Origin of the sequence: Pseudomonas cerasi (assembly GCF_900074915.1) — a bacterium.
In the GTDB taxonomy this organism is placed as follows: Bacteria; Pseudomonadota; Gammaproteobacteria; order Pseudomonadales; family Pseudomonadaceae; genus Aquipseudomonas; species Aquipseudomonas cerasi.
The window spans coordinates 4,162,697-4,218,783 of record NZ_LT222319.1; the positions used below are offsets into that span (position 1 = coordinate 4,162,697).

54 protein-coding genes (1 of these 54 cut by a window edge) are annotated in these 56,087 nt (G+C 59.0%); 22 read left to right on the forward strand and 32 right to left on the reverse strand.

Annotated elements, in window-relative coordinates; all coding sequences use genetic code 11:
* Positions 1 to 130, forward strand: the 3' portion of a protein-coding gene (locus PCPL58_RS20860; RefSeq protein WP_065350353.1) for a topoisomerase DNA-binding C4 zinc finger domain-containing protein. The gene continues 218 nt to the left of window position 1, outside the view; only the last 130 of its 348 coding nucleotides appear in the window; its start codon lies beyond the left edge, outside the window; it ends in the stop codon at positions 128 to 130.
* A gap of 32 nt (positions 131 to 162) precedes the next feature.
* On the opposite strand, the gene PCPL58_RS20865 is transcribed toward PCPL58_RS20860, so the two are convergent.
* The 3 genes from PCPL58_RS20865 to recQ form a co-directional block, all read right to left on the reverse strand.
* Positions 163 to 2,379 (reverse strand): FimV/HubP family polar landmark protein, encoded by a 2,217-nt coding sequence (locus PCPL58_RS20865; protein ID WP_065350354.1) that lies wholly within the window; start codon positions 2,377 to 2,379, stop codon positions 163 to 165.
* A gap of 95 nt (positions 2,380 to 2,474) precedes the next feature.
* The gene (locus PCPL58_RS20870; RefSeq protein WP_058397161.1) at positions 2,475 to 2,909 is read right to left on the reverse strand and encodes a MarR family transcriptional regulator; all 435 of its coding nucleotides are present in this window, start codon (positions 2,907 to 2,909) and stop codon (positions 2,475 to 2,477) included.
* Positions 2,910 to 3,002: 93 nt separating this feature from the next.
* A complete protein-coding gene (recQ, locus tag PCPL58_RS20875; protein ID WP_065350355.1) occupies positions 3,003 to 5,132 on the reverse strand; it encodes a DNA helicase RecQ in 2,130 nt (709 codons plus the stop codon).
* A 178-nt stretch (positions 5,133 to 5,310) separates the two neighbouring features.
* On the opposite strand from recQ, the gene PCPL58_RS20880 reads away from it, so the two are divergent.
* Together PCPL58_RS20880 and PCPL58_RS20885 are read left to right on the forward strand one after the other, a co-directional pair.
* On the forward strand, positions 5,311 to 5,898 hold the full coding sequence (locus PCPL58_RS20880; protein WP_003314545.1) for a UPF0149 family protein: 588 nt from the start codon (positions 5,311 to 5,313) through the stop codon (positions 5,896 to 5,898).
* A 10-nt stretch (positions 5,899 to 5,908) separates the two neighbouring features.
* Entirely contained in the window at positions 5,909 to 6,322 is a 414-nt protein-coding gene (locus PCPL58_RS20885) for a YbaN family protein (RefSeq protein WP_065350356.1), read from the forward strand.
* Positions 6,323 to 6,360: 38 nt separating this feature from the next.
* Here PCPL58_RS20885 and pap read toward each other — a convergent pair whose 3' ends face one another.
* Positions 6,361 to 7,857: a polyphosphate:AMP phosphotransferase gene (gene pap / locus PCPL58_RS20890; RefSeq protein WP_065350357.1), complete on the reverse strand. Its 1,497-nt coding sequence runs from the start codon at positions 7,855 to 7,857 to the stop codon at positions 6,361 to 6,363.
* Positions 7,858 to 8,005: 148 nt separating this feature from the next.
* Here pap and mnmC point away from each other — a divergent pair, with 148 nt between their 5' ends.
* The 4 genes from mnmC to PCPL58_RS20910 all read left to right on the forward strand — a co-directional run bounded on the left by mnmC (position 8,006) and on the right by PCPL58_RS20910 (position 14,380).
* Positions 8,006 to 9,988 (forward strand): bifunctional tRNA (5-methylaminomethyl-2-thiouridine)(34)-methyltransferase MnmC2/FAD-dependent 5-carboxymethylaminomethyl-2-thiouridine(34) oxidoreductase MnmC1, encoded by a 1,983-nt coding sequence (mnmC, locus tag PCPL58_RS20895; RefSeq protein ID WP_065350358.1) that lies wholly within the window; start codon positions 8,006 to 8,008, stop codon positions 9,986 to 9,988.
* Positions 9,989 to 10,162: 174 nt separating this feature from the next.
* Positions 10,163 to 10,831 (forward strand): ABC transporter ATP-binding protein, encoded by a 669-nt coding sequence (locus PCPL58_RS20900; RefSeq protein WP_065350359.1) that lies wholly within the window; start codon positions 10,163 to 10,165, stop codon positions 10,829 to 10,831.
* Positions 10,831 to 13,311, forward strand: a complete 2,481-nt coding sequence (locus PCPL58_RS20905; protein WP_065350360.1) for an ABC transporter permease — start codon at positions 10,831 to 10,833, stop codon at positions 13,309 to 13,311. The genes PCPL58_RS20900 and PCPL58_RS20905 overlap by 1 nt, the downstream gene beginning before the upstream one ends.
* The gene (locus PCPL58_RS20910; protein ID WP_065350361.1) at positions 13,301 to 14,380 is read left to right on the forward strand and encodes a lipocalin-like domain-containing protein; all 1,080 of its coding nucleotides are present in this window, start codon (positions 13,301 to 13,303) and stop codon (positions 14,378 to 14,380) included. Before PCPL58_RS20905 ends, PCPL58_RS20910 begins: the two co-directional genes overlap by 11 nt.
* 16 nt (positions 14,381 to 14,396) lie before the next feature.
* Here the strand turns inward: PCPL58_RS20910 and PCPL58_RS20915 are convergent, their stop codons facing one another.
* Both PCPL58_RS20915 and PCPL58_RS20920 read right to left on the reverse strand, forming a co-directional pair.
* The gene (locus tag PCPL58_RS20915; RefSeq protein WP_024661723.1) at positions 14,397 to 14,801 is read right to left on the reverse strand and encodes a type II toxin-antitoxin system HicB family antitoxin; all 405 of its coding nucleotides are present in this window, start codon (positions 14,799 to 14,801) and stop codon (positions 14,397 to 14,399) included.
* 35 nt (positions 14,802 to 14,836) lie between these two features.
* Positions 14,837 to 15,019 (reverse strand): type II toxin-antitoxin system HicA family toxin, encoded by a 183-nt coding sequence (locus PCPL58_RS20920; RefSeq protein ID WP_003434313.1) that lies wholly within the window; start codon positions 15,017 to 15,019, stop codon positions 14,837 to 14,839.
* 283 nt (positions 15,020 to 15,302) lie between these two features.
* Here PCPL58_RS20920 and PCPL58_RS20925 point away from each other — a divergent pair, with 283 nt between their 5' ends.
* The 4 genes from PCPL58_RS20925 to PCPL58_RS20940 all read left to right on the forward strand — a co-directional run bounded on the left by PCPL58_RS20925 (position 15,303) and on the right by PCPL58_RS20940 (position 20,398).
* Entirely contained in the window at positions 15,303 to 17,075 is a 1,773-nt protein-coding gene (locus tag PCPL58_RS20925) for an N-acetylglutaminylglutamine amidotransferase (protein WP_024661722.1), read from the forward strand.
* Positions 17,076 to 17,078: 3 nt separating this feature from the next.
* A complete protein-coding gene (ngg, locus tag PCPL58_RS20930) occupies positions 17,079 to 18,827 on the forward strand; it encodes an N-acetylglutaminylglutamine synthetase (protein WP_024661721.1) in 1,749 nt (582 codons plus the stop codon).
* Positions 18,828 to 18,906: 79 nt separating this feature from the next.
* Positions 18,907 to 20,103: an osmoprotectant NAGGN system M42 family peptidase gene (locus PCPL58_RS20935; protein WP_065350362.1), complete on the forward strand. Its 1,197-nt coding sequence runs from the start codon at positions 18,907 to 18,909 to the stop codon at positions 20,101 to 20,103.
* A 67-nt stretch (positions 20,104 to 20,170) separates the two neighbouring features.
* The gene (locus tag PCPL58_RS20940; protein WP_003314533.1) at positions 20,171 to 20,398 is read left to right on the forward strand and encodes a YheU family protein; all 228 of its coding nucleotides are present in this window, start codon (positions 20,171 to 20,173) and stop codon (positions 20,396 to 20,398) included.
* Positions 20,399 to 20,477: 79 nt separating this feature from the next.
* Here PCPL58_RS20940 and csrA read toward each other — a convergent pair whose 3' ends face one another.
* From csrA to PCPL58_RS20960, 4 genes are all read right to left on the reverse strand, one after another.
* The gene (gene csrA, locus PCPL58_RS20945; RefSeq protein WP_003363316.1) at positions 20,478 to 20,672 is read right to left on the reverse strand and encodes a carbon storage regulator CsrA; all 195 of its coding nucleotides are present in this window, start codon (positions 20,670 to 20,672) and stop codon (positions 20,478 to 20,480) included.
* 170 nt (positions 20,673 to 20,842) lie between these two features.
* A complete protein-coding gene (locus PCPL58_RS20950) occupies positions 20,843 to 21,175 on the reverse strand; it encodes a YnfA family protein (RefSeq protein WP_003363318.1) in 333 nt (110 codons plus the stop codon).
* Positions 21,176 to 21,480: 305 nt separating this feature from the next.
* A complete protein-coding gene (locus tag PCPL58_RS20955; RefSeq protein ID WP_065350363.1) occupies positions 21,481 to 22,296 on the reverse strand; it encodes an SDR family oxidoreductase in 816 nt (271 codons plus the stop codon).
* Between the two features lie 103 nt (positions 22,297 to 22,399).
* Positions 22,400 to 22,777 carry a DUF2784 domain-containing protein gene (locus PCPL58_RS20960; RefSeq protein WP_003363321.1) on the reverse strand — a complete coding sequence of 126 codons (378 nt, stop codon included), beginning with the start codon at positions 22,775 to 22,777 and terminating at the stop codon, positions 22,400 to 22,402.
* 315 nt (positions 22,778 to 23,092) lie between these two features.
* Between PCPL58_RS20960 and PCPL58_RS20965 the strand changes: the two genes are divergently transcribed.
* Positions 23,093 to 23,251: a DUF3309 family protein gene (locus tag PCPL58_RS20965; protein WP_002552554.1), complete on the forward strand. Its 159-nt coding sequence runs from the start codon at positions 23,093 to 23,095 to the stop codon at positions 23,249 to 23,251.
* A 117-nt stretch (positions 23,252 to 23,368) separates the two neighbouring features.
* Here the strand turns inward: PCPL58_RS20965 and PCPL58_RS20970 are convergent, their stop codons facing one another.
* The 3 genes from PCPL58_RS20970 to PCPL58_RS20980 form a co-directional block, all read right to left on the reverse strand.
* On the reverse strand, positions 23,369 to 25,027 hold the full coding sequence (locus PCPL58_RS20970; protein WP_003363323.1) for a cation acetate symporter: 1,659 nt from the start codon (positions 25,025 to 25,027) through the stop codon (positions 23,369 to 23,371).
* Positions 25,024 to 25,335: a DUF485 domain-containing protein gene (locus PCPL58_RS20975; protein WP_003314526.1), complete on the reverse strand. Its 312-nt coding sequence runs from the start codon at positions 25,333 to 25,335 to the stop codon at positions 25,024 to 25,026. The genes PCPL58_RS20970 and PCPL58_RS20975 overlap by 4 nt, the downstream gene beginning before the upstream one ends.
* A gap of 234 nt (positions 25,336 to 25,569) precedes the next feature.
* Complete coding sequence (locus tag PCPL58_RS20980) at positions 25,570 to 26,424, reverse strand: glycine betaine ABC transporter substrate-binding protein (protein ID WP_003434310.1); 855 nt, start codon at positions 26,422 to 26,424, stop codon at positions 25,570 to 25,572.
* Positions 26,425 to 27,604: 1,180 nt separating this feature from the next.
* On the opposite strand from PCPL58_RS20980, the gene PCPL58_RS20985 reads away from it, so the two are divergent.
* From PCPL58_RS20985 to PCPL58_RS20995, 3 genes are all read left to right on the forward strand, one after another.
* Complete coding sequence (locus PCPL58_RS20985; protein ID WP_003363327.1) at positions 27,605 to 28,903, forward strand: hypothetical protein; 1,299 nt, start codon at positions 27,605 to 27,607, stop codon at positions 28,901 to 28,903.
* Positions 28,896 to 29,708, forward strand: a complete 813-nt coding sequence (locus PCPL58_RS20990) for an MlaA family lipoprotein (protein ID WP_003363329.1) — start codon at positions 28,896 to 28,898, stop codon at positions 29,706 to 29,708. The genes PCPL58_RS20985 and PCPL58_RS20990 overlap by 8 nt, the downstream gene beginning before the upstream one ends.
* Positions 29,709 to 29,843: 135 nt before the next feature.
* The gene (locus tag PCPL58_RS20995; RefSeq protein WP_003434309.1) at positions 29,844 to 30,434 is read left to right on the forward strand and encodes a DcrB/PsbP domain-containing protein; all 591 of its coding nucleotides are present in this window, start codon (positions 29,844 to 29,846) and stop codon (positions 30,432 to 30,434) included.
* 33 nt (positions 30,435 to 30,467) lie between these two features.
* On the opposite strand, the gene PCPL58_RS21000 is transcribed toward PCPL58_RS20995, so the two are convergent.
* Positions 30,468 to 31,376, reverse strand: coding sequence for a LysR family transcriptional regulator (locus PCPL58_RS21000; RefSeq protein ID WP_003434308.1), 909 nt, complete (start codon positions 31,374 to 31,376; stop codon positions 30,468 to 30,470).
* A 110-nt stretch (positions 31,377 to 31,486) separates the two neighbouring features.
* Between PCPL58_RS21000 and PCPL58_RS21005 the strand changes: the two genes are divergently transcribed.
* Positions 31,487 to 32,689: an MFS transporter gene (locus tag PCPL58_RS21005; RefSeq protein ID WP_003363337.1), complete on the forward strand. Its 1,203-nt coding sequence runs from the start codon at positions 31,487 to 31,489 to the stop codon at positions 32,687 to 32,689.
* 297 nt (positions 32,690 to 32,986) lie between these two features.
* Positions 32,987 to 34,063: a diguanylate cyclase gene (locus PCPL58_RS21010; RefSeq protein ID WP_065350364.1), complete on the forward strand. Its 1,077-nt coding sequence runs from the start codon at positions 32,987 to 32,989 to the stop codon at positions 34,061 to 34,063.
* Positions 34,064 to 34,067: 4 nt separating this feature from the next.
* Here the strand turns inward: PCPL58_RS21010 and PCPL58_RS21015 are convergent, their stop codons facing one another.
* The 5 genes from PCPL58_RS21015 to PCPL58_RS21030 all read right to left on the reverse strand — a co-directional run bounded on the left by PCPL58_RS21015 (position 34,068) and on the right by PCPL58_RS21030 (position 41,968).
* Positions 34,068 to 34,937 (reverse strand): hypothetical protein, encoded by an 870-nt coding sequence (locus PCPL58_RS21015; protein ID WP_044309778.1) that lies wholly within the window; start codon positions 34,935 to 34,937, stop codon positions 34,068 to 34,070.
* A 693-nt stretch (positions 34,938 to 35,630) separates the two neighbouring features.
* Entirely contained in the window at positions 35,631 to 36,362 is a 732-nt protein-coding gene (locus tag PCPL58_RS21020; protein ID WP_065350365.1) for a hypothetical protein, read from the reverse strand.
* A gap of 182 nt (positions 36,363 to 36,544) precedes the next feature.
* The gene (locus PCPL58_RS29940; RefSeq protein ID WP_083188455.1) at positions 36,545 to 36,814 is read right to left on the reverse strand and encodes a helix-turn-helix domain-containing protein; all 270 of its coding nucleotides are present in this window, start codon (positions 36,812 to 36,814) and stop codon (positions 36,545 to 36,547) included.
* Positions 36,815 to 37,301: 487 nt separating this feature from the next.
* Entirely contained in the window at positions 37,302 to 38,618 is a 1,317-nt protein-coding gene (locus PCPL58_RS21025; RefSeq protein ID WP_065350366.1) for an MFS transporter, read from the reverse strand.
* 1,175 nt (positions 38,619 to 39,793) lie between these two features.
* The gene (locus PCPL58_RS21030; protein WP_065350367.1) at positions 39,794 to 41,968 is read right to left on the reverse strand and encodes a TonB-dependent siderophore receptor; all 2,175 of its coding nucleotides are present in this window, start codon (positions 41,966 to 41,968) and stop codon (positions 39,794 to 39,796) included.
* A 303-nt stretch (positions 41,969 to 42,271) separates the two neighbouring features.
* On the opposite strand from PCPL58_RS21030, the gene PCPL58_RS21035 reads away from it, so the two are divergent.
* Positions 42,272 to 42,580, forward strand: a complete 309-nt coding sequence (locus PCPL58_RS21035; protein WP_003363351.1) for a PepSY domain-containing protein — start codon at positions 42,272 to 42,274, stop codon at positions 42,578 to 42,580.
* 94 nt (positions 42,581 to 42,674) lie between these two features.
* Here PCPL58_RS21035 and PCPL58_RS21040 read toward each other — a convergent pair whose 3' ends face one another.
* The 8 genes from PCPL58_RS21040 to PCPL58_RS21075 all read right to left on the reverse strand — a co-directional run bounded on the left by PCPL58_RS21040 (position 42,675) and on the right by PCPL58_RS21075 (position 50,254).
* Positions 42,675 to 43,838, reverse strand: coding sequence for a PQQ-dependent sugar dehydrogenase (locus tag PCPL58_RS21040; RefSeq protein WP_003431049.1), 1,164 nt, complete (start codon positions 43,836 to 43,838; stop codon positions 42,675 to 42,677).
* A gap of 55 nt (positions 43,839 to 43,893) precedes the next feature.
* Entirely contained in the window at positions 43,894 to 44,214 is a 321-nt protein-coding gene (locus tag PCPL58_RS21045) for a hypothetical protein (RefSeq protein WP_003431051.1), read from the reverse strand.
* 230 nt (positions 44,215 to 44,444) lie between these two features.
* Positions 44,445 to 45,629 (reverse strand): GAF domain-containing sensor histidine kinase, encoded by a 1,185-nt coding sequence (locus PCPL58_RS21050; RefSeq protein WP_065350368.1) that lies wholly within the window; start codon positions 45,627 to 45,629, stop codon positions 44,445 to 44,447.
* A gap of 113 nt (positions 45,630 to 45,742) precedes the next feature.
* Positions 45,743 to 47,038, reverse strand: coding sequence for a PAS domain-containing sensor histidine kinase (locus PCPL58_RS21055; protein ID WP_083188456.1), 1,296 nt, complete (start codon positions 47,036 to 47,038; stop codon positions 45,743 to 45,745).
* Entirely contained in the window at positions 47,028 to 47,849 is an 822-nt protein-coding gene (locus tag PCPL58_RS21060; protein ID WP_065350369.1) for an alpha/beta fold hydrolase, read from the reverse strand. Before PCPL58_RS21060 ends, PCPL58_RS21055 begins: the two co-directional genes overlap by 11 nt.
* Positions 47,850 to 48,138: 289 nt before the next feature.
* Positions 48,139 to 48,576 (reverse strand): nucleoside deaminase, encoded by a 438-nt coding sequence (locus PCPL58_RS21065; protein ID WP_044309772.1) that lies wholly within the window; start codon positions 48,574 to 48,576, stop codon positions 48,139 to 48,141.
* Between the two features lie 30 nt (positions 48,577 to 48,606).
* Positions 48,607 to 49,107, reverse strand: a complete 501-nt coding sequence (locus PCPL58_RS21070) for a hypothetical protein (protein ID WP_003349900.1) — start codon at positions 49,105 to 49,107, stop codon at positions 48,607 to 48,609.
* Positions 49,108 to 49,240: 133 nt separating this feature from the next.
* Complete coding sequence (locus PCPL58_RS21075) at positions 49,241 to 50,254, reverse strand: ABC transporter substrate-binding protein (RefSeq protein ID WP_044309771.1); 1,014 nt, start codon at positions 50,252 to 50,254, stop codon at positions 49,241 to 49,243.
* Positions 50,255 to 50,374: 120 nt separating this feature from the next.
* On the opposite strand from PCPL58_RS21075, the gene PCPL58_RS21080 reads away from it, so the two are divergent.
* A complete protein-coding gene (locus PCPL58_RS21080) occupies positions 50,375 to 50,785 on the forward strand; it encodes a GNAT family N-acetyltransferase (RefSeq protein ID WP_003431060.1) in 411 nt (136 codons plus the stop codon).
* Between the two features lie 24 nt (positions 50,786 to 50,809).
* Here PCPL58_RS21080 and def read toward each other — a convergent pair whose 3' ends face one another.
* The 3 genes from def to PCPL58_RS21095 all read right to left on the reverse strand — a co-directional run bounded on the left by def (position 50,810) and on the right by PCPL58_RS21095 (position 52,786).
* On the reverse strand, positions 50,810 to 51,349 hold the full coding sequence (gene def / locus PCPL58_RS21085) for a peptide deformylase (protein WP_065350370.1): 540 nt from the start codon (positions 51,347 to 51,349) through the stop codon (positions 50,810 to 50,812).
* Between the two features lie 50 nt (positions 51,350 to 51,399).
* Positions 51,400 to 52,368, reverse strand: coding sequence for a YihY/virulence factor BrkB family protein (locus PCPL58_RS21090; RefSeq protein WP_065350371.1), 969 nt, complete (start codon positions 52,366 to 52,368; stop codon positions 51,400 to 51,402).
* Positions 52,369 to 52,594: 226 nt separating this feature from the next.
* Positions 52,595 to 52,786, reverse strand: coding sequence for a CsbD family protein (locus tag PCPL58_RS21095; RefSeq protein WP_003363370.1), 192 nt, complete (start codon positions 52,784 to 52,786; stop codon positions 52,595 to 52,597).
* A gap of 220 nt (positions 52,787 to 53,006) precedes the next feature.
* On the opposite strand from PCPL58_RS21095, the gene PCPL58_RS21100 reads away from it, so the two are divergent.
* Positions 53,007 to 53,387 carry a hypothetical protein gene (locus PCPL58_RS21100; RefSeq protein ID WP_003363371.1) on the forward strand — a complete coding sequence of 127 codons (381 nt, stop codon included), beginning with the start codon at positions 53,007 to 53,009 and terminating at the stop codon, positions 53,385 to 53,387.
* Positions 53,388 to 53,457: 70 nt separating this feature from the next.
* On the opposite strand, the gene PCPL58_RS21105 is transcribed toward PCPL58_RS21100, so the two are convergent.
* Positions 53,458 to 53,859 (reverse strand): DUF2177 family protein, encoded by a 402-nt coding sequence (locus PCPL58_RS21105; RefSeq protein WP_003363373.1) that lies wholly within the window; start codon positions 53,857 to 53,859, stop codon positions 53,458 to 53,460.
* 144 nt (positions 53,860 to 54,003) lie between these two features.
* Here PCPL58_RS21105 and PCPL58_RS21110 point away from each other — a divergent pair, with 144 nt between their 5' ends.
* Positions 54,004 to 54,636: a DsbA family oxidoreductase gene (locus tag PCPL58_RS21110; RefSeq protein WP_065350372.1), complete on the forward strand. Its 633-nt coding sequence runs from the start codon at positions 54,004 to 54,006 to the stop codon at positions 54,634 to 54,636.
* Positions 54,637 to 54,705: 69 nt separating this feature from the next.
* On the opposite strand, the gene PCPL58_RS21115 is transcribed toward PCPL58_RS21110, so the two are convergent.
* Positions 54,706 to 55,542: a CvfB family protein gene (locus PCPL58_RS21115; RefSeq protein WP_003314497.1), complete on the reverse strand. Its 837-nt coding sequence runs from the start codon at positions 55,540 to 55,542 to the stop codon at positions 54,706 to 54,708.
* A gap of 306 nt (positions 55,543 to 55,848) precedes the next feature.
* On the opposite strand from PCPL58_RS21115, the gene PCPL58_RS21120 reads away from it, so the two are divergent.
* Positions 55,849 to 56,037, forward strand: a complete 189-nt coding sequence (locus PCPL58_RS21120) for a hypothetical protein (RefSeq protein WP_002554403.1) — start codon at positions 55,849 to 55,851, stop codon at positions 56,035 to 56,037.
* The last annotated feature ends 50 nt before the right edge of the window (positions 56,038 to 56,087 follow it).

The following is a 56,087-nucleotide window of genomic DNA, read 5'->3' on the forward strand; positions in this document are numbered from 1 at the left end:
GGCGCCTGCGTGTCCGCATTGCCGGAAAACCATGGTGATCAAGGTGGCCCGCACCGGTAAGAACGCCGGAGAATTCTGGGGTTGTGTGGCCTATCCGAAATGTCGCGGGATCCGACCGATCTTTCGCTAAACGCCAGACCGGTCGCGCCTCGACAGCGTCGCTCAGGTAATGCTGGCCAGCAGCTCGCGCGCCATGCGCTGATGCTCTTCGTCGGACTCGTCAATGACTTGCTGGAGGATTTCACGGGCCGATTCGAGATCGCCGTCCTCAATCAGCACCTGCGCCTGATTGATCTGGCTGAGGGGCGGTTCTTCCAGATCCAGCAGGTCGAAATCGGCGTCATCGTTCATGAAGCTGTCGAGGAAATCATCACTCAGACCGTCGGCGGCAGAAGGCGCAATGACCTCGACAGGCTCCACGATTTCGGGCTCGGAAAAATCACTGAGGAACTGTTCGTCCGAGAGCTCGAAGACTTCCGGCAGCTGGGTCAGGTCCGATGAAAAACCGGGGTCGACTTCAGCGGGCGCTGGCGCAGCGGCAGGCTTGGCACGCGGCGGCGGGCTGTCGAACGGGTCGACCAGATCCCAGTCGGCGTCCATCGACAGGTCATCCAGGTTCAACTGGAACTCGTCGGTATGCTGTGGATTCAGCGCCGCAGCGGCGCTTTCATCCAGCTGCGCGGCGGGTTTTGGCTCAGGCTCGGGCTGCAGATAGAGCGCAGGCTCGGGTTCGGATTTGTCGAACGACAATGTGCTGGCCGCCACTGTGACAGCCGGGACGACCGCCGCCACGGGAGCGACCTCGGCAGCCTTGAGCTGTGGGAAGCGATCACGAATATCCTGAATGGTCTGCGGGTCGACACCATGCTCCAGCGCGGCCTGTTCTTCACGAACGAAACCGCTGCCATCGCCCTGCTCCGCCAGCAACTCCAGCAGGCGGATGCGAATGTCATCACGCTCGGGCTGGGTTTCCAGGGCGCTGCGCAGAATGCCCATCGCCTCGGTGAAGCGTCCGTAGGCGATGTAAATGCTCACGCCATCCAGCGCATCCGGAGCAGAGCCTGGCGAGCGTTGCGCTGGCGACGGTTTGGCCGGTGCCGGTGACGGGGTCTGCACCACGGGTTGCGGCGCCACCGCAGGAACTTCGAACACAGGAAGCATGGCGGCCTGCGCGGGCTTGATCAATGGGTCGTCCGGGGTAACGGCGGGCGCTGCTGAGTCCTTGCGCTGCTGACGTCGTTTCGAATAAGCAAACGCCACCAGCAGAAGCACGATCAATACGGCAGCGAGCAGTATCGGCAGGCTCAGGAATGAGTCGTCACCCGATGCAGCAACAGGCTGAGCAGGAGTGGCCGGTGCAGCCGCAGGTGTTGCAGGTGCAGGCGTGGCTGTTGCAGGTGCAGATGCAGATGGGGTGGCAGCGGATTGCGCGGCGGCCAGATCGCTGCGCAAGGCGATGATCTGTTTGTCCTTGCCGCTCATCTGCTCTTGCAGTTCCTGAGTCTGAGCCTTGAGCGCCTCCAGCGACTGAGCCAATTGCTGGTTTTCGATGGCCGCAGCCGACAACTGCTCGGCGGTACGCTGCAATTCAGCAGGTTTTGGCGACGGCGCCGCAGCGCTTGCGGCAGGCGCTGCGGCGGTTGGCAATACGGCTGCGTCCGGCAGCAACAGGTCCTGGCCGACTTTAAGCGCAGAACCGGCGCCTGCGGCAAATACCTGTGGGTTGAGCGAACGAATACCGTCGGCCAGCTGGCTTGCCGACACCTTATTGCCCGGCCCCTGCAAGCGGCTGGCGATACCATTGAGCGTGTCGCCACTGGCGACCGTATAGTGTTTGCCCTGCACGGCCGCCGGTGGCGCGACCGGCATGCGGCTTTCCGAAGCGGAGGTGGCCGAGCGCTGCTGGTTGCGACTGCGCGTGGCGGCCAGACCTTGTGCCGAAGTGGCAGGATCAAGCAACACCGTATATTCGTGCAGCAAATCGCCATTCGGCCGCGCCAACTGGACGAGAAAACTCAAGTAGGGTTCGGTAACCGGCTTGCTGGAAACCACCCGGATCACGCCGCGGTCACCGCGCAGTACCGGCGTGAAGCGCAGGTCATTGAGAAAGAACACACGTTCTATACCCGCCTTGGCGAACGCTTCAGGCGATGCGAGCCGGGCGATCACGTCTTCATTGCTCAGACCGCCGGTTTCCAGCAACTGGATCTCGGCATTCAATGGCTGGTTGAGCGCCGAGTGCAGGGTGATTTCACCCAGGCCCAACGCAGACGCCAGCGTAGAGCAGGTCAGCAACGAGACCGCCAGCACGCCCTTGCCCAACGCCATGCGCGCCCTGCGACCTGCACCTTCGACAGCAGCCAGTGAACTCTTCAGCATGCGAACCCTTATGGAAACCACGGCAGGCTTCTCACGTAATCAGATGGACGTCAGTATCCGTTGAACGATTATGGTTGAGAATGCGCAGCTTCGTCTCAGGATCTTTCCAGATTGGCGAGAATCTGCGAATGCACGCGCATGCTGACGCGCAAATCCTCTTCGCTCACGCCCTCGAACAGCTCGATGCGCAAGACATTGGCGATGTTTTCAATTTTTTCGATCAGGGGCAATGCCGTGTCACTGAGCAGGATCTTCTTCGCACGTCGATCCTCGAGCACCGCCTGACGCTGAACCAGGCCCTGTTTTTCAAGACTGTCGAGCAAACGCGCCAGGGTGGGGCCTTCTACGCCTACGCTTTGCGCCAGCTCGCGCTGGGTGGGCGGTTCGGCGAAGCGCGCGAGGTGCAGCAGGACCAGCCAGCGAGCCTGAGACAGGCCAAGATCGGCCAGCCTGCGATCCAGCTCGGCACGCCAGCCTCGCGTGAGGTGTCCGAGTTGCATCCCGAAACGATGTTCATCAGTCATTGGCATAAGGAAACTCGTGATTCAAACTAATTATTAGCGAGCTAAGCATGGTCCTTATGTTCAAGCAAGCACGGGACGGTGACGCTCCGCCGCACGCTGTTATACCTCAAACTCCGATTGCAGCGCTGCACGCACGCAATACAGCACGCCCTCAGGCACCCGCCCGGCGAACTGCTCGGCAATCGCCGACACCGGCGGCAGTTCTCCTTCGCCATCGAGAAAAGCGTCCTGCACCTCACCCAGCAGGTCCTCCGGCAAGTCCAGCGCCTGCTCGATGGATAACTGCTGCTTGCCGATGGCCTCGGCCAGCAGGGTGTAGACATTCTTTTCCGAGCACTGCAACTGCCCGGCGATCTGCGTCGGCGTCATGCCCGCGCGCGCCAGGCTGATCAGTTCGTGACGCACATCGGCGACCACGCGTGGAGCCTCGGCCTTGCCACTGAGCACTTCAAGAAAGACTTCGCCATAACGCTCCAGCTTGCGCGCACCGACGCCGCTGACCTTGGCCATCTCGGCCATTGATCCGGGCTTGCTGCGCAGCATTTCCAGCAGGGTCGAGTCCGGGAAAATAACGTAAGGCGGGACGCCGTGCTCTTCGGCCAGCTTGCGGCGCAAGGCACGCAGGGCTTCCCACTGCTCGCGCTCTTCGCCACGCACCAGTTGACTGGCCGGGCTGCCGGAGCTGCTTCGCGACGTGGTTTGTGGTTTGAGGTCCTTGCGCAGTTCCAAAGAAACTTCGCCACGTAGCAGAGGGCGGCACGTCTCGCTGAGGCGCAGGCCGCCATAGCCTTCAAGGTCGATGTCCGCCAGACCACGCGCAACCAGCTGGCGGAACAGCGAGCGCCACTCGGCCTCGGTGCGCGCCTTGCCCACCCCGAATACCGACAGGTGCTGATGGCCGAAGCTCTCTACCTTGTCGTTGGACTTGCCGAGCAGCACGTCGACCAGATGACCGACGCCATAGCGCTGGCCGGTTCGGTAGATGGCCGACAGCGCCTGACGCGCAGGTTCGGTGGCATCCCAGGTCTGCACGCCATCGACGCAGTTGTCGCAATGGCCGCACGGGTTGGGCATGTCTTCGTCGAAATAGGCCAGCAGGGTCTGCCGACGGCAACGGGTTTCTTCGCACAGGGCCAGCATGGCATCGAGCTTGTGCTGCTCCAATCGCTTGTGGCGCTCGTCGCCTTCGGAGTTCTGCAGCATCTGCTTGAGCATCAGCACGTCTTGCAGACCGTAGGCCATCCAGGCATCGGCGGGCAGACCGTCACGCCCTGCCCGGCCGGTTTCCTGGTAATAAGCCTCAAGCGATTTGGGCAGGTCCATGTGCGCCACGAAGCGCACGTTGGGCTTGTCGATGCCCATGCCGAACGCGATGGTGGCGACCATGATCAGCCCTTCCTCGTTAAGGAAGCGCTTCTGGTTGGCCGCCCGGGTTTCGGACGGCAGACCGGCATGATAAGGCAACGCAGGGTAGCCGTTTTCACTGAGGAAGACGGCGACCTCATCGACTTTCTTGCGCGACAGGCAATAGACGATACCGGCATCGCTGCGGCGCTCGGAAAGGAAAGCCAGCAGCTGTTTGCGCGGCTGTTCCTTGGGCACGATGCGATAGAAGATGTTGGGCCGGTCGAAGCTGGACAGAAAGCGCTCGGCGTTCTGCAGGTGCAGACGCGTGACGATTTCCTCCCGGGTGCGCTTGTCGGCGGTGGCGGTCAGCGCGATGCGCGGTACATCCGGAAACAGCTCGGCCAGTTGCCCCAGTTGCAGGTACTCAGGGCGGAAGTCATGGCCCCATTGCGACACGCAGTGCGCTTCGTCGATGGCAAACAGGGCGATCTTGAGGTTTTGCAGGAATGACAGCATGCGTGGCTGGACCAGACGCTCCGGGGCGAGGTACAGCATTTTGACTTCGCCCAGACGAATGCGATTGGCCAGGTCACGCTGCTGCTCGGCGCTGAGGGTCGAGTTGAGTGCAGCGGCCGACACGCCCAGTTCATCCAGCGTCGCAACCTGGTCGTCCATCAGCGCGATGAGTGGCGACACAACCACGCACAGCCCGTCACGCAACAGCCCCGGCACCTGAAAACACAGGGACTTGCCGCCACCGGTGGGCATCAGCACCAGCGCATCACCACCGCTGGCTACACGCTCAATAATGGCATCCTGGCGACCACGAAAGCTGTCGTAACCGAAGATGTCTTTAAGTACGCGTTGTGCCTGCTCAAGCATAAAAAAACCCCGGAATATCCTGCTGCACTGCAAAACGGAGGAGTATACCCGAGCGCTCGGGAGCAATGGATGACTGGGACATGAGCAGTCGAAATTAACTGCAATTGGCCTGCGCGCTGGCGCCACGGACGCTCAGGGCCTAGAATCCAGCATCGTTTATTTTCAAGGTAGCGCTTCCATGTCCTTCGCTGAGCAATTAACCCGCCTGCAAGTCTTCCTCGATGCAGATGAACTGCACGAAGAAGCACTGGACTACGTGGCCGCGCATGGCTACCTGACCGCCTTGTCCATCTGCGCCGAAGAGGTGCCGGAGCGCGAGTGGATCGACGCACTGTTCTCCGAGCCGCCGCAATACTCCAGCGAAGCGCAACAGACAGAAGTCGAAGCGACGCTGATTGCCCTCAAGGCTCACATTGCCCGCCAATTGGCCTCGGACGAAGAGTTCGAGCTGCCGTGCGATCTGGACCTGGGCGACGACCCGGATGATTCCGATCTGCGCGGCTGGTGCATCGGCTTCATGGAAGGCGTTTTCCTGCGTGAAAACGCATGGTTCGAAAGTGCTGAAGAAGAAGTCAGTGAAATGCTCCTGCCGATCATGGTCGGTTCGGGTCTGTTCGACGAGCAGCCGGAGTTCGCCGACATCGCCCAGGACGCCAACCTGATGGACGACATGATCGTGCAGATCCCCGAAGCGCTGACCGCCCTGTACCTGCTCTGCCAGGCACCCGACGAAAAGCCGGCGATCCTCAAGCCCCGCCATCACTGAGTCGGCGCCTATGGCGCAAGGCTCACCGCGCACCAGCCGGCACAGAGCGGTGCGCTATCTGCTTGTAGCGGTAGGCTGGCTGAGCGTGGTACTGGGCGTCGTCGGTATTTTCCTGCCGGTGCTGCCCACCACGCCCTTTCTGCTGCTGGCCGCTGCCTGCTTCGCGCGCAGCTCTCCGCGCTTCTACGACTGGCTGGTCAACCACCCGAAGCTCGGCCCGTGGATTCGTGATTACCTCGAAGGCAACGGCATCCCGCTCAAGGGCAAGGTGTACGCCATCGGCCTGATGTGGCTCAGCATCAGCCTGTCCTGCTACCTGGTTCCTTCACTCTGGGCACGAGTCTTCATGCTGACCAGTGCAGTGCTGGTGACGATCTATACCCTCAGGCAGAAGACGCGAGCACCGGGCAGTTGCAAGAGGTAGCGCCGAGCAAAGCCGACGCCACCGCAACACTCAGACCATCATTTCTTCTTGTCCTTGTCGAAGGCCGCTTCCAGCGCTTCGTTGAGGGTGCGCAACACCTTGACCCTGGCCCAGCGCTTGTCGTTGGCCTCAATCAATGTCCACGGCGCGATTTCGGTGCTGGTGCGATCCACCATGTCGCCGACTGCCTGGCGGTAGTCAGGCCATTTCTTGCGGTTGCGCCAGTCGTCCTCGGTGATCTTGTAGCGCTTGAAAGGGATCTTTTCGCGCTCCTTGAAGCGTTCCAGCTGGGTCTGCTGATCGATGGCCAACCAGAACTTGACTACCACAACGCCTGCGTCGGTGAGCTGCTCTTCGAAGTCATTGATTTCCGAGTAGGCGCGCTTCCAGTCCGACTCGCTGCAAAAGCCCTCGACGCGCTCGACCAGCACACGGCCGTACCATGAACGGTCGAAAATAGTGAATTTGCCGCGCGCCGGTATCTGCCGCCAGAAACGCCACAGATACGGTTGCGCGCGCTCGTCCTGGGTCGGCGCGGCGATCGGTACGATGGCGTATTGGCGCGGGTCCAGTGCCGCCGCAACGCGACGGATCGCACCGCCCTTGCCTGCCGCATCGTTGCCTTCGAACACTACCAGCAGCGCGTGGCTTTTCATGCGCTTGTCGCGCATATTGCCGGACAGCCGCGCCTGCTCGGCAATCAACTGCTGCTGATAGTCGTCCTTGCTCAGGTTCAGGCTCAGGTCGAGGCTGTCGAGCAGCGTCAGCTCGTTACTGTGAATCGCCAACGGCCCGACCGTCAGCGCAGCGGTCTCGGGCTCGGCCTTGTTCAGCGCGGCCTGCATGCCTTCCAGCAACAGGCGGCCGACGGTCAGGCTACGGTAGTTGGCGTCCACACCCTCGATCACATGCCAAGGGGCGTATTCGCGGCTGGTGCGACGCAGGACCCGCTCGCCGAAGCGCACGAACTTGTCGTAGGTTTTGGACTGCTGCCAGTCCAGCGGGCTGATGCGCCAGCTGTGCAGCGGGTCATCCTTGAGGGTCTTGAGGCGCAGCTTCATCTGTTTTTTGGACAGGTGAAACCAGAACTTGAAGATCAGCGCGCCTTCATCGCAGAGCATCTTTTCCAATCGCTCGGCACCGCTGATGGCCTGATCGAGTACCGCGTCCTTGAAGCGACCATGAACCCGGTCCTGGAGCATCTGGCTGTACCAGTTGCCGAAGAAAATACCCATGCGGCCCTTGGCCGGCAATTGCCGCCAGTAACGCCAGACGGGCGGGTGAGCGAGTTCTTCGTCGGTCTGCTGATCGAAGGTGCGCACCTCGATCAGGCGCGGGTCCATCCATTCGCTGAGCAGTTTGACGGTCTCGCCCTTGCCTGCGCCCTCTATGCCGTTGATCAATACGATGATCTGTCGACCGGCCTGCTCGTGCAGGTCTATCTGCGCTTCCAGCAACGCTTCACGCAGTTGCGGCAACGCTGCCTCGTACGTCTCATCGTAAATGGCATGACCGATTTCAGCGGATTCAAACATGCACAGCTCCTGATTGATGTTGGCTCAGAGAACGCCTGATGGAGATTGTGACCATTGATTGCAGGCATCGGTCAATCCGCACGTCCTTGATAGCACTTTTCTCTGCGCAGACGGCTAAAATGCCGCCACTGCCTCTGCCGAGCCCGACATGACCATTACCCGCCACGCCCAGATCGACTGGGACGAACACGGCAACCCGCGTTCCCGCGATTTTTCCGACGTGTACTTTTCCACCGAGTCCGGTCTGGACGAAACGCGCCATGTGTTTCTGGTGCAGAACGACCTGCGCCGACGCTTCACCGAATTGCCGGACGACGGCCGGTTGATCATTGGTGAAACCGGCTTCGGCACCGGGCTGAATTTCCTCTGTGCCTGGCAGTTGTTCGACGAGTGCGCGCCCGCCAATGCGCGCCTGCAGTTCGTCAGCGTCGAGAAATACCCGCTGAGCCGCGGCGACCTGCAGCGTGCCCTGGCGTTGTGGCCAGAGCTGTCGCCGTTCGCGGGTCAATTGCTCGATCAATATGTGGCTGTGCATGAAGGCTTTCAGCGTCTGGTGTTCGCTGGCGGCCGTGTAACCCTGACGCTGCTGATTGGCGATGCGCTGCAGATGCTGCCGCAACTGGACGGGCAGATGGACGCCTGGTTTCTCGACGGTTTTGCGCCAGCGAAAAACCCGGAAATGTGGACCCCCGAGCTGTTTGCCGAACTGGCGCGCCTGTCCACATTGAGCACCACGATTGGCACCTTCACCAGCACCGGCTGGGTGCGCCGCTCGCTGAATGCGGCAGGTTTCAAGATGAAGCGCGTGCCGGGTATCGGCCATAAATGGGAAGTGCTGCGCGGCACTTTTATCGCCTGGCCAGAGGACGTGGCGCACCCGCCTGCCGCCAAGCCCTGGTTCGCCCGCCCCGCGCCGATTGGCGGCGAGCGCAAAGCGCTGGTGATTGGCGCGGGGCTGGCCGGCTGCGCCACCGCGCAGAGTCTGGCGCAACGCGGTTGGCAGGTCAGCCTGCTGGAGCGCCACGCCGCACCGGCACAGGAAGCATCCGGCAACCCGCAGGGCGTGCTGTACCTGAAACTGTCGGCTCACGGTACAGCGCTGTCACAGTTGATCCTCAGTGGTTTCGGTCATACGCGAAGGCTGCTTGAACGCTTGCAGCGCGGAGTCGACTGGGACGCTTGCGGGGTGCTGCAACTGACCTTCGATGACAAGGAAGCGCTGCGTCAGAAACAGCTGGCCGATGCCTTCCCCGAATCACTCCTGCACCTGCTGGACCAGCCTGCGGCCGAAGCGCAGAGCGGCGTTGCGCTGAACAGTGGCGGGCTGTTTTACCCCGAAGGCGGCTGGGTTCATCCGCCTGCGCTGTGTCACGCACAGGCCGCGCACGCCAATATCCGTCTGATCGCTCATCAGCAGGCATTGGAGCTGAGACGCGTCGATGATCAGTGGCAGGTCTGGAGTGACGAACAGTTGATCGACAGTGCTCCGGTCGTGGTGCTGGCCGGGGCAGCTGATATCCAGCAGTTTTCGCAGAGCGCCGACTTACCGCTCAAACGCATCCGCGGACAGATCACCCGTTTGCCGCAGACTCAGGCCAGCACGGCATTGCGCAGCGTGGTGTGCGCCGAGGGTTATGTGGCTCCGGCGCGTCTGGGCGAACATACGCTGGGTGCCAGTTTCGATTTCAACAGCACCGATCTGACGCCGAACCTGGCCGATCATCTGGACAATCTGGGGCTGTTGCGGGAGATCTCGGAAGACCTCACTTCGCGCCTTGGGGCCGCCGATTTGGCGCACGAGCAATTGCAGGGGCGCGCGGCGTTTCGCTGCACCAGCCCGGATTACCTGCCCATCGTCGGCCCACTGGCCGACCGCAAGGCGTTCATGCAGGCCTATGCCGCGCTGGGCAAGGACGCACGTCAGGTGCCGGACATCGCCTGCCCGTGGCTGGACGGCCTGTACGTCAACAGCGGCCACGGTTCGCGCGGGCTGATCACCGCGCCGCTGTGTGGCGAACTGATCGCCGCCTGGCTCGATAACGAACCCCTGCCCCTGCCACGCAGCGTGGCCGAGGCCTGTCACCCCAACCGCTTTGCCTTGCGCGGGCTGATTCGCGGCGGCGGGAAGTAGCTTTATGATTGTCGTTCGGGAATGCTGGTCGCGACGCTCTGCGTAGCAAAGAGGACGCAGAGCGTCCTGAACGGCATGACGACGCGGAGCGTCGCACGATAGCTGATATCTGGTCGCGACGCGCTTGCGCTCAGGCGCTACTCTTTGAACTCAGTCAAGCATATAGAGCCGCTCATGCTGCAAGTGCGAAACGTATTCAAGCGCTACACCACGGCACAGGGACCGCTGGATGTCTTGCGTGGTGTCGATCTGCATCTGGCACAAGGCGAAAGCCTGGCGTTGATGGGTGAGTCCGGCAGTGGCAAGAGCACCTTGCTGCATTTGGGGGCGGGCCTGGATCAGGTCGACGATGGCAGCATCGAGGTTGCAGGCCAGCGTCTGGACCTGATGAAAGAAAGCCAGCTGGCCAACTGGCGGCGTACCGAGATCGGTCTGGTGTTTCAGCAGTTCAACCTGATCGGCAGCCTGAAGATAGCCGACAACCTAGCGTTTCAGGCACGACTGGCCGGGCGCGTAGATGCAGCTTGGCAGACGCATTTGATCGAGCGCCTGGGTCTGGCCGCACTGCTGGATCGCTATCCCGAACAGCTCTCCGGCGGACAGCAGCAACGAGTGGCAATAGGCCGCGCGCTCGCCTCTCGACCCGGCCTGCTGCTGGCTGACGAACCCACCGGCAATCTCGACGAAGCCACCAGCGACGAGGTGCTGCAACTGCTGCTGGATATTCTCGCCGACAGCCCCACCAGCCTGCTGATGGTCACCCACAGCCCGCGCGTCGCGCAGCGCCTGTCGCGTAAAGTGGTACTGCATATGGGGCGTCTGGCTGACGAAGGCGAACGCTGATGCGGGTTTTCTATTGGACGCTGCGCGCCCTACTGAGCCATTGGCGCCGTCATCCGGTGCAGTTTTTCAGTGTGCTGACCGGCTTGTGGCTGGCCACCGCGCTGCTTACCGGTGTGCAGGCGCTCAATAGCCAGGCGCGGGAAAGCTACCAGCGCGCCAGCCAGCTGATTGGCGGCGAGCCGCAGACCCGTATCGCCGCCAGCAGCGGCGGGCTGTTCCTGCAGGCATTGTTTATCGAGTTGCGCCGCGAAGGCTGGCCCGTATCGCCCATGCTGCAAGACCGTATCGTGCTTCAAGGGCGCGAAGACCGTCGCCTGCAACTGATGGGTATCGAGCCGGTGACCTTGCCGACCGGCTCGGCACTGGCCGGGCAGACGCTGAACGCCGAACAGGTCGTGGACTTCCTCACGCCGCCGGGCATGACCTGGATTGCACCGCAGACCCTGCAAGCGCTGGGGCTCGAAGAAGGCCAGCAGCCGTTGACCGAAACCGGTGTTCCGCTGCCCCCCTTGCACGCCAAACCCGACATGGCGCCCGGCGTTTTGCTGACTGACATAGGCTTTGCGCAACCGTTGCTGGGCCAGCCGGGGCAATTGTCCGGAATGCTGCTGGCCAAGGATTTTGCCCGGCAGAACCCTGCGCTGCCGGCAGCCCTGAATGACCTGCTGGTGATCAAGAAAAGCGGCGAAGAAAACAATCTGGAGCGCCTCACCGAAAGCTTCCATCTGAATCTGAACGCACTCGGAGTGCTGTCCTTCATCGTCGGCCTGTTCATTGTCCACGCGGCCATTGGCCTGGCCCTTGAACAGCGCCGTGGCCTGCTGCGCAACCTGCGTGCCTGTGGCGTCAGTGCACGTCTGTTGATCGCTGCGCTGGGCGTAGAACTTGGGGCACTGGCGCTGTTAGGCGGTATTTTTGGCGTGGTCAGCGGCTATCTGCTGGCCAGCCTGTTATTGCCGGATGTCGCGGCCAGCCTGCGCGGCTTGTACGGCGCGGAGGTCGCCGGCCAGTTGAACCTCAGTCTGTGGTGGTGGCTGAGCGGTATCGGCCTGAGTCTGCTTGGCGCGTTGCTGGCCGGTGCCAACAGCCTGTTGCGGGCTGCGCGCCTGCCGTTGCTGGCGCTGGCCGATGCACAGGCATGGCAGCAAGCCCATGCACGCTGGTTGCGGCGTCAGGCGTGGGTGGCGGTGCTGGGCGTTGTGGTTGGCGTGAGCGCGCTGTCGTTCGGCACCAGTCTGATGCTGGGGTTTGTGATGATGTCCGCCCTGCTGCTCAGTGCCGCACTGGCCCTGCCGGTTTTACTGGACGCCATGCTTGGCGGTCTGTTGAAGCGCAGTCGCTCAGTGCTCGGGCAATGGTTTCTGGCGGATTGCCGTCAACAGTTGCCCGCCCTGAGTCTGGCGCTGATGGCCCTGTTGCTGGCGATGGCCGCGAACATCGGCGCAGGCAGCATGACGTCGGGTTTTCGTCAGACGTTCAACAGTTGGCTGGAGCAACGCCTGACCGCCGAACTGTATGTCAGCCCGCAGAATCCGGAGCAGGCCGAGCCGCTGAACACTTGGCTGAGCCAGCAACAGGATATCCGCGCCGTGCTGCCCAACTGGCAAGTGCCGGTGCAAGTCAAGGGCTGGCCAGCGGACCTGTTTGGCGTGATCGATCACGACACCTATCGCCAGCACTGGGCGTTGCTGGAATCCGTCGCCGGTGATCCGTGGAATCTGTTGCGCGATGAAGACACAGTCATGCTCAGCGAACAATTGGCCCGCCGCCTTCAACTGGGGCTGGAAGATACGCTGAATGTCCCGGTGCCCACTGGCAAGTGGACCCCACGCATCGTCGGGATCTATGCCGACTATGGCAACCCCAAAGGCCATCTGCTAGTCAATGCCCGGCACCTGCTCGCCCACTGGCCGCAATCGATGCCGGTGCGTTTCAACCTGAGGGTCGATCAGGCGACAATCCCGTCGCTGGTCACCCGGCTGCAAGCGCGTTTCAAGCTGGACGACAATCACATCATCGATCAAAGCCAGCTCAAGGGCTGGTCGAGCCAGGTCTTTGAACGTACGTTTGCCGCCACTGCCGCACTCAACAGCCTGACACTGGGCGTGGCTGGCGTGGCGCTGTTCATCAGCCTGCTGACCCAGAGCCAGAGCCGCCTCGGGCAGCTTGCCCCGTTGTGGGCGCTGGGCGTCACGCGACGGCAATTGATGCTGCTCAACCTGGGGCAGACCTGGCTGCTGGCGGTCCTGACACTGGTGCTCGCGCTGCCACTGGGGCTGCTGCTGGCCTGGTGCCTGGATGCGGTGGTCAACGTTCGCGCCTTTGGCTGGCGCCTGCCGCTGCAGGTGTTCCCGCTGCAACTGCTGCAATTGATGGCGCTGGCGATGCTGGCGACTTTGCTGGCCTCGGCCTGGCCGTTGCTGAGGCTGTACCGTAGTCGTCCAGCGGATCTAATCAGGACATTCGCCAATGAACAGTAAATGGCTGGTGCCGCTGGTCATCGCAGCGCTACTCACCGCCTGCGACGACAAACCGCAGCCTGAAAGCGGTTTCGCCGGTCTGGGCAATACCGCCGACAGCTATGCGCAGGTGACACCCGGCAAGGTCTTTTCATTCCCGCAGGACCACGGCCAGCACCCCGGCTTTCGTATCGAGTGGTGGTACATCACCGCCACCCTCAAGGATGACGCGGGCCAGCAGTTCGGCGTGCAGTGGACGTTGTTTCGTAATGCCCTGCGCCCCGGCCAACAGACCGGCAGCGGCTGGAATGACGGCACGATCTGGCTGGGCCATGCGGCGGCGACTTCAAGCAGCGGCCATTATGTGGCGGAGCGTTATGCGCGCGGCGGTATCGGTCAGGCCGACGTGACACTGGCCCCGTTCTCGGCGTGGATTGATGACTGGGCTTTTACCAGCAATGTCCGCAGCGGTGATCCGCTGACTGCCATGCAACTGAAGGCCAGCGGCAAAGACTTTCGCTACGACCTGAACCTGACATCCAGCAAACCGCTGGTGCTGCAGGGTGAACAGGGCTACAGCCAGAAATCGGAGGCGGGCCAGGCGTCCTACTACTACAGCCAACCGTTCTTCGACGCCAAAGGCAGCGTGGAAATACAAGGCAAGTCCTATCAGGTCACCGGCCACGCCTGGCTGGACCGGGAATGGAGCAGCCAGCCACTGACCACCAACCAGAGCGGCTGGGACTGGTTTTCGCTGCAACTTGCAGATGGCGATCGCCTGATGCTCTATCGCATCCGCCACAAGAACGGTGCCCCCTACCTGACCGGTAACTGGATAAGCGCCGACGGCACTACCCGGATGCTGCACGCCAACGAGATCAGCCTGGAGCCATTAAAGGAAACCGTGATCGGCGAGCATAAAGTGACCACCCGCTGGAGAGTCACGGTCCCCGATCGAAACCTGGACATCACCACCGATGCGCTGAATCCGGCCGCCTGGATGGGCGTGAGTATTCCCTATTGGGAGGGGCCGGTGAGGTTCAGCGGGAGTCAGGAAGGCGTGGGGTATCTGGAGATGACCGGGTATTGAGCACTCCGATTAGCCGTCATGCCCGGCCCAGTTTTTCCAGCGCCGCGTCGGCCAGGAAGGTGGAACGACTCTTGATGCTGTGATCCCGTACATAGCGATCGATCTGCTTGATCACGAAACCAGGCAGTGTGACGTTGACCTTCTCCGTCTTACCAAGATAAGGCGTTACGTCAATCTCGATCATGCCCCAGCCCATTCCGGCGAAATCGGCATTCCTGGCGTGCTCGGCAACAGTGCCGGCCTTGGGTATGGTTCCACCACCAGCTGCTATTTCCTGAAGCATGATATGAGCAATCTCCACCGCCGCGGCGTGGGCTTCCTCGAACGTATCGCCTGCGGTTACGGCACCTGGGATATCGGGAATCTGGATACCAAACGCCGTGGTTTCGCTTCCCCATTCTATGCACATTGGATATTTCATTTTTTTCTCCAAAAGGGTATCAGGGCAAAACTGGACTAAACCAGCCCGGCAAGCTTTTTGATGGCCCGCACCGTTCCGAATGGCAAGTCTTTCTTGGGATGCGGTACGGGGACTGTCTGAAGTTTTTCAGGATGCTTGAACATATGGTGACTGCCTGAAACACGATCCAGAATCCATCCATCTGCTTCAAGCTCCTTTATCAATTGCCTGCTCTGCACCCCCACCTCCAGTCATTCGACTTAAAAAATATAACCCTGGGCGCATGTTAAGACAATACAAAAAAGGCACCCAGAGTTATCTTTTTTATTCCTGCACAACTTATTTCGCGAAGACTAGCCTGTGGTTGCCTGGCTCGACGAGGGAGCCAGCCAATGCAGCCAAACCAGCTGAAAACAAACGCTTATAACTTTTTGATCTAAAACTACCATGCCCTCACTGGGTCAGTTTCTGGGTGACTGCACTTTCTCAGTCACCTCCCCAACGGAAACCCGGTAAGGACTTATGTGCGGATTAGCAGGTGAATTACGTTTCGACCATCAACCAGCGGACCTAGCCGCTGTTGAACGCATTACCCATGAGCTGGCGCCTCGCGGCCCGGATGCGTGGGGGTTTCATAGTCAGGGGCCAGTTGCCCTTGGTCATCGTCGCCTGAAAATCATGGACCTGTCGGATGGCTCGGCGCAGCCGATGATCGACAGCAATCTGGGCCTGTCCATGGCCTTCAACGGCGCGATCTACAACTTCCCTGAATTGCGTGCCGAGTTGGAAAGCCTTGGCTATCAGTTCCATTCCGGCGGTGACACCGAAGTGTTGCTCAAGGGCTATCACGCCTGGGGCGCAGACATGCTGCCCAAGCTCAATGGCATGTTCGCCTTTGCCATCTGGGAACGTGACAGCAAGAATCTGTTCATCGCCCGTGACCGCCTCGGCGTCAAGCCTTTGTATCTGTCGAAAACCGACAAGCGCCTGCGCTTCGCGTCCTCGCTGCCTGCCCTGCTCAAGGGTGGTGACATCAGCGGGATGCTTGATCCGGTGGCGCTCAACCATTACCTCAACTTCCACGCGGTGGTGCCTGCACCGCGCACCTTGCTGGCCGGCGTCGAAAAACTTCCGCCAGCCAGCTGGATGCGTATCGACGCCAGCGGCAAGGTCGAACAGAAAGTCTGGTGGACCCTGCCCTACGGCCCGCACGAAGACGAGAAAAATCTCACCCTCGAAGACTGGCGCGACCGCGTACTGGACAGTACGCGTGAAGCGGTAGCGATCCGTCAGCGTGCTGCCGTGGACGTCGGTGTGCTGCTGTCCGGCGGCGTCGACTCGAGCATGCTGGTAGGTCTGCTGCGCGAAGTGGGTGTCGAGGACCTGTCGACCTTCTCTATCGGTTTCCAGGATGCCGGCGGCGAGCGTGGCGACGAATTTCAGTATTCCGACCTAATCGCCAAGCACTACGGCACGCGCCATCACCAGTTGCGTATCCAGGAACGTGAAATCATCGAGCAGTTGCCTGCGGCGTTCCGCGCCATGAGCGAACCGATGGTCAGCCACGACTGCATCGCCTTCTATCTGCTGTCGCGTGAAGTGTCGAAACACTGCAAGGTGGTACAGAGCGGTCAGGGCGCTGATGAATTGTTCGCCGGTTACCACTGGTACCCGCAAGTCGACGGCGCGAGCGATCCGGTGGCGGCCTACCGCGATGCATTCGTCGACCGCAGCTACGCGGAATACGCCGAGACTGTGCAGCCGAAGTGGCGCACTGCGAATGACGCCGCCGGTGATTTCGTTCGCGATCACTTTGCCCAGCCAGGCGCCAGCGCCGCCGTCGACAAGGCCTTGCGCCTGGACAGCACGGTGATGCTGGTCGATGACCCGGTCAAACGTGTCGACAACATGACCATGGCCTGGGGCCTGGAAGCGCGCACGCCGTTCCTTGACTATCGTCTGGTCGAACTGTCGGCTCGCATCCCCGGCAAATTCAAGTTGCCCGACGGTGGCAAACAGGTACTGAAAGAAGCTGCGCGCATGGTCATTCCTTCGGAAGTGATCGACCGCAAAAAAGGCTACTTCCCGGTGCCTGGCCTCAAACACTTGCAGGGCGACACGCTTAGCTGGGTGCGCGAGTTGCTGACCGACTCCAGTCAGGACCGCGGCCTGTTCAACCCTGCCATGGTCGACAAGCTGCTGACCAACCCCGAGGGCCAGCTCACGCCATTGCGCGGCTCCAAGCTGTGGCAACTGGCAGCGCTGAACCTGTGGCTCAGCGAACAGGGACTGTGATCGATGAAACAGAACGCGACGACTTATAGCCAGCGCCTGTTGCGCGGCCAGTCGCCCTCGTACGAACGTCTGCAGGCACGACTCGCTGAAGACGGCAGCCAGATAGATGCAGACCCTCTGGCGCTGCATTGTGGCTGGGGACGCTTGCTGATCGGTCATACCTACCCTGATCCGGCCGCGCTGGCTCAGGACCTGCTCAACGAAAAACCCGGCGAGCGCGATATCGCCCTGTACGTGGCAGCGCCGCAACAGGTGTTGGCGCAGTCGCCGCAGCAGTTGTTTCTCGACCCGTCGGACACGTTGCGCCTGTGGTTCAGCGATTACCGCCCGGCGCACCGTGTGTTTCGCGGCTACCGCATCCGCCGTGCGCACAATGAAAGTGACTGGCAGGCCATCAACAACCTGTATCTGGCGCGCGGCATGCTGCCCATCGACCCCGAGCTGCTGACCCCACGCCACGAAGGTGGCCCGGTGTATTGGGTGGCCGAGGATGAGGGCAGCAAAACGATCATCGGCAGCGTCATGGGCCTCAATCATCAAAAGGCCTTCAATGACCCGGAAAAAGGCAGCAGCCTCTGGTGCCTGGCCGTCGACCCGCAATGCACGCGTCCGGGCGTGGGCGAAGTACTGGTCCGGCACCTGATCGAGCACTTCATGAGTCGCGGCCTCAGCTACCTCGACCTGTCGGTGCTGCATGACAACGATCAGGCCAAGGCGCTGTACGCCAAATTGAATTTCCGCAACCTGCCGACCTTCGCCATCAAGCGCAAAAACGGCATTAACGAGTCATTGTTTCTCGGCCCTGGCCCGCAGGCGGACTTCAATCCGTACGCGCGGATCATTGTCGAGGAAGCCCACCGGCGCGGCATTGACGTGCAGGTGGATGATGCGGATGCCGGGCTGTTCACTCTCAGCTACGGCGGTCGTCGCATCCGCTGCCGCGAGTCGTTGAGTGATCTGACCAGCGCGGTGAGCATGACCCTGTGTCAGGACAAGAGCCTGACACATCGTGCCCTGAAGGCCGCCGGCCTGCGCTTGCCCGAACAGCAAAGGGCGGGCAACGCAGACGATAATCTGGCGTTTCTCGAAGCGCACGGGCAAATCGTGGTCAAACCGCTGGACGGTGAACAAGGCCAGGGCGTGGCGGTTGATCTGCGCACTATCGAGGACGTGCAAACCGCCATCGAACAGGCTCGTCAGTTCGATACTCGCGTGATCCTGGAAAGCTTTCACGAAGGCCTGGACTTGCGCATCGTGGTGATCGGCTTTCAGGTCGTGGCTGCGGCGATACGCCGTCCGGCTGAAATCATTGGTGATGGTCGCCACACCATCAAACAGTTGATCGAAGCCCAGAGCCGACGCCGCGCCGCGGCAACGGATGGCGAAAGCCGCATTCCGATGGATCAGGAAACCGAGCGCACCGTGCGCGAGGCCGGTTTTGACTACGCTGATATTCTGCCGATGGATCAGCGCCTGGCCGTGCGCCGTGCCGCCAATCTGCACACCGGCGGATGCCTGGAAGATGTCACGGCCATTCTGCACCCGGTGCTCAGCGACGCAGCAGTACGTGCTGCACGGGCGCTGGATATCCCGGTCGTCGGTCTGGACCTGATGGTGCCGGCCGCCGATCAGCCTGAATATGTGTTCATCGAAGCCAATGAACGCGTAGGCCTTGCCAATCACGAACCACAACCCACCGCCGAACGTTTCGTCGATCTGTTGTTTCCGCACAGCCTGCCTGTGCATATCTGATCGCAGCTGCGGGCACGGCTGCAAATGGCGCATCAGCCTTTGCAGCCCGTGGCTTGCAACTGTTCCATGAGGAGCATCCATGACCCCTGCAAATATCCCCGATCCGGATCTGAAATACCTGCAGAAAGTTCTGTTGGAAATGCTCGCGATCCCAAGCCCTACCGGCTTTACCGACACTATTGTGCGTTACGTGGCCGAGCGCCTCGAAGAACTCGGCATCCCGTTCGAACTGACCCGCCGCGGCACGATTCGCGCCACGCTGAAGGGCAAGCAGAACAGCCCCGACCGGGCCGTATCGGCGCACTTGGACACCATTGGTGCCAGTGTTCGGGAAGTCAAAGACAACGGCCGCCTGGCGCTGGCTGCAGTCGGCTGCTGGTCGAGCCGCTTTGCCGAAGGCAGCCGGGTCAGCGTGTTCACCGACACCGGCGTAATCCGTGGCAGCGTTCTGCCGCTGATGGCTTCCGGACATGCGTTCAACACCGCCGTGGACGAAATGCCGATCAGTTGGGACCACGTCGAGCTGCGCCTGGATGCCTATTGCACCACCCGCGCCGACTGCGAATCACTGGGCATCGGCATCGGTGACTTCGTGGCTTTCGACCCGCTGCCGGAGTTCACCGAGAGCGGACACATCAGTGCCCGTCACCTGGATGACAAAGCCGGTGTGGCGGCACTGCTCGCCGCGCTGAAATCCATTGTCGACAGCGGTGCCGAGCCGTTGATCGATTGCCACCCGCTGTTCACCATCACCGAAGAAACCGGTACGGGCGCAGCCGGTGTGCTGCCTTGGGATGTGAGCGAATTCGTCGGCATCGACATTGCACCGGTTGCGCCGGGTCAACACTCCAGCGAGCACGCCGTCAGCGTGGCGATGCAGGACTCGGGCGGTCCTTACGACTACCACCTGTCCCGCCATCTGCTAAGGCTGGGTGTGGACAACGAGCTGCCGGTGCGTCGTGACCTGTTCCGCTATTACTACAGTGATGCGCACTCGGCGGTGACCTCGGGGCATGACATCCGCACCGCCCTGCTGGCCTTCGGCTGTGACGCGACGCATGGCTACGAGCGCACGCATATCGACAGTCTGGCAGCGCTGAGCAAGTTGCTCGGTGCCTACATGCTCAGCCCACCGGTATTCGCCAGCGATGCCAAGCCTGCGCAGAGCTCGCTGGAGCGCTTCAGCCATCAGATCGAGCACGATGCGCAGATGGAATCCGATACCCGCGTGCCACCGGTCGACAGCCTGATCGGGCAGAATCGCGAAAAGAGTTGAGGCCCTGTGAATTGCGGTGCATGGCACCGCAGTTCTATCATCGCCGCTCATCGACACGAGAACCGCCATGCTGATCCCCTACGACCAACTGGAACCTGACACCCTCACTCGCCTGATCGAGGATTTCGTCACCCGTGAGGGCACCGATAATGGCGATGAAACACCGCTGCAAACCCGGGTACTGCGCGTGCGTCATGCGTTGACCAAGGGCCAGGCGGTGATCTTTTTCGACCTGGAGAGCCAGCAGTGTCAGCTGATGCTCAAGCACGACGTACCCAAGGAGTTTTTTGAATAACGCCTACGGTGCCTTAGCCGGGTTTTCGACAGGCCGAGTCAGGTCATCTGCCCATAAGATCGCTTGCTGACAACGCCGCTCACTGAAGCGGCGTTGTTGCCTGTTGCGAAAGCGTCCTGGCAATGCGCTTATAGACCTCGGCGCGGTGCACCTTGACGTCTTTCGGGGCATTGATCCCGAGCCTGACCTGATTGCCGTTGATCCCCAGAATCTGCACGGTGATGTCATCACCGATGGAAAACGTTTCGCCAATTTCCCGCATCAGTACCAGCATTTTTCCCACCCTTGCGTTGCGCAAAAGAGGCAGGGTGCATGGCGAAACGTGGCGCTTCAATGCACTGATGGCAAATCAGTAACGTCCTGCAACAGCACCGGAAAAGACTGAAGGAAACGTCTTACTTTCCGGCCAAATCCGTGGGAAATTTCGTTCGCGGCGGTGGTTACTCAGGAGGCAGACCAACGTGGCCCCAGCAGAATGATGGTCGCACCGAGGACGCAGAACGCCAGACCCAGCCAGTCCGTGCCCAGCGGCCTGACCCGCTCGACCAGCCCCAACCAGGCGATCGACGCAATAATGTAGATCCCGCCATACGCCGCATAGGCACGCCCCGCGTAAGCCGCCTCCACACGTGTCAGCAACAGTGCAAACAGCGTCAGGCTGACCAGCGCAGGGATCACCCACAGCGCGCTCTTGCCCTGGCGCAGCCATAGCCAGAAGGCATAGCAGCCGAATATCTCGAACAGGGCGGCGAGGAAGAACCACAGATAATTGAGCATGAAAGGTTCTCAGGACAGGGCTGAAAGATGCGCGCAACCCTACCAGAAAACCGTGCGGTCATGACCTTGATAACCTTGAACAGGCAACGCCGTACCCCCAAGAGGACGCGGAGCGTCCGGAAAGGCATCCGACGCGGAGCGTCGCACGATAGTTGCGGTTATCGTTCCCTACGCTCCAGCGTGGGAATGCAGGTCGCGACGCTCTGCTTCGCACGATAGTTGAGGTGATCGTTCCTCACGCTCCAGCGTGGGAATGCAGGTCGCGACGCTCTGCGTCGCAAGAGGACGCGGAGCGTCCGGGCTAGTCAGGCATGCCCCTTCTGCGCCTTGGCGCGCATCTTGGCGCACATGACGGTCATTTCGTCATACATCGCCTGTGGCTGTTTGCGCTTCAGGTCCCAGGCCATACGGCCCTCTTCGTGGGGCAAGATCATGAATTCGCCTTCGCCCACCTGCCTGAAGATGTAGTCGGCGATATCTGCGGCGGTGATCGGCGAATTCTCCAGCAACCTGCCGATCTGCGCCTTCATCGCGGGCGTAGGGCCACGGAAGGAATCCAGCAGGTTGGTTTGAAAGAACGATGGGCAGACCACATGAACACCAACGCCTTGGTCATGCAGTTCGACCAGCAGGCTCTCGGAAAGCGCGACGACCCCGGCCTTGGCGACGTTGTAATTGCTCATCGCCGGGGCCTGCATCAGCGCTGCCATCGAGGCGATGTTGATGATCCGGCCCTTGCTGGCCAGCAACATCGGCAGGAACGCCTTGCAGCCTTTGACCACGCCCATCAGATTGATCGCAATCTGCCAGTCCCAGTCCTCCAGCGACAATTCGTTGAAGAAGCCACCGGACGCGACACCCGCGTTGTTGACGATGATGTCGATACCGCCGAAGCGCTGTTCGCACGCCTGGGCAAACGCGGTGAGCTGGCTGTAGTCGCGAACGTCGCAACGCTGTACAAAACCGTCACCACCCACCTCGCGTACCAGCGCAAGGGTCTCCTGCAGGCCTGCATCGTTGACGTCCGACAGTGCCAGCCGCCAGCCTTCGCGCGCCCAGCGCAGTGCAATTTCACGACCCAGACCTGAGCCGGCGCCAGTAATCATGATGCGGTTTTGCATAGCCGAGAGCCTTGTGATGTGCAGGAGTTGCCTGAGTGTAATCACAGTGGAAGCGCCACAACCCCACCATCAAGACGCTGAATGCCTGGTGCAAACCGCAGCCCTATGAACGCCTCGCTCGTGTCACATACCGCACCAGCAACAGGCCATACACCGACACATTGAGCAGCACGACAATGCCGCCCAGCCAAAGCTGTATGCCCGGCGTAAGCCCGGCCGGGTAAATCAGCGGGATCAGATAATGCTCCACGAAGCCCCCGGTGTAGCCCTGCCCTCCAGCGTTGCTGCGCAGGGTGTTTTCCAGCGGTGTCAGCGGGCAATACAGGTGCAGAAACTCGACCGCTGTCCCCCAGGCCGCAGCAGGAACGTGCAGCAGTGCCAGCCAGGGCCTTCTCAATACCAGCAGTCCGCCGAACAGGACGAACACAATGAACAGTAGATGAAACACGACCACGGCATCCGCCGCCACTCGATAAATCATCACGGTGTCCTCTTGTGGGCCATGCCTCAGGTAGAAAGTTCACGCCGCGCGGAGACTTTCCAGGGTGTTTAGTTCAATTATTTTTAAGACTGAATCAAACGCATCAGGTCAAAAAAGACCGAGTTATTGTCAGACAAAAATGCGACAAACCCCTGATTTTCAATGATTTTCAAATATGTAATAAATTATTAAAAATAGATCGAACCTTTCTCCGACGCCCAGAGTCCGATGAGTCAAGCAGGCAACTTCATACCGTCCGGCATGACGTTTGAACTGCATCTGTTAATTAACACTAATGTAAAGAGGGAACTCACCATGGGCATCGGCACTATTCTTATCATCGTTCTGATTCTGCTGCTAGTTGGCGGTTTGCCAGTATTCCCGCACTCGCGCAGCTGGGGCTACGGTCCGTCGGGCATCATCGGTACGATCCTGGTGATCCTGCTGATTCTGGTGTTGCTCGGCAAGATATGACCTGCTGCTCCACGCAGCAGTGCATGTAGCCAATAAAAACCCCGCTTTTTCAAGCGGGTTTTTTTATCGGCCATGAAAAAGCAGCCCGAAGGCTGCTTCGTTCACAACAACCTGAACTTAGTGCGAAACCGCACCACTGGCACCCAGCCCCGTCTGCGAGCGGACGAATTGCGGGAAGAACAGCGCGCGCTCGCCCTCTGCCGCTTTCGACTTGTCGGTGATGGAGAAGAACCAGATACCTACGAAGGCGATGGCGATGGAGAACAGCGCCGGGTATTCGTAAGGGAAAATGGCTTTCTCGTGATGCAGGATCTGCACCCAGATGGTCGGACCCAGCACCATCAGCACCACTGCACTGATCAGGCCCATCCAGCCGCCGATCATGGCGCCACGGGTGGTCAGGTTTTTCCAGTACATGGAAAGCAACAGGATCGGGAAGTTGCAGCTTGCCGCGACCGAGAACGCCAGGCCCACCATGAAGGCGATGTTCTGGCTTTCAAAGGCAATACCCAGAAAGATCGCCACGACCGCCAAAGCGATGGTGGTAATTTTCGAGATACGGATCTCGTCCTTCTCGTTGGCTTTGCCTGCCTTGATGACGCTGGCATACAGGTCGTGGGAAACCGCCGAAGCACCCGCCAGAGTCAGACCGGCAACCACTGCCAGAATGGTGGCGAAGGCTACTGCCGAGATGAAGCCCAGGAACAGACTGCCACCGACCGCATCGGCCAGGTGAACCGCTGCCATGTTGTTACCGCCCAGCAAGGCGCCCGCTGCATCCTTGAACGCCGGATTGGTGCTGACCAGCAGGATCGCGCCGAAACCGATGATGAAGGTCAGGATGTAGAAGTAGCCAATAAAGCCGGTTGCGTAGAGCACTGACTTGCGGGCTTCCTTGGCATCGCTCACGGTGAAGAAGCGCATCAGGATGTGTGGCAGGCCTGCGGTACCGAACATCAGGGCCAGACCCAGCGAGAACGCCGAGATCGGGTCTTTCACCAGCCCGCCAGGGCTCATGATCGCCTCACCTTTGGGGTGAACCTTGATCGCTTCGGAGAACAGCATGTTGAAGTCGAAGTTGACGTGCTTCATGACCATCAGTGCCATGAACGAAGCACCTGACAGCAACATCACCGCCTTGATGATCTGCACCCAGGTCGTGGCGAGCATGCCGCCGAACAGCACATAGAGGCACATCAGGATCCCGACCAACACCACCGCAACGGCGTAGTCCAGACCGAACAGCAGCTGGATCAGCTTGCCGGCACCGACCATTTGCGCAATCAGGTAAAACGCCACCACCACCAGCGAGCCGCAGGCAGACAGGGTACGAATTTCCTTTTGCTTGAGGCGGTACGAGGCCACGTCGGCAAAGGTGTATTTACCCAGGTTACGCAAGCGTTCGGCGATCAGGAACAGGATGATCGGCCAGCCCACCAGGAAGCCGATCGAGTAGATCAGGCCATCGTAGCCGGAGGTGTAGACCAGTGCGGAAATCCCCAGAAAGGAGGCTGCCGACATGTAGTCACCGGCAATCGCCAGCCCGTTCTGGAAACCGGTGATCTTGCCACCTGCCGAGTAATAGTCCGACGCGGTCTTGTTCTTTTTCGACGCCCAGTAGGTGATGTACAGCGTGAAGGCTACGAAGACCACGAACATGACGATCGCGGCGACGTTCAGGGGTTGCTTCTGCACTGCACCCGTCAACGCGTCTGCCGCCCAGAGGGTCGGCGCGAACGCGGCCAGGCCAAGTGCTGCTGATAGGCGCCGGATCATTGCTGAGCCTCCTTCAGGATCGCGTTATTCAGGTCATCGAATTCACCGTTGGCACGGCGAACATAGATGGCGGTCAATATAAACGCGGAAAGGATCAGCCCTACGCCTATCGGCATTCCCCAGGTAATGGTCGAAGTGGGACTCAGTTTGGCCCCCAGAATATGGGGTCCGTAAGCAATCAAAAGAATAAAGGCCGCATACAGGCCAAGCATGATCGCCGAGAGAATCCAGGCGAACCGCTCTCTTTTGGATACCAGCTCCTTGAAACGCGGGCTGTTTTGAATCGAGAGGTAAATGCTGTCGTTCATTGTTTTTGTCCTCGCAGCACAGATGAGATGTCACGTAATGCACTTTAGTCGGGTCCGGCGCGCACTCCAGACGACCTTAGTATTAGAACGACATTAGCTGCAGATACCTCTTCTCGCACGGCCTGGACCCACCGGCAGTCGGTCGCACCGAAAACACTCCCGGGCAGGAAAACAAAAGGCCGTCTGGCGATAACACCAGACGGCCTCGAGAACGGCTGTTCAGACACTTTGAGACTATTTGGCAGTCCATGCAGCAACACGGTCCGGGTGCTTGGCTACCCAGTCCTTGGCTGCAGCTTCAGGTTTGGCACCGTCCTGAATCGCCAGCATCACCTCACCGATTTCATCCTTGGATGCCCACTGGAATTTTTTCAGGAAGGCCACGACCTCAGGGGCTTTTTTCTCCAGCCCAAGGCTGCCAACGTTGTCTACGGTTTCAGCTTCACCGTAGACACCTTTCGGGTCGTCGAGGAAACGCAGCTTCCATTTGGCGAACATCCAGTGCGGCACCCAGCCGGTGACGACGATGGATTTCTTCGCCTTCTCGGCGCGGGTCAGCTCGGCAATCATGCCTGCGCCGGAGCTCGCCTGCAGTTTATAGCCGTCCAGACCATAGTCCTTGATAGCCTGATCGGTCTTGAGCATCACGCCCGAGCCCGCATCGATCCCGGTGATCTTCTTGTTGAAGGAAGCATCGGTCTTCAGGTCTTCGATGGTTTTGGCCTTCACGTATTCAGGCACGATCAGGCCAATCTTGGCGTCCTTGAAGTTGGGGCCATAGTTGACGACCTGGTCCTTGTACTTGGCGTAGTACTCGCCATGCGTGCCTGGAAGCCACGCAGACAGCATCAGGTCGAGCTTGTCGGTGGCCACCGCCTGCCACATGATCCCTGCAGCGACAGACTGCAACTTGACGTCATAACCAAGCTTTTGCTTGATCACTTCGGAGGCCACGAAGGTGGTGGCGACACTGTCGGACCAGCCTTCCACATAGCCGATGGTCAGGGTCTTGGTTTCAGCAACCGCCAGCGTGGAGCTGACCGCAAGTACCAGAGCGGCACCCGCCCCCAGTATTTTTCGCATCATCATTGTCGCTTCCCCGGAAGTCTGCACCGACGGGTGTCGGGGCATGGTTAACGTTGTTCTCCAGACCGCCCCGCGCCCGACCTTGGGGCACGCGGCGCCTTGCACGTTTTTATCGCTGCCGCGCGCAATCAAACGCACTACAACGCCACACTGATCATCGACCTGCCGGACAGGCGGGCATGCTCTGTCTGCGACACCGGGGCAATGGGAAACGACAACATCGAGCCATCAACGACAACGCACAGCGAAAAACGCCTTGATCCAGCCATCAACGGCAGGAGACGCACCGTTGTGTCCAATGGCGAGCGCCGGACCCCATACCATCGTCGTATAGACGACAGAGACTTGCGGCGCACCATTCCGGCTCATACTGCGAAGGAAACATGATGTGTTACCGCAGGTTTACGGTCACCACCGTGAACGGGTAACACGGAAACATTTTTTCCGGCTCTATGACTAACTGACAACCATCAGAATTCATAAATAACTGATTTAAAAGGAATTTCAAAAACTGGCACGGATCCTGCTATATCTCTGGTACAACAAAAACAAGAAATGATGCAGCAAACCAATAAAAATAAGACGTAACGGCTCTGACACAACAAGAACAAAACGGACAGAGGCGCAGCTAACAGATTTTTTTGGAGTGGACCCGCTTTACAGGGACCTTTCAATGGAAGGCCTCGCGACCGGACCGAGAACAATAAAACTACCGTCAGGTAGCTCCAGAACCGGTGGGATCAACCCGTTGTGCAGACAGGTGATTAAAGCGAATCAGCGCTCAAAAAAATACGTTTGCTCTTGACCCCGGATGGGGGTCGCACAACAACGCTGTAAAGGGACTGGCCGCCAACAACAATAACAGGCCGCCCTATAACAATAAAAAGAGCACGTGAACCACATTGGAGGAGAGCTACGGCTCTCCTTTGTGCTTTCCGCAAGCCGGAAAATTCGCCGCCAGGCCAGGGCCTGCCTACCTTTCCCAGCCCGTGTAAACGTCGCGCCGGGGCAGCAAATACACTAGCCATGCAAAAATAAACCGCATATCTGCATTGCAAAATCCAAAGAACGTGTATTGTTCCGTCATATTTACAGGGTTAACCGGTGGATGGGGCACTTTGGCACTACACCTTGGTCATAGCCTGCGTATCTCATCAGCACTTCTTTCCCAAGGGATTTAGTCATGCTCCGTTTTCTGCGCCTCGCCACCGTTATAGGTGGCTTGTGTTTAAGTGCGTCCGCTCTGGCAACCAATGTCGACTCCGCCACCTATGGCTACCCGCTGACTAATCCGTTTGAAGCGACCATTGCGACCACACCGCCCGATCTGCGCCCCGACCTGCCTGACGATGAAGATATCGATCAGGATGTCTACACCCTGAACCTGCATCCCGAGCGCGAGTTCACCCTGCCCGACAACTTCTGGGCAGTGAAAAAGTTGCACTATCGCCTGGCCAAACAGGACCACGCTGCCCCGCTGATCTTCCTGATCGCCGGCACCGGCGCGCCGTATAACAGCACCATCAATGAATTCCTGAAAAAGCTCTATTACGGCGCGGGCTACCACGTCGTGCAGCTGTCTTCGCCCACCAGCTATGACTTCATGAGCTCGGCCTCGCGCTTTGCGACTCCCGGCGTCTCCACCGACGACGCAGAAGACATTTATCGCGTCATGCAGGCCATTCGGGCTCAGCAGGCGCAACTGCCGGTAACCGACTATTACCTGACCGGTTACAGCCTCGGCGCACTGAATGCTGCATTCGTCAGCAAGCTGGACGAAACCCGTCGCAGCTTCAACTTCAAGAAAGTCCTGCTGCTCAACCCGCCGGTCAATCTCTACACCTCGATCAGCAACCTCGACAAACTGGTGCAAACCAACGTCAAGGGCATCAACAACACCACTACGTTCTATGAACTGGTGCTGGCCAAGCTGACTCGCTACTTCCGCCAGAAGGGCTACATCGACCTCAACGATGCACTGCTGTTCGACTTCCAGCAGTCCAAACAGCACCTGACCAATGAACAGATGGCGATGCTGATCGGTACCTCGTTCCGCTTCTCGTCAGCGGATATCGCGTTCACCTCCGACCTGATCAACCGTCGCGGTCTGATCACGCCACCGAAATTCCCGATCACCGAAGGCACCAGTCTGACGCCATTCCTCAAGCGTGCCCTGCAGTGCGACTTCGATTGCTACCTGACCGAACAGGTCATCCCGATGTGGCGCGCACGCACCGACGGCGGTAGCCTTCTGCAACTGGTCGACCAGGTCAGCCTCTACGCCCTCAAGGATTACCTGCACAGCAACACCAAGATTGCCGTCATGCACAACGCCGACGACGTGATTCTGGGCTCGGGTGACCTCGGCTTCCTGCGCAAGACCTTTGGCGATCGCCTGACCGTTTACCCGTACGGCGGGCATTGCGGCAACCTTAATTACCGCGTCAACACCGACGCCATGCTGGAGTTTTTCCGTGGCTAAACGTCTTTTACTTCTTGCCGCTCTGCTCTGTGCCGGCACAGTCCAGGCCGCTGACGCGGATACCAGCAACAAGGCTCAGCACCCGGCCACTGTGGCCCGTCAGACCGATGCTGACGGTTTCACCCAGCCGCTGAAGTCGTTGCAATTCAACCCGGGGCTGGATCAGCGTGAGTTCGAGCGCGCCTCCATCAACGCACTGGAAGTCTATGATCCGCTGGAATCCTGGAACCGCCGGGTTTACCACTTCAACTACCGTTTCGATGAATGGGTATTCCTACCGGTCGTGGACGGCTACCGCTACATCACCCCTGGCTTCGTGCGCAGCGGTGTGAGCAACTTTTTCAGCAACCTGGGCGATGTCTCCAACCTGCTGAACAGCCTGCTGCAGTTCAAGGGCGAGCGCTCGCTGGACACCACTGGCCGTCTGCTGCTCAACACCACCATCGGCATCGCCGGTCTGTGGGACCCGGCAACCATGATGGGCCTGCCGCGTCAGAGCGAAGACTTCGGCCAGACGCTGGGCTTCTACGGTGTGCCTGCAGGGCCTTATCTGGTGTTGCCATTGTTCGGTCCATCGAACCTGCGTGACACTGGTGGCATGCTGTTCGACTACACGGCTGAAAACCAGATCAACTTCCTGAACGTGGCCGAAGTCAGCAACGACCATCCGGAAATCACCGTGTTGCGCGCCATTGATCGCCGTTACGTCACCAGCTTCCGTTACGGCCAGCTCAACTCGCCGTTCGAGTATGAAAAAGTGCGTTACGTCTACACCGAGTCGCGCAAACTGCAAATCGCCGAATAAGCGTAACGCAGCAAAACGACGGCCAGCCTGAGTGATCGGACTGGTCGTTTTTTTATGGGCACTTTTACCTGCCCGGTCACTCACATGCCTCAGGCGCAAACGCCTGTGTCATTAACAGACAAAAAAGGAATTTCCATGCGTTCTTTCGGTTTCAAGGCAATGGCTGTGTGTGTCGCACTGGCAGCATGTCAAAGCATGGTCAGCGTTCAGGCTGCCACCAAGCCGCAGGCTGCTGCGCCCACCGCTGCTGCGGTGCAAAACGCTTCACTGCTGGGCGGCAAACTGACCTTCACCATTCCTGCGGGCTACGTACAGGGCGAGATGCCCGAGATTGACGCAAAAGCCAAGGCCCAGGGTGTGACGGGGTCGCTGTACACCAATGCGGCTGAAAAGCGCGTGTTGATCGTTACCGAAACGCCGATGCCAATGGGCGTGCAGGCCAGCGATAACGACGGTGTAGTACTTGATGGACTGGTCACCGGCATCCTTGCCCAGCAGAGTACCGGCTACAAGGACTTCAAAAAACTGGGTGACAAGAAGATCGTCAAGAAGAACGGTCTTGGTGTGCGCCAGCTGGACACCTCAGCGACCATGAGCGACGCCCAGGTGCTGAGCACATCGATCGTCGCAGCATCGGGTACCCGCGCAGCGGTGCTGAACGTGGTCTCCAATGCAAAGAATCCGAAAGAGCATGCTGCGCTGGTGAAGACTGTCATCGGCCAGTGATCTGCGCGGACCGGTCAGCCGGTCCGATACGACTCAGTCCACCCGCAACGCCTCTGACAACCGCTCGACCAGCACCTGCACCTTGGGCAGGGACTCGCGGTTACGCGGCCAGGCCAGGTGCAAGGCCAGGCCATCGGTGGCCAGTTGCGGGAGGATCTCCACCAATTCGCCGCGCTGCAGCTGCTCCCTGATCAACCAGGTTGCCAGCTGGGCAATTCCCCATGCCGACGTCACCGCTGCCACTTGGGCCTCTGCGTTGCCGATAACCAGTCGTGCTTCTACAGCGCGTGCCTCCCGCTGCCCCTGCTCATCGACAAATAGCCAGGGGCTGGTACTGCCATCGCCACGGCCAAACAGAATGCAGGCATGACTGGCCAGGTCCTCGAACGTATGCGGGGTGCCGTGACGCTGCAGATACGCCGGTGCAGCGCAGAAGATCACCCGCTCGGTGCCCAGATACCGGTGCGCGACGCCTGCGGGCCAGACCCGTGGACCACCGATACGCACGGCCAGGTCGATGCCCTCTTCAAGGATATCGACGAAACGGTCGGTGAAGGTTATTCGCGGGCGCAACTTGTGATGCTGCCCGGTGAAGGCAAGAATCAACGGCAGCGCATGCAAACGGCCGAAGGTCGCAGGCAGATCGATGCGCAATTGTCCGGCGGGCTCTGTGCGTTGAGCCGCCAGCGCAGTTTCAGCAGCCTCCAGGTCGGCAAGCATCCGCACGCACACGGTGTGATAGGCCGCGCCCTCCTCCGTCAGCGCCAGACTGCGAGTAGTCCGCTCGAACAGGCGCATACCGAGACGGCTTTCCAGGCGCGCCACACTTTTACTGACCGCAGAATTGGTCAGGTTCAAGCGTTCAGCGGCTGCGGTAAAGCTTCCCGCGTTGGCAACGGCAACGAACGTTTCGATACCTTTGAGGCGGTCAGTCGACAGCACATGAAACCTCGATTAGTGAAATTCAATCCATAATGCAGGGAAAATTTACCAAAGATAGGAATTCTTTTCTGCAATAAGCTGGCGGACTTATTTTTTACGGGGTCTGTACCATGCCTTCTCTGGAAACCACTGCTGCCGGCACCCGCAGCGAAAGCTCGACCGGTGCCGGTTTGTCCATCGCGATTCTGGCCTTGGCCGGCTTTGTGATCGTCACCACAGAATTTCTCATTATCGGTCTGCTGCCTTCAATGGCCCGCGATCTGGGAATTTCCATATCAACTGCCGGTTTGCTGGTGACGCTGTTCGCCTTCACGGTGATGCTCTTTGGCCCACCGCTGACGGCCATGCTTTCGCACCTGGACCGCAAGCGCACGTTCATCGTCATTCTGCTGATCTTCGCCGCCTCCAACGCACTGGCGGCGGTGTCGAGCAACATCTGGGTGCTGGCGCTGGCGCGGTTCATTCCGGCATTGGCCTTGCCGGTGTTCTGGGGCACGGCCAGTGAAACGGCAAGTCTGCTGGCCGGACCCAAGCGCGCCGGCAAGGCCGTTGCGCAGGTGTACCTCGGCATCTCGGCTGCCATGCTGTTCGGTATTCCGCTGGGTACAGTATTTGCCGATGCCGTGGGCTGGCGCGGCGCATTCTGGGCGCTGACGCTGCTATCAGCGTTGATGGCCCTGTTGCTGGCACTGTCGATGCCCCGTATCGAACCTACTGCAAAGGTCGGCCTCGCCGAGCAGGCAAAAATTCTCCGGGATCCGTTTTTCCTCTCCAACCTGCTGCTGTCCATCCTGCTGTTCACGGCCATGTTCGGTGCCTATACCTACCTGGCTGACACGCTGGAACGCATCGCAGGCATCGAATCGGCTCAAGTGGGATGGTGGTTGATGGGCTTCGGCGCGGTCGGCCTGATCGGTAATGCACTGGGGGGACGTTATGTGGACCGCAGCCCCCTCGGCTCGACCATGGCCTTTGCGCTGCTGCTCGCATTGGGCATGACCGCAAGCGTACCCGCCGCAGGCTCCATGCCGCTGCTGGCCGTGGTACTGGTGATTTGGGGCATCGCGCATACGGCGCTGTTTCCGATCTGCCAGATCAGGGTGATGAAAGCAGCGCCTCAGGCCCAGGCACTGGCAGGGACCCTGAATGTCTCGGCCGCCAATGCCGGCATCGGCCTGGGCTCGATCATCGGAGGCCTTACCATCGAGCATCTGGGCCTGGGTGCCGTAGGGTATGTCGCCGCTGTTGTTGCGCTGCTGTCCATTGCCGTCGCATGGATGACCAGCATTCAGAAAAACAAGGCACCGTTATAACCGCCTGACTGTCGCTTTATTGAACTCGCCGGGCAGTGTGTCTGCAAACACCCAGACACCCTGCCCCGGTTATTTACCGTGTGTTGAATTATATATCGTCATATTTTTGAACAGGCTTTAGCACTGTTCCTGTCATTTAATTGACTTTTAAACAGTGATCTTTCCTCACCATGTAGCTATTTGATACCTCCAGGCAAAATACACTTCCCTTGACACTAGCGAACGCTCAAACTCCAGCCTTTCGGTCAGGTGGTGGCGGTTTCTGACCGATTCAAAAGTAATGTCCGGTAAGCACCTATGAGCACCTATCACCGCAAAGGGATGGCATTCGCCAAGCGGATCTACGCCCCGAGATCACTCGGTGTAAGCGTTGGTTTTGTGACGGTTGCTGTGTCTTTATATTACGTGAATGCTGCACACTGGCTGTGGTTGTTGGCGCTGTTCAACGCTCTGGTATGGCCGCATGTTGCCTACCAGATTGCAAGAAAGTCGCGCGAGCCCTATGAAGCCGAATGGCGCAATTTGCTATTCGATTCGCTGTTGGGCGGTTTCTGGGTGGGTGCGATGGGTTTCAGTGCGGTTCCCGGGGTCACCGTCCTTGCCATGATGGCCATGCATAACATGGCCGCCGCCGGGCCACGCCTGATGCTCCAGGGCTTGTGCGCACAGGCACTGGGCGTGCTGATTTCACTGGCCGCGCTCAACCCTGTGGTCAATCTGCACGGCAACATGGCGCAGATCTATGCCTGTCTTCCTGTACTGGTGATCTACCCCATTTTCATTGGCTGGCTGAGCCATCAGGTCACCCTCAAGCTGTGGGAACACCGCAACATCCTGCGCAAGGTAAGCCGCACAGACAGCCTCACCGGCCTGCTCAATCATGGCGCATGGAAGGACCTGCTTGACCTGAAGTACGCCAGTAACCAAGGCGCGTATCAGGAGTGCGTCATCGCGCTGATCGATATCGATCACTTCAAGGTCATCAACGACACTTATGGCCACCTGATGGGCGACACGGTGCTGCAGAGTATCAGCGAAGCACTGATAGAAAACCTGCGCGACTCCGACTTGATCGGGCGTTGTGGCGGCGATGAATTCTGCGTCATTCTGCCCGATACCAGCTTGTTTCAGGCAAAGGAAATCCTTGAGCGCCTGCGCCTGGCGATAGATGAAATGACCTATACCCTGCATTGCGATCTCAAGGTCAGCCTCAGTATCGGCATTGCCGCCTACTCCCCTGAAATGCCGGATGCCTCCTCGTGGCTGCATGAAGCAGACAAAGCCCTGTATCTGGCTAAAAGCACCGGTCGCAACCGCGTAGTCAGCCCTCAGGATGCGCCGTCAGACCACCAGTCGCTTGGCGCACAGGCCTGATCCGTCAACGCTTGTGCTTGAACAGCATGTCGAACAGGGATGAGAAACTCTTGACCCCCATCGCCTTGAAGAACGCCTCGCGCATATCGGCACGCAGGCTTTCCAGAGTTATTTCCTTGGGTTTGGTGGATTTTTTTACGGCGGCCGTTTCTCGAGAGTCGCCTTCGCCAGGCGTGTATTTTTCCTTGGACAGCGTCCTTACGTAGTCACTCTTCTGGCTTTTGTAAGTAGTGAAATCTGTCCCCAGTTGCTCGTCCCTTTCCCCTGCCGTTGAAAACCTGTTGATGACTTTTTCCATGAAATCAAAATTATTGTGACCGATGGACCCGTAGTCCTTGTCAGTGATGAAGCGAACAAACCCCTGATCCAGCCGCGTTGTTTTTAACCCATCGCTTTCGGTAATACGCTTGGCGGTGGCCGCGTGCGACTCGGTAAAACTGTAGAACACCTTGTGGCCTTCCATGTCATATGTTTTGCCCTGGTTCTGGCGGCCCCATATTCTTCCATCATCTTTCTCTCTGTACGAGGCCAGTCCAAAAGCCAGATCATCAACATAGCCTAGATCAGCTCCCTGAGCGCTCGCCCACTCGTAAACATCACCCAGCAGCCTGCGATCATCCCGGGTTAAAAAAAACGCCTCAGGCATGGACATTCCACATTCGGCTTTTCCCAGCATGGGCGCAGAACGAGCAGAGTCCGCGCCCCCAAATACCCTGTGTTTCAGGAGGGCCTGGCCGCTGATGGTCACCGCAGAGTCTGGAGAGGTTGATCGGAGGGGGGAATTGGCAATTGAGGGCATGTTTTTTGCCGCTCTTTTATCGTCAAGTTGTTGCGCGGCTATCAGTGCATCTGCTCCGGAACTTATGACTCGCATGACGTTGGCTCCTGCCCCGAAAGATCCCTGGCGGTTCTCGCCAGGGATTAACAATCAATACGTTAAATGAAAGGTGACTGTTTCTGGCCCGGCAGGCTTGCTTTGCCAAGGTCCACTTTCAGCGCTGTGCCTAATCATGACGTCGGAGGCATAGCTAAAACCAAGACTGTTGAACCTCTCAGTACTGCCAGGCACGCCTGGCGTTATAGAGATACAATCAGAATCATGTACACCGCCTCTCCTAAAACAAAGATTTGCGCGTTCGTTCACGCTTTCCGGAAAAGTAGTCGCGGTCCAGGAAATCTTTTGCAACCGAGAGTTATTCGCCGCGCCGCGGGGGTAATCAGCCAATCTCAATTGGTGTCGGGAAAACGCACTGTGACCAGGCCCATTGATAAACGTCGGCGTTCGGGTAGTCGTAACAGAATAATCGCCGGCCTGGCTGGCAGCCGACACTAACAACACAAGCAAGGGTGCTATTTTTTTCATGGGTATTACTCCAATATTTATAAATCAAATTCATCGGCTGTGCGAAAGCCGCAGGCTTGAAAGCATCTGCACGAACCGTTATTTTTTATCATTCACCGAGCGCGCTAACGCGCACTCTGATTAAACATATTTTTTAGAAAAGACCTGAACCGCTTGTAAAACCTCATCAACCGACTGGTATAAATACCCACGTCCGAGACCTGATTAGCCATACGCTTGATCGATGGAAAGTTCAAATGAGGACAGGTTATCTAACAGCCACTCAGGCGTATGCCTCTCAAGCAATGTGCCGATGGGCTGCTGCTTTATCAGCGCGCCATAGAGAGCTTCTTCATGATCGAGGTACGCTTGCTGAACAGCGCGATAGTTGAGCGGATAGATGCTCTTCTCGATGGGCAACAGCCGGTCGAAGTGTTCGAGCAGACCATGAAAGACGATTCGCCGTTCGACGGTATTGCGCGTGGTAGCAATGAGTTTGACGAAGTACTCACTGTCCTGAGCTCGCAGCGCTTCGCTGGCGGCATAACGCTCGACCAGCGTGTGCGGCGATGGCTCATCGAATACGATGCAGCACAGGTCTTCGCGCACCAGGCCCTTGAACGGGTTCTCGGCTTCTGACCGACGGCCGTGCAGGCCCAGTGCGAATTGTACGGCGCGCTCGGCCAGCCATTGACGCTTACGGCCCTCAAGTCGGGTAACCTCTTCGAGTAACGGTGCCTGACGCCCCTGCGAACGAAGCTGCCGACAGAGTTTGGCAAACAGGCCAACAGGGCCGGACAGCTTTGCCTGTTGCTCGGCAAGTTGCGTCACCGAAAGCGCGGACTGCCGGGCTGTCAGATGCTGGAAGTCCGTTGTCATATTAAAATCAGGCCGCTGCGGATCCAGCCGCAACGCCGTGTCGGCACCTGACTCGCCCCGAACAAAACAAACAGTCATGAGTGGCTCCTTTTTTATTGTTTACAGTTCGTCGTGCGAGCAGGTTTCGGATATTCCTTTCTGCAGACAGCCGGGAAACAGTGGCTGACAGCAGTCACAGAGCAGCACGGTATTATTGATTGCACCGCAAAACGTCAGCAGTGCTCATTGCATTAACACGTTACAGGTTGCGACAAGACACATTATGTATGTGCTGGCTCGCTACGCAATCCGACAGATGTAGGGGGTCGGGCAGTGCTCCCCGGAAGCAATAGAGATACGCACCTGGCCATGAGCTCGGCACGCGTCCTTACCTGATTCTTTCTTAGCAGCGAAGATACGTGATCGCGAACGGTGTAGTCACTGATACTGAGCTGCCTGGCAATTTCCTTGTTCGTACATCCCTGCAACAACAGGCCAAGAACCTCCTGCTCTCTCATTGTCACCCACATGATACTTCCCCTTGCCATCATTTTGCCTAATAGGCAAATTTGTAGGATGTTTCTTACATTCGTCTTCCATGACCCAAACAGTCAATCGGCACAGAAATCATTTTATTTAGTCTTGTTTTGCATAAACACGAGATACACCTTCAAAGTCCTGCAATACAGCCGAAAGCTGTAAGAAAAATCTTTAATAATAAAATATTGAGGAAAGCTCCTACATGAAACGCGGAATAATTACGCCTACCAACTTATCGACACTGCGAATGACCCACCTGAAGAAACATTTCCCACAGGCACGACCTAAGAGCACATTATATAAATAACGTAAACAGTATAGAGAGGCGCAAGATAGACTTGAGGAAACGGAATTACAATCACTTGTTACAATTGAAAGCGTCGGGTGCCAGGAACTTTGCGCTCATATTTGAACGACTACTCACCCCATAGCAGAGGTGAGCAGCGGATGTCGCCGGTCTCTGCGAGAACGGCATTCGCCGTGTCAACCGGCCTAGTGTTATCCGGCTTTACCGCTTGCCAGGTCATCCACCACCACGCCCCGGCGCAGACCGAATACCGCAGCGGTCATCAGGCCCGTGGCACCCATGATCAGGCTATACAGCACGCATACCCAGATATTCCAGGGCATCAGGGCAATCAGCATCAATGGCGTGGTGCTGGCCCAGAAGGCGTAGGCGATGTTGTAAGTGAACGAGATGCCTGACACCCGGATGTTCGCCGGGAAAAGTCCGACCATCACCGACGGCACCACACCGACAATCCCGCACGCCAGCCCGGCAATCGCGTAGGCGATGCCCAGTGGCATCCATTGCTCGATGAGGCTGGTGTAAAGCACGCCAATGCCCATCGGCATCAGCAGGCTGTAGAACATGATGCCGCGCCAGGCGCCGATGCGGTCGACCAGCATGCCTGCCAACACGCAGCCTATATTGAGAAACACGATGCCGACGGCGCTCAGGGCAAAGGTATCGCTGGCGCTGATACCGAAGCGCTGCTGCATGACGGTCGGGGTGATCACCACCAATACCACCACTGCGGAGGTCAGCACAAAGGTCAGCAGCGCAGCAGGCAGCAAGGATTTGCGGTGCTCACGCAGGACCTGGCCAAGTGGCAGCGTTGTCAGATGTTCACGCTGGGCATGCATCGCGATAAATACCGGGGTTTCGCTCAACCAGCGGCGCAACCAGACGCCCACCACGCCGAATACGCCACCGAGCAGGAACGGAATACGCCATGCCCAGTCGAGGATTTCGCCAGGGCTGAAGACCCGTGCCAGCCATGTCGCGGTCAGTGCACCCAGCAGGTACCCGAACGTCAGGCCGGCTTGTAGTACACCCAGTGCATAGCCGCGGTGCCCCTTGGGCGCGTGTTCTGCCACGAATACCCAGGCGCTTGGCACTTCGCCGCCCACAGCGGCCCCTTGCAGGATGCGCAGCGCCAGCAGCACCAGCGGCGCCCAGTAACCGATCTGTGCGTAGGTGGGCATGATGCCGATCAGCAGACAAGGCAGGGCCATCATCAGAATGCTCAGGCTGAACACGCGCTTGCGGCCCAGCCGGTCGGCGAAGTGCGCCATGAGAATCCCGCCCAGCGGGCGCGCCAGATAGCCGGTCACGAAGATCCCGAAGCTTTGCAGCAGACGCAGCCACTCGGGCATGTCGGGTGGGAAAAACAGCTGGCTGAGGGTCAGTGCAAAGAATACGAAAATGATGAAGTCGTAGATTTCCAGCGCCCCACCCAGCGCCGCAAGACTCAGGGTCTTGTAGTCGCCTTTGGTAAAAGGTTGCGGAGTGGATTGAACGATGGCCGTCATGACGCCCCCGAAACATGGCTGAAAAAAGCGCCTGGCGCTCACAGGGCGCGAAGAATAGCAAAGCTTGCGGGCGCACTGATACGAAGCTGAGGCCTGTAGCGGGAACGATGATCGCAACTATCGTGCGACGCTCTGCGTCGCATGCCGTGCCGGACGCTCCGCGTTCTCTTGACGACGCAGAGCGTCGAGAACTGCATTCCCACGCTTGAGCGTGAGGAACGATCACTTCAACTATCGTGCGGCGCTCCGCGTCGCATGCCGTTCCGGACGCTCCGCGTCCTATTGACGACGCAGAGCGTCGAGCACTGCATTCCCACGCTGGAGCGTGAGGAACGATCACTTCAACTATCGTGCGGCGCTCCGCGTCGCATGCCGTTCCGGACGCTCCGCATCCTCTTGACGACGCAGAGCGTCGAGAACTGCATTCCCGCGCTGGAGCGTGAGGAACGATCACTTCAACTATCGTGCGGCGCTCCGCGTCGCATGCCGTTCCGGACGCTCCGCATCCTCTTGACGACGCAGAGCGTCGAGAACTGCACTCCCACGCTGGAGCGTGAGGAACGATCACTTCAACTATCGTGCGGCGCTCCGCGTCGCATGCCTTTCCGGACGCTCCGCGTCCTCTTGGCGACGCAGAGCGTCGAGACCTGCATTCCCACGCTGGAGCGTGCGGAACGATCATCGCAACTATCGTGCGGCACTCCGCGTCGCATGCCTTTCCGGACGCTCCGCGTCCTCTTGACGACGCAGAGCGTCGAGACCTGCATTCCCACGCTGGAGCGTGAGGAACGAGCACTTCAACTATCGTGCGACGCTCTGCGTCGCATGCCGTGCCGGACGCTCCGCATCCTCTTGACGACGCAAAGCGTCGAGAACTGCATTCCCACGCTGGAGCGTGAGGAACGAGCACTTCAACTATCGTGCGGCGTTCCGCGTCGCATGTCGTTCCGGACGCTCCGCGTCCTCTTGACGACGCAGAGCGTCGTGAACTGCACTCCCACGCTGGAGCGTGAGGAACGATCACCTATCGTGCGGCGCTCTGCGTCGCATGCTATTCCGGACGCTCCGCGTCCTCTTGACGACGCAAAGCGTCGAGAACTGCACTCCCACGCTGGAGCGTGTGGAACGAGAGTCCCGACGATCGTGCCAACGCTCCGTGCAGTAGAGCCCGTCTACTAAAAGTTGACGGTGGCCGACAATCTCGCCGTTCTGGGTGCGCCCATGAACAGGTAGTCGTCACCCAGATACTCCCCGGCATCACGCCAGTAGCGTTTGTCGAAGAGGTTGTCGACGGTCAGGCGCAGGACCGTGTCGTAGCCGCTGATTCGGGTGCTGTAACGGCTGCCGATATTGAACAGTGTGTAGTCATTGACCTGCACGGAGCCTTCACGGTCAGCGTACTTGCTGGCGCTGTACTGCATCCCGCCGAGTAAGGCGAGCCCGGGCACCGGCAGGCTGTAGTCAGCTTGCAGGGTGCCACGGTATCTGGGCACATTGAGGGCCTGATGATCGTCATAGGCCTCGGTGCCGCTGTCTTCAACGCGCGTCCGGATGGCCGCCGCACTGGCGGATATCTGCAGGCGGTCGGTCACCCAGCCACTCGCCCCCAGTTCAAGCCCGGTGTTTTTCTGCTCGCCTTGCTGCACATAGGTAAACGTGCCGTCATCGTTGGGCCTGGAGTACTGATACGCCTGGCGGGCCTGAAACACTGCGGCGGTCAGGCTCATGCGCTGCCAGTCATACTTGATACCGGCTTCCAGCTGTCGGGATACGGTCGGCGCAAGAATTTCACTGGCATTGGTGGTGAACCACGCCGCTGTCCCGCCCAGCGACAGGCCCTTGCTGTAGCTGGTGTAGAGCGAAACGTTGTCCACCGGCTTGTAGATCAGCGCCGCCTGAGGCAGAAACACATAGCGCTCGGTGTGTCGCGCATCGCTGCCGTCCTCGTTGAACGCCTGTTCATCGAGCCGCACCCCGCGTCCGCCCAGCACGGTTTGCCAGTGCTCGTTGAAACTGATCCGGTCGGTGGCAAACAGCCCGTACTGGCGGCTATCCAGACGACGCTCGGTGTGCGCAAGCGCCAGAGTCGAGGGGGCCACTTGCTCGGGCGCCTCATTGATATTGCCCGAGCCGACGAATTCGTTGAAGGTCCCGCGCGTATCGACCGTTCGGCGGTAGGCACTGCTGCCGAAGGTCAGTTCGTGCCCCAGCGATCCGGTAGTGAATGTGCCGGACATGGCCGCTTCGACTTCATCGTTGCGACGCGTGTCGTCCGGGCTGCGGAAATCATAGATGTCATAACCACCCTCGGCACTGAAGTGGTTGGGCACCGTTTGCCCTGCGCAACTGGCCGAGCCGTAGCAACCCCACGCAAAGGCACTGTAGTCATCGATGACCACACGACTGCGTGAAGCGCTGAGACTGCCCTTCCAGCTGTCATTGAATCGATATTCGAAACGTCCGTTCATGTTCAGCGAGTCGATACCGACCGGATTGGACCAGTTCTGGTAGCCCAGCAGTTTACGTGGCGAGGCATCGTGAGGCAGCGCAGTACCGCCCAGAAGCTGATAACCGGGCACCGAGCGCTGCTCTTTGGTCTGGTACTCGACGTCGAGTTGCAGCAGCGCGCGCTCGCTGATGTTCCAGTCGAACGCCAGCGAGGCGAAATCGCGCTGGCCATCGGCGTGTTCAACATACGAGCGAATGTCTTCGTGGGCAAGGTTGGCGCGCAGGCCAAACTGTTGCTCACTGCCGAACCAGCCACCGACGTCGGTGGCGATGTAACGTTCACCGTGCTCGTTGGTCGAGACCGTGACCGACCGGACGTCCTGCGCCCGCTTGGTCTGATAGTTGATGACGCCACCGGGCTCGGCCACACCGCTCTGCAGGCCGGAGAGCCCTTTGAGCAACTCGACCTGCTGCTTGTTCTCCAGCGCTACGTTCTGCTCACCGGCAATGCTGCGGCCGTTGATGCGATAACTGTTGGCGGCGTTCAACGAAAACCCGCGCACCACAAAGTTTTCGTAATAGCCCACTGGTGCATAGCCGTCGCCGACCGACGCATCGTTGCGCAGCACTTCACTCAGCAGCTTTGCCTGACGGTCCTCGATCAGCGCAGCGCTGAACACCGACACCGAGGCCGGCGTGTCCAGCAGAGAGGCCTGATCCAAGCCGAAGATCGACGCCCGCTCTGCTTTATAGTCGCCGGTGCTTTCCGGCTCGCTGAACCCAGTGACATTGACCGCATCCAGGCTGACCACTTCTGCGGCCAGCAACGGCGAGGCAACCGCCATACCCAACGGTAACAATCGCCAGGCGTGGCGCATGGCAGGTCGGTAAGGCGTTCTCATCGAGCAGACTCCGAAAGGACAGATGCCTGGACAGACGCGACGCACCTTCCGGCAGGGGGCCAACCTTTTACGTTCACTGCCGGTTTTTTTCAACCTTTACGTGACGCTCTGCCTGTAAACGAAGTGCAGGGGAAAACTTTACTTGCGAATCGGCAGAGCGAGACCGGCTTCATAACGTTTCGCACACTTGAATAATTAAGCGTGAATTAAGTAAGCGCGGATAATCTGAGTTCAACAAAACCGCTGAACCAATCAGCCTGTGATGAATACATCAAGACAGATCAATCAGAAAGGAAATACCCCATGAAACTTATGCCTGCCGTTTTCGCCGCTGTTGCTCTCACTGCTGTTGCAGGTGCCGCCCAGGCTGACGTTGGTCCCGATGAAGTGATCCGCCTGTACAAGTCTCAGGCGCTGGGTGACTTTGAACAGTTCAACAAGAACGCTGTTGCCAAGCACCAGGGCTTTACGGTCAGCGATACCGAGCTGGAAAAAGACCGCACCGGCCGCCTGATCTACCAGATCGAACTGAAAGACGCCAAGGGTGTAGAGTGGAACTACGACGTCGATGCCAAGACAGGCGAAGTGGTACGTGACGCAAAGGATAATTGATCCGACGGCTTTAACGGGTTACCACCGCAAGCAACTCATAAGAAAATTCCCACAACATTGTGGGAATTTTCTTTTTCAAACGATTAATAGTTTATTACTGAGCCAAGCCGACTTTCAGCAGGCTTCCCTTATCGTCGTCGGTCAACAGATACAAGTAACCGTCCGGCCCCTGACGCACATCACGTATGCGCTGTTTCATGTCTTTCAACAGACGCTCTTCATGAACGATCTTGTCATTCTCGAACTGCAGCCTGATCAACTCCTCAGTGGCCAGCGCACCGATGAATACACTGTGATCCCATGCCTTGAAAAGGCTGTGGTCATAGAACGCCATGCCACTCAGGCCCGGCGACACTTCCCAGACCTGGAACGGAATTTTGGTTCCTTCGACAACCTTGCCCTTGGACTCCGAAATCGGCTGACCCGAGTAGTCGATACCGTGGGTCGCGATCGGCCAGCCGTAATTCGCGCCACGTTCGATGATATTCAACTCATCACCGCCCTTGGGACCATGCTCGTTGGTCCACAACGTCCCGGTCCAGGGATCCAGCGCGGCGCCCTGCTGATTGCGATGGCCATAGGACCATATCTCGGGGCGTACGCCCTTCTGGCCCACGAACGGGTTGTCTTTCGGTACGCTGCCGTCCGGATAGATACGCACGATCTTGCCCTGCAGCTTGTCCAGATCCTGCGCAGTGGGGCGCTGATTGTTCTCGCCCAGCGCAATGAACAGGTAACCGTCGCGATCGAAGACCATCCGCGCGCCGAAGTGGTTACCCACCGACAGTTTCGGTTCCTGGCGGAAGATAACTTCGAAGTCTTCCAAGCGAGTCATGTCTTTGGACAGACGACCACGCCCTGCGGCAGTGCCGGCGGTATCACCCTCGGCGGCGGTCTTGCCGCTGCCCTCGGAATAGGTCAGATACACCATGCGGTCCTTGGCGAAATCCGGTGACAGCACGACATCAAGCAGACCGCCCTGCTTCTGCGCCCAGACTTGCGGCACCCCGGAAAGCGGCGCAGACAATTTGCCATCTGCCGACACCACGCGCAGGTTGCCGGAACGCTCTGTCACCAGCATGCCTTGCCTGTCAGGCAGAAAGGCCAGCGCCCACGGATGATCCAGACCTTCGACAACAGGCGTCACCGTGACGGTGCCCAGTTCGCTTTTGTAGGTTTCCGTAGCGGCGCTGGCCGTCAATGGCAGGCTCAGAATGGCTGCAGTACACAATGTCGCGATCAGGGTTTTTCTAAGCATGAGCGTTTCCTTATGCATTGAGTCGACGTCCACACGGGTTCGCCGGGTTGAAAATTCAGTTGTTGCGCTTGGGGTCGATTGTCGGTGTAGAAGGACGTGGCGTGTTCTGGCGCGTGGGGTAGCCGTTGCCGATGCCACCGTTTTCCAGGGTAGGCTTGCGCACCGGCGGCGCGATGTTGGGGCCACGAGACGGGGGCACGCTGGACTCGGTGCCCTGGCGACTGTTGGGGTTGGCACGGTGGATCGGGCTGTTATACGGGTTGCTGCTGGCACCGTTGTTGAGGGTGCTGTTGGGCAGCGTCTGCGCCTGGGCTGCGCCGATGCTGCATGACGCAACAAGCACGCCCCCGACAAGATTGCGCACAAAACTGTTCATCACTACCTCTGGGCAAGGTGAAAACTTCGGAGTAACCGTGAAGGCTCAGGCCTTTGATGGCAACCCGAGCCTCAGGTTCGACGCGACACTGCCGATGAGCAAGCAAAGCGATGGAAGAGTTTGTAACAAGGATGGTCAGGGCTGTCGCAACCGAACGACGCGACGGCCTGCAGCGCGAGGTTTTCCGGAGGCGGGCAGCCTGCGCTCAGGCGTTGGCTGACGCAGAATGCTTACGCAGACTTTAACGGCATGCTGAAGGTAAAGACCGTGCCCTGCTCACGCGTGGAGCACACCTCGAGCGTACCTCCATGAGCAATGGCGATCTCACTGGCGATGTACAGACCCAGTCCGAGCCCGGCTTGCGGCTCATCGGTGATGGGTCTTGAGTACGGCAGGAACAGTTGCGCACGAACCGATTCAGGTATCGGCTCCCCCTGATTGGTAACGCTGAGTACAAACAGCTCGCCATGCACACCTGCCGTCACTTCGACCGGGCTCTCGGCATCGCCATGACTGATCGCGTTGGACACCAGATTGGAGAGCAATTGCGCGATCCGCTCGTGATCGCAGCGGATACGCTCCAGCACGCCTATGTCCGAATGAATCGGCCGCGACGGATGAACACGCTGCACCTCGGAAATCACATGTTCCAGGGTTTTATCCAGGCCGTGCGCCTCATGGATACTGAGAGGAATGCCGTGGCCCATGCGGCCTCGGGCAAAATCGAGCACGTCATCGACCAACTGCGAAGCACGCTGGCCAGAGGTCAGGATGTGTTGCACAACCTGCAGGGCCTTTTCATCCAGCGGACGACGCAACAGCAATTCGGCACTGGCATTGATGGCAAACAGGGGGTTGCGCAGGTCGTGCCCCAGCACGGCGATAAACTGCTCGCGCAGCTCAGCCACCTCACGTTCGGCGAGCAGGTCTTCACGCGCTTGTTGCAGATTTTCCTCGGCCTCGATCTGCAGCGCCAGAAGACGTGCGAACGACACCATCATTGCCTCGATGGGCGTACCGGTCAGCTTTGCAGGCTTGGGATCCAGCGCGCAGATGGTGCCGAAAAAAGAGCCGTCGGAGAGAAAGATCGGCACCGAGATATAGCTCTGAAAGTTGTACAGACGTGGAGTGTCATGCGTACAGAACAGCGGATCCTCAGCGACATGATCAATCACCACAGCCTTGTGGGAGTTGCGAATCTCATGGCAGATGGTGCTGCTTACGTCCAGTTCGCCGCCAGGTTTCAAACCGAAATCGAGCTTGTCCAGAACCGCACAGGCCGTCCAGGTATTTTCGGTTACACGTGCCACGGCGGCGAACCCCAGCCCTGTGGATTCGGCAATGACCTGCAGGATGGCCGGCACCGCACTGATCCGACTGATCGTGGCCACATCATTTGAAATGGATCGCCGCATGTAGAACCTGTATGAGCCTTGATGTGATGACGCAGCACGCTAGTTTAGGACTGTAACGATTTTTCTGCACCCGTGAATAACACGGGTTGATCGGCAATCTGCATGAAACCTGATCAAACCTCGGATTTCGCCGGGGGACGCGGAAACGCCACCGTGAACGTCGTGCCCTCTTCAGCCGAAGAACGAACCGTCACATCGCCCAGATGGGCTCGAACGATCTCGCGCACGACAAGATGGCTGCCGGACTGCTGGAGCGCACATCGCTTGAGTCGCGCCAGGAGCGGATTCTGGGACACATCAATCATTCCACCGACCGTGCCGATCGCATGATTGTCGATAAACAGGCCGAGCCCGACTGTACGGGTCTCGTCACTGTCGCTGACCACGCGTACGACGGGCTCGTAGAGGTCGTCTACTTTTTCCATCGGTATCGGCTCACCGACGTTGTGCACCGACAGTTTGATCATCCAGGTGTCGAACGACGACGTAATCAAAACCTCACCGTCGTCGGTGCCGTAATTGATGGCATTGCTGACCAGATTGCCGAGCATCTGCAGCAGGCGGTCAGGATCAGCCGAACATGCGCCCTGCCCTTCGCTGCGATGGGTCAGCACCCGATCCGGGAAAACCTGGCGCAGCTCTTCGACGCCGCGGGCGACCACTGCGTGAAAATCGACAGGCTGAGGAACGACGGTAATGCCGCTGCCCACGCGGGCGTGAGTGAAATCCAGCAGATCGACAATCATGCGATCGGCACGGTCGGTGGAATGATTGATGTGTCCCAGAATCCGCTCCTGGCGCGACTCAAGCGATGTGCGCTCCAGCAGTCCGGCAGCCATCTTGATCGCGGCCAGCGGGTTGCGCAGGTCGTGGCTGACGATGCCAATCATCTGTTCGGCAAAAATAGCCCGGATCTCCGCCTCGGCATGCGCCAGACGCAAGCGATTGCGCGCCGAAGTCAGCTCGCTCTGCACGGTCATCTGCTGTTGCAGGAGCTCTTCGGCGATCTTGCGGGCCGCCAGCAGTTCGCGCTCGTACTTGCTGCGCTCTTCGGCCAGGAACACGGCCACTTCATGCAGATACCCCGACGGGTACTCGCGGCGTACGGCATTGAGCATCATCGGAATGGGGCGGCCATCGGCATGAATCAGCTCGACCTTAACCTCGGCAATTGAACCTTGCGACTGCAGCGTAGGCGCCCAGTGAGTCTGCAGAAAGGCCTTGCCTGCCAGGCTCAGCAGATCCTGAAAGCGGCGGCCCACAACAGCGTCGCGCTCCAGCCCCAGCCATCGGCAAAACGTCAGATTGGCGCGCTCGATGGTGCCGTTGGGCAGCGTGATCAACAAACCACAGGGCGCCTGTTCATAGAGCTCTTCGGTGGCGGGCAGGCTTACCTGTTCAACGGTCATGTGCGGCGCTCTCGTAAGAGGCCAGAAACTGATTCATCGCAGTAATGCATTCCTGTGCTGCGCTCATGTGCGGGTAATGCCCTACGTTGTCGATCATGTGCAGGGTGCTGTTGGCGATGACACGGTGCAGGTACTCACCCACCTCGACCGGCACCACCATATCGTCGCTGCTTTGCAGAATGAGTGTTCTGCTCTTGAGTTGCACGACATCGGCACGATGGTCGGATAAAAACGTCACGCGGGCAAACTGTCTGGCGATCTCGGCATTGGTGCGACAGAAACTGTTGGCGAGCTCTTCGCTCAGCTCAGGCTGGTCCGAGGCGCCCATGAGCGCCGGCGCGATGGTGCTGGACCATCCCAGATAATTGCTTTCCAGTGTTTCAAGCAACGAATCGACATCGGCGCGAGTGAATCCCCCCACGTAATCTGCCTCGTTGAGGTAATGCGGGGATGGGCCGATCATGATGTGGCCGTCGAAACGACCGGGTGACTGAAGCTCGGCAAGCACGGCAATCATGCAACTGACCGAGTGGCCGACATGCACAACCGGCCCCTGTGCGGCGAACTCGTTGACCACCTGCAGCAAGTCGGTTGCATAACCCTTGAGCGACGAATACTTGTGCGGATACCAGGCCGACACATCCGAATTGCCGTTGCCCACCAGATCGAACAGCACGACCTTGAAGCGCTCTGCAAAGTGCGGCGCCATAAAACGCCACATGTTCTGATCGCAGCCGAATCCATGAGCAAAAATCAGAGTGATCGGTCCGTCGCCCACAATGTTGACGTTGTTACGCTGCTGGACCGACATATCGGGCTCCGAAAATGGCCTGGTAAACGGCTGGGTATGCATACCGTGATAAAGATGGGAGGAGGTTATCACCGTTAAAGGCACATTAGTGGCACAAACCGCACTTTAAGGCAGGAGCCGGAGAAGATTAATGACGGGCAGTATTCTGAAGCAAGTCTGAACGTTGAGGGTATCAGGGAGGTGTCAGGCGACGAAGAGCGTCACGAACTGCATGCCAACGCGAGCATTGGCACGATAAGCAGTTAGATTTACGATGAGCGCGGAGCGTGGGGCTGATAAGACGCGGGATTCACTCGCCGATGTCTTCGTTCCACAGCTCGGGCTTGCTGGCGATGAAGCCCTGCATCATGTGCTTGCAATCATGGTTATCCAGCACGTCGATCTGCACGCCACGCGAGCGCAGCAGGTCTTCCTCGCCCATGAACGACTCATTCTCGCCGATGATCACTTTGCGAATGCCGTAGAGCAGAATCGCACCGCTGCACATCGCACAGGGCGACAGTGTGGTGTAGAGGACCGAGTCACGGTAGACACTGGCCGGCTGGCGACCGGCATTTTCCAGTGCATCCATCTCGCCATGCTTCGTCGCACTGCCCTCTTGTACACGACGGTTGTGGCCTCGACCGATGATTTTGCCGCCGTGGACGATGACCGAGCCGATAGGGATTCCGCCCTCCTTCAGCCCGAGTTGCGCCTCATCGAATGCTGCCTGCATGAATGCGTCCATGTTTTTTGCCTCGTATCGTCAAAATAGCTGTCAGTGTTGCAGTGCTGCCTCGGCGTTGCCCAGCGCACGGCTGACAAATTGTCCCAGCAGTTCCGATGATCGGGCTTTCATATCGGTGCTGACCTGGGTGTTTCTGGCCCTGAATCTGTTCCCCAATGAAGGTGAATCCGCCCCCTGATTGAGCGAACGCAACTCCTCGGCGGTAAAGGAATGAGCATATGCGGCTGCCAGATTGCGGTCCCACTGCGCCTGATATTCCGGTTTCAGGCGCTGCAGTTCCTTCTGCACCAGTTCCTGGGCTTCAGTCTTGCCAACCGCCTGCACGATACCGGCAAACGTCGCAGTGCGCGAGGCGACCTGATACCCCAGCCAGGCGAGGCCTTCGCCCAGGTTTCGTTGTTCCACCAGCGCCAGCGCCATGTCGTCGGCCTCTTCGGCACTGGCCGGCTGCATCGCGTCCAGCGACAGACAGGCCAGCAATGCCAGGCAAGTCTGCCACGTGCCGCGCGAGCCCCGAACGTGACCAGTCATGACGCCTCCCGAGCATCGATTGACCCAGACATGAACTTATCAGCTCGGTGACGCTTTACCACTCGGCGCGTCGCATACCGGTCATAGATGCCGTTATCAGCTATGCGCCTCGTGTCATTCAGCAGGGCGTTAGTCAAAGACTGCTGCTGACCCGCTCGGCCACATCGGCAGGCAACCAGGCTTTCCAGACGTCGGGATGCTGCTTGAGAAAGCGTGCAGCCACGACCTTGGCATCCTCATGCTTGTCACTCATTTCACCCAGGGTCTTGTTCAGCAGGTCAATCGGGAAATCCACGCCTTTGAAGACACTCACCAGCTCAGGGTATTGCTTGCTGAATTCTGCCGACACGCCGATCGACAGGGTTGCCGCCAGCGAAGACGTGCCGCGCGGATTGGGGTTGCTGGCGTCGGTCAGGGTTTTCCAGGCTTCGGCATCAAAGGCCGGCTCGTCCAGCTTGATCAGCTTGTACTTGCCCAGCAACGGCGTAGGTGACCAGTAGTAAAACAACACAGGCTTGCCGCGCCGGATAGCCGATGCGACCTCGGCGTCCAGTGCTGCGCCCGAGCCGGTGCGGAAGTTGACGAAACTGTCAGCCAGGCCATAAGCCTTGAGCTTCTGGGTGTTGACGATTTCCGAAGTCCAGCCGCTCGGGCTGTTGAGGAATCGGCCCTTGTCCGGCGACTCCGGATCTTTGAAGACATCCTTGTAGCGTGCCAGATCCGCGACAGACTTCAGGTCCGGCGCCAGCGGCTTGATGCCTTTGGCGGCGTCGCCCTTGATCACGTACTCAGGCACCCACCAGCCTTCGGTCGCGCCTTTGACGATGTTGCCCAGGCCGAGCACCTTGCCTTCCTCTTCAGCCTTGACCCACACCGGGCTGCGCCCGGTCCACTCTTCGGCGATCACCTGAATGTCATTTTTCGCCAACGCGGTTTCCAGGCTGACGGTACTGCCGGGCAGTGTATCGGTCGGGTAGCCATAGCCCTTCTCGACGATGGTACGCAGGACTTCAGTGATCAGGCTGCCACTTTCCCAGGTCAGCGCGCCGAACTGGATAGGCTTGGTCTTTTCAGCCGCTGTCGCGGTCTGCCCAAGCAGGCCCAGCGCCAGAAGTGAACAGCCCAGTAGTCGTGTTATTGATTTCATGCTCACCTCAAATGGCGCGAAAGAAACGGGTCTGAAAGTATCGACACCAGCCAGCGCCGATTAGTTGTCACGGCGTCAGCCTCTGTATGATGCGAGGCCCCTGTTTCAAGCGCCGCCGCGATGTCCGAAATCCAGTTCTACCCGCTACCTGATGAATGTCGCCCGTTACTGGGCAAGTTCTACCGTGAGCACCAGTCGTCAATGCGCCCTGCCAGCAAGGGCCAGGCATGGGTTGCAAAGCGGGCAGAAATCATCGGTGCGTTGTGCCTGACACCTGTCGCAGAGGGGCATTGGCTGACCGGGCTGTTCGTGGCGCCAGCGCTGCGCGGACAAGCCGTGGCGCAGGGCCTGATCGAAGCGGCATTGCAACCGCTGAACGGGCCGGTGTGGCTGTTCTGCCATCCGGATCTGCTGGGCTTTTACCAACGCTCGGGGTTCGAGACGGCACAGCGTCTGCCACAGGCACTGGGCGAACGGTTCATGCGTTACAGCCGCAGCAAGCCGCTGGTCGCACTATGCCGCGAAGCCTGACGGCTTCGCAACGAAACGCCACGATCACTCGTCGGCGTTGGGGTCCATGTCCGGAAACATCACGTCCATGAAGCCGAATTTGCTGAAATCGGTGATACGCGACGGGTAAAGCCGACCGATCAGGTGGTCACATTCATGCTGGACGACCCGCGCGTGAAAACCGTGGGCAACGCGCACGATGGGCTGGCCTTGAGGATCGAAGCCTTCGTAACGAATGCTCTGATAACGGTCCACCATGCCGCGCAGTCCGGGCACTGACAGACACCCTTCCCAGCCCTCTTCCAGCGTCGGGCTCAGCGGGGTAATCAGCGGGTTGATGAGAATCGTCTGCGGAACCGCCTCGGCCTGGGGATAGCGCTCGTTGCGCTCGAAGCCGAAAATCACCAGCTGCAGATCGATGCCGATCTGCGGTGCCGCCAGGTCCACACCGCCGACGCTGTGCATGGTTTCGAACATGTCGGCGATCAGCGTATCGAGCTCGCTGCTGCCGAACATGTCTGCGGGCACCGGGGGGGCGATGCGCAACAGGCGCTCATCGCCCATCTTCAGGATGTTATGGATCATGACTGCCTGTCCCTTGCCGACTTAAAAGGCGATCTTGCCACAGAAAGCGATCAGACTTCGTCCGCCTTCTGCAGCGGCACCGAATGGTCGCGGCCCAGACCGGAGACATGCTGCTTGCCTGTCTCGCTGCTTTCCTCGCCAAGGCCGTCGCCGGCTTCCTTCTCGCCTGCGTCCTTGCCTTCAGCGGACATGTGCTCGATCACCGCATTCATTTCCGCACCCAGCAACAGCACCGCCGCCGAAATATAGAAGTACAGCAACAGCACGATGATCGCGCCGATGCTGCCGTACATGGCGTTGTAGTCGGCAAAGGTCTTGACGTAAAAACCGAAGGCCAGGGAAGCGACGATCCACACCACCACGGCCAGCACCGAGCCTGGGGTGATAAAGCGAAACTCCTGTTTGACGTCGGGCATCACGTAATAGATCAACGCCACAGCGACCATCAGCAGGATAATGATCGCGGGCCAGCGCAGGATGGTCCACAGCGTCACGATGAAGTCTTCCATGCCGATCTGCGCGGCAATCCAGTTCATGACCTGCGGCCCCAGCACCATGAAGGCTGCTGCTGCCAGCAACATGCCGGCAATGCCTACGGTGTAGAGAATCGACAGCGGCAAACGCTTCCAGATAGGGCGTCCTTCGACGACGTCGTACGCAGCGTTCATGGCGCTCATCATCAGGCGTACACCTGCTGACGCGGTCCACAGCGCGATGACGATACCGATCGACAGCAAGCCACCCTTGGACTGCTGCAACTGGTCGATGACCGGGTTGACCTGCTCGAGGGCCTGCGGCGGCAAGAGGAACGCCGATTGCAGTCGCAACCAGGAGAAAAAGTCCGGCAGGTGCAGAAAGCCGATCAGCGCGATCAGAAACAGCAGGAACGGAAACAGAGAAAACAGCATCTGGTAAGCCAGTGCCGATGCATAGGTGGACATCTCGTCATCGAGGAATTCGTTGACGGTTCTCACCAGCACCTTGCCGACTTTCAATTTACGCAAATGGGGGAAAATCATGGCGCTTCCTCTCGCTCCCTTACTGGAAAACCTTACATCCTGAAAACCGGCATGTCCTAGATGACATATCGCGCTGACGGAGCCGATACGCGAATACCGATGGCACATTGACTGGACAGGCCATGAAAGGTTTCAGTCCCGCAAAGCAGAAAGCATAACGGCCATCCGTGGATGACCGTTATCGGTAACGCCTGCTCCCGGCGCCAGGGCGCCGGAAACGATCGACTCAAGCCTTGTCCACGCCCTTCTTGATCGCGTCCTTGACTTCGCCTTTCGCCTGCTGGCCTTCGCCTTTCAGCTCTTGTACCTTGCCTTCAGCCCGCAGTTTGTCGTTGTCGGTAGCCTTGCCAACAGCCTGCTTGACGTTACCAACTGCTTCGTTGGCCATACCTTTGGCTTTATCGCTGGTGCTGCTCATCGGAAATCTCCTGGGTCTGAAGACCGCACTGGATCGGATGTCGTACTCGACAAAGGATTGACCTGTGCCGGTGGCGAAGAGTTTCAACTATTTTCCGGGCCGCTGTTGCCATTCATCTGCCGTGCATTGGGGCAGGTTTGCAGCAGAGTTTGTGCGAGAATGCGCGCCACCGTTGTCCGGCAGGGCCGACACGCTGAACACACCGATTCACAGGAACGTTATAAAACTCGATAAAAAGCTGGCCATTGCACGCAGAAACCAGGATCTGGGTGGCGCAGTGCTGGGCGTCAACAACACGCATTTCGCCGTGCTGGACCACAAACGAAACATCTGGTGGTTCGACCTGCCTGTCCCGCGCCTGCAAGTAGGTCAGTACGAGTGGCTGCACCTGCTGCTGCACACGCCTGAAACCGACCAGTTACTGCATTTGAAAGTGACCACGGTATTCATGCGCGACCACATGGAAGGCCTTGAAGTGCGCAATGCCGACAAGCGCAAACCGACCGTCAGCCTGGAACTGAGCGCCGACAAGGACTCTTTCCTCAAGGACATGCGCCCCAAGGGCAGCAACCTGAGTTTTGCCGGTTTCCTGCAGAAGTAGCGGCTGCGTTCCCGCACTGCACCGGGTGAGCGTCGCGCGCCGGCAACGCTCATTCCGGCACACCGCCGCTTCAGGCGAATCGACGTACCGCCAGATAGCCCGCCGTACCGGCCAGCGCTGACACCACCGTGCCCCATGCATGATCCACCAGCGCCAGTTGCGCAGGCCAGCCCTGCAAGGTGGCCCAGTTGGTCAGGTCATAGGTGCCGTAGGCAATCAGCCCCAGCAGACCGCTGCACAATGTCGCGTGGCTCAGTCGTTGCGCTCTGAGCGCAGGCATGACGCCGAAAAACACCACCCCCGCTCCGTACAGCAGATAAAACGCGATAGCAGGTCCCAAGACCGGCGTATCGAGCATCATCGGTCCAAGCCATTCACGGTAGGTCGGCCCCATCAAAACGCCCAGCCACACTCCGTCGAGGATCAGAAACGCCAGTAATGTGCCGAAGTAAGCGATCAGTATTTTTTTCATGGCGCGTCCTTGATGAAGTTCCAGGGCCGGGAAAGCCCGCTTGAGGGTATGACCGACCAAAGGTAGACATTGATCCATCCACCTTCAGGAGTTTTAAAAGGTTAAGGGAGTCAGTGTTAACTAGCGTTATGGAGTTTCAAGCACATGAACACTGTTGGTCCCCTGAAAATAGATGTCTGGAGCGACTACGTCTGCCCGTTCTGCTACCTGCAACTGGCCGTCCTGGAACAGCTTCAGCAAACCTACGGTGAACGGCTCGAATTCAATTGGCATGCCTTTGAACTGCGTCCTGACCCGCTGGCACTGCTCGACCCGAGTGCCGATTACCTGCGTGAAACCTGGTCTCGGTCAGTACTGCCGATGGCCGACAGGCGTCAGGTGATGATGAAGATGCCCAGCGTTCAGCCGCGCAGCCGCAAGGTTCTGGAAGCCGCGGCGTTTGCCAGGAATGCAGGAGGTTTTGAGGCGTTTCACAAAGAGGCTTACCGGGCATTCTTCGAAAAGGGGCTGGATATCGGCGAGACGCACACGCTGCTCGACCTCGCCACCTCCACCGGGCTGGATCGGCAAGCGATGGAGCAGGCACTTAACGCCGGTCACTTCGAAAAGGACGTGATGGTAGACCAGCAATTGGCGCAGAAGCTTGGGCTGAGAGCTGTGCCAGTCGTCCTGCTGCGACGCAGTGACGAGGCGCTGGAAGACGCCCGGGTATTCAACGGCACCTTGCCGTTCGATCGCTTGAGCCAGGAAATAGACGCGCTCGCCACCTGGGCCTGAGGTGCAGCGAGCTGCGTCGATTGCAGCTCACATCGATGACCTCACGTGCACCCAGGCTGCGATGCCGTATCAGACCAGCTCGATACGGTCGGCGTGAATCACGATCTGGCCCTGCTTGTACAACGCACCAATGGCCTTTTTGAAGTTGCCCTTGCTGACGCCAAACAGACCGCTGATGACCTGCGGATCACTTTTATCGCTGACCGGCAGCGTGCCGTCGTTCTCGCGCAACTTGGCGAGAATCTTCGAATTCAGGCTGCTGGCAGCCTCTGCACCGACGGGCTGCAGGCTCAGGCTGATATTGCCGTCGCTGCGGATTTCCTTGATGTAGCCCTTTTCCTGCTTGCCGGCGCGCATGAACTTGAACACTTCGTTCTTGTGAATCAGGCCCCAGTGCTTGTTGTTGATGATCGCCTTGAAGCCCATGTCGGTGGCTTCAGCCACCAGCAGATCGACTTCCTGCCCCACGCTGTAGTTGGCGGGGGTCTTGTCCAGGTAGCGGTCCAGACGCGCAGTGGCGGTAATACGCCGTGTGTGCTTGTCGAGGTAGACGTGAACCACGCAGTAATCACCGGCCTGCAAGGTGCGCTTCTCTTCGGAGTACGGCAGCAACAGGTCCTTGGGCAGGCCCCAGTCGAGGAACACACCGATGCTGTTGACTTCAACCACCTTCAGGCTGGCGAACTCACCGACCTGCACCTTGGGTTTTTCAGTGGTGGCGAGCAGCTTGTCCTCGCTGTCCAGATAGACGAACACATTGAGCCAGTCTTCATCTTCCGTAGGAACGTCCTTGGGGATGTACCGATTGGGCAGAAGGATTTCACCGTCCTGCGCGCCGTCCAGATACAGACCGAAGTTCGTGTGCTTGACGATTTGCAAGCTGTTGTAGCGCCCGATTAAAGCCATTTCCAGATACCCTCATTACGTGGGCGGCATTCTACCCGACTTTGAGTCCGGGTTCGCGTTGCGTGGCAGAAGGTGTCGGCACAGCCTCCACTCGTCAGTTTCCCGGGTGCTCAGCGGCCTGCCCTGATGCGCAGCGGCGCGGCCTCTCATCGAAATTTTATATCTGAAAACAGTCGGTTAGCGCTGTGTCAGACAAATCCACCAAGCCGACGAGTACAGGCTCGGCTCGGGCGATTGCCACATTCACCAAGCAATAATCAAGCGTTTCCTGTACTCTGGCTGGCCGTATTACGTTTATGAAGGTAAATGGCAGCCATGCGTATCAAAGCATCCCACTCGAAAGCCAAACCCGCCCCAGCCGTTGAAACGAGCGACTCGATCAACGCGCAGATTGCAGCTTTCCTGAAGTCCGGCGGTGAAATCCAGCAAATTGCCAAAGGCGTGAGTGGCCAGACCTTCGCACCGTCCAAGCAGATCAATCTCGGTAAAAAGTAAAACCGCGCTCTGCCTGTCGATCTCTATGCGCCTTGACGCTCAAGGCGCTA

Bases quoted from the DNA above. Each gene is read 5' to 3' on its own strand.
- PCPL58_RS20865 (WP_065350354.1), bottom strand. From the start codon at position 2,379: ATGCTGAAGAGTTCACTGGCTGCTGTCGAAGGTGCAGGTCGCAGGGCG.
- PCPL58_RS20870 (WP_058397161.1), bottom strand. From the start codon at position 2,909: ATGCCAATGACTGATGAACATCGTTTCGGGATGCAACTCGGACACCTC.
- recQ (WP_065350355.1), bottom strand. From the start codon at position 5,132: ATGCTTGAGCAGGCACAACGCGTACTTAAAGACATCTTCGGTTACGAC.
- PCPL58_RS20880 (WP_003314545.1), top strand. From the start codon at position 5,311: ATGTCCTTCGCTGAGCAATTAACCCGCCTGCAAGTCTTCCTCGATGCA.
- PCPL58_RS20885 (WP_065350356.1), top strand. From the start codon at position 5,909: ATGGCGCAAGGCTCACCGCGCACCAGCCGGCACAGAGCGGTGCGCTAT.
- pap (WP_065350357.1), bottom strand. From the start codon at position 7,857: ATGTTTGAATCCGCTGAAATCGGTCATGCCATTTACGATGAGACGTAC.
- mnmC (WP_065350358.1), top strand. From the start codon at position 8,006: ATGACCATTACCCGCCACGCCCAGATCGACTGGGACGAACACGGCAAC.
- PCPL58_RS20900 (WP_065350359.1), top strand. From the start codon at position 10,163: ATGCTGCAAGTGCGAAACGTATTCAAGCGCTACACCACGGCACAGGGA.
- PCPL58_RS20905 (WP_065350360.1), top strand. From the start codon at position 10,831: ATGCGGGTTTTCTATTGGACGCTGCGCGCCCTACTGAGCCATTGGCGC.
- PCPL58_RS20910 (WP_065350361.1), top strand. From the start codon at position 13,301: ATGAACAGTAAATGGCTGGTGCCGCTGGTCATCGCAGCGCTACTCACC.
- PCPL58_RS20915 (WP_024661723.1), bottom strand. From the start codon at position 14,801: ATGAAATATCCAATGTGCATAGAATGGGGAAGCGAAACCACGGCGTTT.
- PCPL58_RS20925 (WP_024661722.1), top strand. From the start codon at position 15,303: ATGTGCGGATTAGCAGGTGAATTACGTTTCGACCATCAACCAGCGGAC.
- ngg (WP_024661721.1), top strand. From the start codon at position 17,079: ATGAAACAGAACGCGACGACTTATAGCCAGCGCCTGTTGCGCGGCCAG.
- PCPL58_RS20935 (WP_065350362.1), top strand. From the start codon at position 18,907: ATGACCCCTGCAAATATCCCCGATCCGGATCTGAAATACCTGCAGAAA.
- PCPL58_RS20940 (WP_003314533.1), top strand. From the start codon at position 20,171: ATGCTGATCCCCTACGACCAACTGGAACCTGACACCCTCACTCGCCTG.
- csrA (WP_003363316.1), bottom strand. From the start codon at position 20,672: ATGCTGGTACTGATGCGGGAAATTGGCGAAACGTTTTCCATCGGTGAT.
- PCPL58_RS20950 (WP_003363318.1), bottom strand. From the start codon at position 21,175: ATGCTCAATTATCTGTGGTTCTTCCTCGCCGCCCTGTTCGAGATATTC.
- PCPL58_RS20955 (WP_065350363.1), bottom strand. From the start codon at position 22,296: ATGCAAAACCGCATCATGATTACTGGCGCCGGCTCAGGTCTGGGTCGT.
- PCPL58_RS20960 (WP_003363321.1), bottom strand. From the start codon at position 22,777: ATGATTTATCGAGTGGCGGCGGATGCCGTGGTCGTGTTTCATCTACTG.
- PCPL58_RS20965 (WP_002552554.1), top strand. From the start codon at position 23,093: ATGGGCATCGGCACTATTCTTATCATCGTTCTGATTCTGCTGCTAGTT.
- PCPL58_RS20970 (WP_003363323.1), bottom strand. From the start codon at position 25,027: ATGATCCGGCGCCTATCAGCAGCACTTGGCCTGGCCGCGTTCGCGCCG.
- PCPL58_RS20975 (WP_003314526.1), bottom strand. From the start codon at position 25,335: ATGAACGACAGCATTTACCTCTCGATTCAAAACAGCCCGCGTTTCAAG.
- PCPL58_RS20980 (WP_003434310.1), bottom strand. From the start codon at position 26,424: ATGATGATGCGAAAAATACTGGGGGCGGGTGCCGCTCTGGTACTTGCG.
- PCPL58_RS20985 (WP_003363327.1), top strand. From the start codon at position 27,605: ATGCTCCGTTTTCTGCGCCTCGCCACCGTTATAGGTGGCTTGTGTTTA.
- PCPL58_RS20995 (WP_003434309.1), top strand. From the start codon at position 29,844: ATGCGTTCTTTCGGTTTCAAGGCAATGGCTGTGTGTGTCGCACTGGCA.
- PCPL58_RS21005 (WP_003363337.1), top strand. From the start codon at position 31,487: ATGCCTTCTCTGGAAACCACTGCTGCCGGCACCCGCAGCGAAAGCTCG.
- PCPL58_RS21010 (WP_065350364.1), top strand. From the start codon at position 32,987: ATGAGCACCTATCACCGCAAAGGGATGGCATTCGCCAAGCGGATCTAC.
- PCPL58_RS21015 (WP_044309778.1), bottom strand. From the start codon at position 34,937: ATGCGAGTCATAAGTTCCGGAGCAGATGCACTGATAGCCGCGCAACAA.
- PCPL58_RS21020 (WP_065350365.1), bottom strand. From the start codon at position 36,362: ATGACTGTTTGTTTTGTTCGGGGCGAGTCAGGTGCCGACACGGCGTTG.
- PCPL58_RS29940 (WP_083188455.1), bottom strand. From the start codon at position 36,814: ATGATGGCAAGGGGAAGTATCATGTGGGTGACAATGAGAGAGCAGGAG.
- PCPL58_RS21025 (WP_065350366.1), bottom strand. From the start codon at position 38,618: ATGACGGCCATCGTTCAATCCACTCCGCAACCTTTTACCAAAGGCGAC.
- PCPL58_RS21030 (WP_065350367.1), bottom strand. From the start codon at position 41,968: ATGAGAACGCCTTACCGACCTGCCATGCGCCACGCCTGGCGATTGTTA.
- PCPL58_RS21035 (WP_003363351.1), top strand. From the start codon at position 42,272: ATGAAACTTATGCCTGCCGTTTTCGCCGCTGTTGCTCTCACTGCTGTT.
- PCPL58_RS21040 (WP_003431049.1), bottom strand. From the start codon at position 43,838: ATGCTTAGAAAAACCCTGATCGCGACATTGTGTACTGCAGCCATTCTG.
- PCPL58_RS21045 (WP_003431051.1), bottom strand. From the start codon at position 44,214: ATGAACAGTTTTGTGCGCAATCTTGTCGGGGGCGTGCTTGTTGCGTCA.
- PCPL58_RS21050 (WP_065350368.1), bottom strand. From the start codon at position 45,629: ATGCGGCGATCCATTTCAAATGATGTGGCCACGATCAGTCGGATCAGT.
- PCPL58_RS21055 (WP_083188456.1), bottom strand. From the start codon at position 47,038: ATGACCGTTGAACAGGTAAGCCTGCCCGCCACCGAAGAGCTCTATGAA.
- PCPL58_RS21060 (WP_065350369.1), bottom strand. From the start codon at position 47,849: ATGTCGGTCCAGCAGCGTAACAACGTCAACATTGTGGGCGACGGACCG.
- PCPL58_RS21065 (WP_044309772.1), bottom strand. From the start codon at position 48,576: ATGGACGCATTCATGCAGGCAGCATTCGATGAGGCGCAACTCGGGCTG.
- PCPL58_RS21070 (WP_003349900.1), bottom strand. From the start codon at position 49,107: ATGACTGGTCACGTTCGGGGCTCGCGCGGCACGTGGCAGACTTGCCTG.
- PCPL58_RS21075 (WP_044309771.1), bottom strand. From the start codon at position 50,254: ATGAAATCAATAACACGACTACTGGGCTGTTCACTTCTGGCGCTGGGC.
- PCPL58_RS21080 (WP_003431060.1), top strand. From the start codon at position 50,375: ATGTCCGAAATCCAGTTCTACCCGCTACCTGATGAATGTCGCCCGTTA.
- def (WP_065350370.1), bottom strand. From the start codon at position 51,349: ATGATCCATAACATCCTGAAGATGGGCGATGAGCGCCTGTTGCGCATC.
- PCPL58_RS21090 (WP_065350371.1), bottom strand. From the start codon at position 52,368: ATGATTTTCCCCCATTTGCGTAAATTGAAAGTCGGCAAGGTGCTGGTG.
- PCPL58_RS21095 (WP_003363370.1), bottom strand. From the start codon at position 52,786: ATGAGCAGCACCAGCGATAAAGCCAAAGGTATGGCCAACGAAGCAGTT.
- PCPL58_RS21105 (WP_003363373.1), bottom strand. From the start codon at position 53,859: ATGAAAAAAATACTGATCGCTTACTTCGGCACATTACTGGCGTTTCTG.
- PCPL58_RS21110 (WP_065350372.1), top strand. From the start codon at position 54,004: ATGAACACTGTTGGTCCCCTGAAAATAGATGTCTGGAGCGACTACGTC.
- PCPL58_RS21115 (WP_003314497.1), bottom strand. From the start codon at position 55,542: ATGGCTTTAATCGGGCGCTACAACAGCTTGCAAATCGTCAAGCACACG.
- PCPL58_RS21120 (WP_002554403.1), top strand. From the start codon at position 55,849: ATGGCAGCCATGCGTATCAAAGCATCCCACTCGAAAGCCAAACCCGCC.